50 protein-coding genes (1 of these 50 only partly in view) are annotated in these 56,130 nt (G+C 62.1%); 23 read left to right on the forward strand and 27 right to left on the reverse strand.

All coding sequences use genetic code 11. The annotated features are described in order from the left end of the window. The 4 genes from ACIQ3Q_RS11410 to ACIQ3Q_RS11425 all read right to left on the reverse strand — a co-directional run. On the reverse strand, positions 1–2,025 hold a 2,025-nt coding region (locus ACIQ3Q_RS11410; RefSeq protein WP_396269201.1), incomplete at its 3' end, for an Ig-like domain-containing protein. 249 nt (positions 2,026–2,274) lie between these two features. Continuing rightward, a complete protein-coding gene (locus ACIQ3Q_RS11415; RefSeq protein WP_396269247.1) occupies positions 2,275–3,576 on the reverse strand; it encodes an HlyD family type I secretion periplasmic adaptor subunit in 1,302 nt (433 codons plus the stop codon). A 227-nt stretch (positions 3,577–3,803) separates the two neighbouring features. After that, positions 3,804–5,930 carry a type I secretion system permease/ATPase gene (locus ACIQ3Q_RS11420; protein WP_396269248.1) on the reverse strand — a complete coding sequence of 709 codons (2,127 nt, stop codon included), beginning with the start codon at positions 5,928–5,930 and terminating at the stop codon, positions 3,804–3,806. 212 nt (positions 5,931–6,142) lie between these two features. Next, a complete protein-coding gene (locus ACIQ3Q_RS11425) occupies positions 6,143–6,688 on the reverse strand; it encodes an NUDIX hydrolase (protein ID WP_396269202.1) in 546 nt (181 codons plus the stop codon). 140 nt (positions 6,689–6,828) lie between these two features. Here ACIQ3Q_RS11425 and maiA point away from each other — a divergent pair, with 140 nt between their 5' ends. Then, on the forward strand, positions 6,829–7,461 hold the full coding sequence (gene maiA / locus ACIQ3Q_RS11430; protein WP_396269203.1) for a maleylacetoacetate isomerase: 633 nt from the start codon (positions 6,829–6,831) through the stop codon (positions 7,459–7,461). Positions 7,462–7,534: 73 nt separating this feature from the next. Further along, positions 7,535–8,248 carry a peptidoglycan editing factor PgeF gene (gene pgeF, locus ACIQ3Q_RS11435; RefSeq protein WP_396269249.1) on the forward strand — a complete coding sequence of 238 codons (714 nt, stop codon included), beginning with the start codon at positions 7,535–7,537 and terminating at the stop codon, positions 8,246–8,248. Here the strand turns inward: pgeF and ACIQ3Q_RS11440 are convergent. Beyond that, entirely contained in the window at positions 8,180–8,476 is a 297-nt protein-coding gene (locus ACIQ3Q_RS11440; protein WP_396269204.1) for a hypothetical protein, read from the reverse strand. The two genes, pgeF and ACIQ3Q_RS11440, sit on opposite strands and share 69 nt — an antisense overlap. 206 nt (positions 8,477–8,682) lie before the next feature. On the opposite strand from ACIQ3Q_RS11440, the gene phaC reads away from it, so the two are divergent. The 3 genes from phaC (at position 8,683) to phbB (ending at position 12,499) form a co-directional block, all read left to right on the forward strand. Continuing rightward, a complete protein-coding gene (gene phaC / locus ACIQ3Q_RS11445) occupies positions 8,683–10,392 on the forward strand; it encodes a class I poly(R)-hydroxyalkanoic acid synthase (RefSeq protein WP_396269205.1) in 1,710 nt (569 codons plus the stop codon). 101 nt (positions 10,393–10,493) lie between these two features. Further along, complete coding sequence (locus ACIQ3Q_RS11450; protein ID WP_396269206.1) at positions 10,494–11,672, forward strand: acetyl-CoA C-acetyltransferase; 1,179 nt, start codon at positions 10,494–10,496, stop codon at positions 11,670–11,672. Between the two features lie 89 nt (positions 11,673–11,761). Continuing rightward, a complete protein-coding gene (gene phbB, locus ACIQ3Q_RS11455; RefSeq protein WP_396269207.1) occupies positions 11,762–12,499 on the forward strand; it encodes an acetoacetyl-CoA reductase in 738 nt (245 codons plus the stop codon). Positions 12,500–12,624: 125 nt separating this feature from the next. On the opposite strand, the gene ACIQ3Q_RS11460 is transcribed toward phbB, so the two are convergent. The 5 genes from ACIQ3Q_RS11460 to map all read right to left on the reverse strand — a co-directional run bounded on the left by ACIQ3Q_RS11460 (position 12,625) and on the right by map (position 17,832). After that, entirely contained in the window at positions 12,625–13,275 is a 651-nt protein-coding gene (locus tag ACIQ3Q_RS11460) for a YitT family protein (protein ID WP_396269208.1), read from the reverse strand. Next, positions 13,272–13,490, reverse strand: coding sequence for a DUF2788 domain-containing protein (locus ACIQ3Q_RS11465; RefSeq protein WP_396269209.1), 219 nt, complete (start codon positions 13,488–13,490; stop codon positions 13,272–13,274). Before ACIQ3Q_RS11465 ends, ACIQ3Q_RS11460 begins: the two co-directional genes overlap by 4 nt. After that, positions 13,490–14,284: a DUF2189 domain-containing protein gene (locus tag ACIQ3Q_RS11470; RefSeq protein ID WP_396269210.1), complete on the reverse strand. Its 795-nt coding sequence runs from the start codon at positions 14,282–14,284 to the stop codon at positions 13,490–13,492. Before ACIQ3Q_RS11470 ends, ACIQ3Q_RS11465 begins: the two co-directional genes overlap by 1 nt. A 135-nt stretch (positions 14,285–14,419) precedes the next feature. Further along, positions 14,420–17,026 carry a [protein-PII] uridylyltransferase gene (locus ACIQ3Q_RS11475; protein WP_396269211.1) on the reverse strand — a complete coding sequence of 869 codons (2,607 nt, stop codon included), beginning with the start codon at positions 17,024–17,026 and terminating at the stop codon, positions 14,420–14,422. 2 nt (positions 17,027–17,028) lie between these two features. Beyond that, complete coding sequence (gene map, locus ACIQ3Q_RS11480; RefSeq protein ID WP_396269212.1) at positions 17,029–17,832, reverse strand: type I methionyl aminopeptidase; 804 nt, start codon at positions 17,830–17,832, stop codon at positions 17,029–17,031. Between the two features lie 130 nt (positions 17,833–17,962). On the opposite strand from map, the gene purL reads away from it, so the two are divergent. After that, on the forward strand, positions 17,963–21,979 hold the full coding sequence (gene purL / locus ACIQ3Q_RS11485; RefSeq protein ID WP_396269213.1) for a phosphoribosylformylglycinamidine synthase: 4,017 nt from the start codon (positions 17,963–17,965) through the stop codon (positions 21,977–21,979). 1 nt (position 21,980) lies between these two features. Here the strand turns inward: purL and ACIQ3Q_RS11490 are convergent, their stop codons facing one another. The 3 genes from ACIQ3Q_RS11490 to ACIQ3Q_RS11500 form a co-directional block, all read right to left on the reverse strand. Next, on the reverse strand, positions 21,981–22,481 hold the full coding sequence (locus tag ACIQ3Q_RS11490; RefSeq protein ID WP_396269214.1) for a nucleoside 2-deoxyribosyltransferase: 501 nt from the start codon (positions 22,479–22,481) through the stop codon (positions 21,981–21,983). Positions 22,482–22,547: 66 nt separating this feature from the next. Next, positions 22,548–23,702: a hypothetical protein gene (locus ACIQ3Q_RS11495; protein ID WP_396269215.1), complete on the reverse strand. Its 1,155-nt coding sequence runs from the start codon at positions 23,700–23,702 to the stop codon at positions 22,548–22,550. Positions 23,703–23,775: 73 nt separating this feature from the next. Continuing rightward, positions 23,776–25,800: an FAD-dependent oxidoreductase gene (locus ACIQ3Q_RS11500; protein WP_396269216.1), complete on the reverse strand. Its 2,025-nt coding sequence runs from the start codon at positions 25,798–25,800 to the stop codon at positions 23,776–23,778. 134 nt (positions 25,801–25,934) lie between these two features. Here ACIQ3Q_RS11500 and ACIQ3Q_RS11505 point away from each other — a divergent pair, with 134 nt between their 5' ends. The 3 genes from ACIQ3Q_RS11505 (at position 25,935) to ACIQ3Q_RS11515 (ending at position 30,216) form a co-directional block, all read left to right on the forward strand. Then, on the forward strand, positions 25,935–26,147 hold the full coding sequence (locus tag ACIQ3Q_RS11505) for a SlyX family protein (protein WP_396269217.1): 213 nt from the start codon (positions 25,935–25,937) through the stop codon (positions 26,145–26,147). A gap of 238 nt (positions 26,148–26,385) precedes the next feature. Further along, positions 26,386–28,767, forward strand: coding sequence for a peptidoglycan-binding domain-containing protein (locus tag ACIQ3Q_RS11510; protein WP_396269218.1), 2,382 nt, complete (start codon positions 26,386–26,388; stop codon positions 28,765–28,767). 165 nt (positions 28,768–28,932) lie between these two features. Further along, positions 28,933–30,216 carry a hypothetical protein gene (locus ACIQ3Q_RS11515; RefSeq protein WP_396269219.1) on the forward strand — a complete coding sequence of 428 codons (1,284 nt, stop codon included), beginning with the start codon at positions 28,933–28,935 and terminating at the stop codon, positions 30,214–30,216. On the opposite strand, the gene ACIQ3Q_RS11520 is transcribed toward ACIQ3Q_RS11515, so the two are convergent. From ACIQ3Q_RS11520 to ACIQ3Q_RS11540, 5 genes are all read right to left on the reverse strand, one after another. Continuing rightward, a complete protein-coding gene (locus tag ACIQ3Q_RS11520; RefSeq protein ID WP_396269220.1) occupies positions 30,198–32,180 on the reverse strand; it encodes a U32 family peptidase in 1,983 nt (660 codons plus the stop codon). The genes ACIQ3Q_RS11515 and ACIQ3Q_RS11520 overlap by 19 nt on opposite strands. Before the next feature lie 35 nt (positions 32,181–32,215). Beyond that, a complete protein-coding gene (gene thrH / locus ACIQ3Q_RS11525; RefSeq protein WP_396269221.1) occupies positions 32,216–32,830 on the reverse strand; it encodes a bifunctional phosphoserine phosphatase/homoserine phosphotransferase ThrH in 615 nt (204 codons plus the stop codon). A 93-nt stretch (positions 32,831–32,923) separates the two neighbouring features. Then, a complete protein-coding gene (locus tag ACIQ3Q_RS11530; protein ID WP_396269222.1) occupies positions 32,924–33,727 on the reverse strand; it encodes a hypothetical protein in 804 nt (267 codons plus the stop codon). Positions 33,728–33,741: 14 nt separating this feature from the next. Continuing rightward, positions 33,742–34,542 (reverse strand): hypothetical protein, encoded by an 801-nt coding sequence (locus ACIQ3Q_RS11535; protein ID WP_396269223.1) that lies wholly within the window; start codon positions 34,540–34,542, stop codon positions 33,742–33,744. 150 nt (positions 34,543–34,692) lie between these two features. Next, complete coding sequence (locus ACIQ3Q_RS11540) at positions 34,693–35,181, reverse strand: thioesterase family protein (RefSeq protein ID WP_396269224.1); 489 nt, start codon at positions 35,179–35,181, stop codon at positions 34,693–34,695. 58 nt (positions 35,182–35,239) lie between these two features. Between ACIQ3Q_RS11540 and ACIQ3Q_RS11545 the strand changes: the two genes are divergently transcribed. From ACIQ3Q_RS11545 to ACIQ3Q_RS11560, 4 genes are read left to right on the forward strand one after another with little or no spacing between them, the layout of a single operon-like run. Next, a complete protein-coding gene (locus ACIQ3Q_RS11545) occupies positions 35,240–36,004 on the forward strand; it encodes a heparan-alpha-glucosaminide N-acetyltransferase (protein WP_396269225.1) in 765 nt (254 codons plus the stop codon). A 51-nt stretch (positions 36,005–36,055) separates the two neighbouring features. Continuing rightward, the gene (gene rlmB / locus ACIQ3Q_RS11550; RefSeq protein ID WP_396269226.1) at positions 36,056–36,802 is read left to right on the forward strand and encodes a 23S rRNA (guanosine(2251)-2'-O)-methyltransferase RlmB; all 747 of its coding nucleotides are present in this window, start codon (positions 36,056–36,058) and stop codon (positions 36,800–36,802) included. A 39-nt stretch (positions 36,803–36,841) separates the two neighbouring features. After that, the gene (gene upp / locus ACIQ3Q_RS11555) at positions 36,842–37,483 is read left to right on the forward strand and encodes a uracil phosphoribosyltransferase (protein ID WP_396269227.1); all 642 of its coding nucleotides are present in this window, start codon (positions 36,842–36,844) and stop codon (positions 37,481–37,483) included. A gap of 2 nt (positions 37,484–37,485) precedes the next feature. Next, on the forward strand, positions 37,486–37,827 hold the full coding sequence (locus tag ACIQ3Q_RS11560) for a hypothetical protein (protein ID WP_396269250.1): 342 nt from the start codon (positions 37,486–37,488) through the stop codon (positions 37,825–37,827). 3 nt (positions 37,828–37,830) lie between these two features. Here the strand turns inward: ACIQ3Q_RS11560 and ACIQ3Q_RS11565 are convergent, their stop codons facing one another. From ACIQ3Q_RS11565 to ACIQ3Q_RS11600, 8 genes are all read right to left on the reverse strand, one after another. Then, complete coding sequence (locus ACIQ3Q_RS11565) at positions 37,831–39,024, reverse strand: MFS transporter (RefSeq protein WP_396269228.1); 1,194 nt, start codon at positions 39,022–39,024, stop codon at positions 37,831–37,833. Further along, positions 39,024–40,031, reverse strand: a complete 1,008-nt coding sequence (locus ACIQ3Q_RS11570; protein ID WP_396269229.1) for a D-2-hydroxyacid dehydrogenase family protein — start codon at positions 40,029–40,031, stop codon at positions 39,024–39,026. The genes ACIQ3Q_RS11565 and ACIQ3Q_RS11570 overlap by 1 nt, the downstream gene beginning before the upstream one ends. 76 nt (positions 40,032–40,107) lie before the next feature. Then, complete coding sequence (locus ACIQ3Q_RS11575; protein ID WP_396269230.1) at positions 40,108–40,506, reverse strand: hypothetical protein; 399 nt, start codon at positions 40,504–40,506, stop codon at positions 40,108–40,110. Continuing rightward, entirely contained in the window at positions 40,484–40,963 is a 480-nt protein-coding gene (locus ACIQ3Q_RS11580; RefSeq protein WP_396269231.1) for a hypothetical protein, read from the reverse strand. Before ACIQ3Q_RS11580 ends, ACIQ3Q_RS11575 begins: the two co-directional genes overlap by 23 nt. A 76-nt stretch (positions 40,964–41,039) precedes the next feature. Beyond that, positions 41,040–41,678 (reverse strand): endonuclease III, encoded by a 639-nt coding sequence (gene nth, locus ACIQ3Q_RS11585; protein WP_396269232.1) that lies wholly within the window; start codon positions 41,676–41,678, stop codon positions 41,040–41,042. Next, the gene (rsxB, locus tag ACIQ3Q_RS11590; RefSeq protein ID WP_396269233.1) at positions 41,675–42,376 is read right to left on the reverse strand and encodes an electron transport complex subunit RsxB; all 702 of its coding nucleotides are present in this window, start codon (positions 42,374–42,376) and stop codon (positions 41,675–41,677) included. The genes nth and rsxB overlap by 4 nt, the downstream gene beginning before the upstream one ends. A gap of 57 nt (positions 42,377–42,433) precedes the next feature. Continuing rightward, positions 42,434–43,933: a polyhydroxyalkanoate depolymerase gene (locus tag ACIQ3Q_RS11595; protein WP_396269234.1), complete on the reverse strand. Its 1,500-nt coding sequence runs from the start codon at positions 43,931–43,933 to the stop codon at positions 42,434–42,436. Positions 43,934–44,198: 265 nt separating this feature from the next. After that, entirely contained in the window at positions 44,199–45,395 is a 1,197-nt protein-coding gene (locus tag ACIQ3Q_RS11600; RefSeq protein WP_396269235.1) for an amino acid aminotransferase, read from the reverse strand. A gap of 134 nt (positions 45,396–45,529) precedes the next feature. Here ACIQ3Q_RS11600 and uvrB point away from each other — a divergent pair, with 134 nt between their 5' ends. The 8 genes from uvrB to fdx all read left to right on the forward strand — a co-directional run bounded on the left by uvrB (position 45,530) and on the right by fdx (position 53,226). Further along, positions 45,530–47,656 carry an excinuclease ABC subunit UvrB gene (gene uvrB / locus ACIQ3Q_RS11605; RefSeq protein ID WP_396269236.1) on the forward strand — a complete coding sequence of 709 codons (2,127 nt, stop codon included), beginning with the start codon at positions 45,530–45,532 and terminating at the stop codon, positions 47,654–47,656. Between the two features lie 219 nt (positions 47,657–47,875). After that, positions 47,876–48,409 carry a Fe-S cluster assembly transcriptional regulator IscR gene (gene iscR / locus ACIQ3Q_RS11610; RefSeq protein WP_396269237.1) on the forward strand — a complete coding sequence of 178 codons (534 nt, stop codon included), beginning with the start codon at positions 47,876–47,878 and terminating at the stop codon, positions 48,407–48,409. Positions 48,410–48,461: 52 nt separating this feature from the next. After that, positions 48,462–49,682: an IscS subfamily cysteine desulfurase gene (locus tag ACIQ3Q_RS11615; RefSeq protein ID WP_396269251.1), complete on the forward strand. Its 1,221-nt coding sequence runs from the start codon at positions 48,462–48,464 to the stop codon at positions 49,680–49,682. 15 nt (positions 49,683–49,697) lie between these two features. Further along, positions 49,698–50,093, forward strand: coding sequence for a Fe-S cluster assembly scaffold IscU (gene iscU, locus ACIQ3Q_RS11620; RefSeq protein WP_396269238.1), 396 nt, complete (start codon positions 49,698–49,700; stop codon positions 50,091–50,093). A gap of 5 nt (positions 50,094–50,098) precedes the next feature. After that, positions 50,099–50,422 carry an iron-sulfur cluster assembly protein IscA gene (gene iscA, locus ACIQ3Q_RS11625; protein ID WP_396269239.1) on the forward strand — a complete coding sequence of 108 codons (324 nt, stop codon included), beginning with the start codon at positions 50,099–50,101 and terminating at the stop codon, positions 50,420–50,422. A gap of 58 nt (positions 50,423–50,480) precedes the next feature. Further along, on the forward strand, positions 50,481–50,999 hold the full coding sequence (gene hscB, locus ACIQ3Q_RS11630; RefSeq protein ID WP_396269240.1) for a Fe-S protein assembly co-chaperone HscB: 519 nt from the start codon (positions 50,481–50,483) through the stop codon (positions 50,997–50,999). A 6-nt stretch (positions 51,000–51,005) separates the two neighbouring features. Beyond that, the gene (gene hscA, locus ACIQ3Q_RS11635; RefSeq protein ID WP_396269241.1) at positions 51,006–52,874 is read left to right on the forward strand and encodes a Fe-S protein assembly chaperone HscA; all 1,869 of its coding nucleotides are present in this window, start codon (positions 51,006–51,008) and stop codon (positions 52,872–52,874) included. A 13-nt stretch (positions 52,875–52,887) separates the two neighbouring features. Next, positions 52,888–53,226 carry an ISC system 2Fe-2S type ferredoxin gene (fdx, locus tag ACIQ3Q_RS11640; protein WP_396269242.1) on the forward strand — a complete coding sequence of 113 codons (339 nt, stop codon included), beginning with the start codon at positions 52,888–52,890 and terminating at the stop codon, positions 53,224–53,226. A gap of 18 nt (positions 53,227–53,244) precedes the next feature. On the opposite strand, the gene ACIQ3Q_RS11645 is transcribed toward fdx, so the two are convergent. Further along, positions 53,245–53,520: a hypothetical protein gene (locus ACIQ3Q_RS11645; RefSeq protein ID WP_396269243.1), complete on the reverse strand. Its 276-nt coding sequence runs from the start codon at positions 53,518–53,520 to the stop codon at positions 53,245–53,247. 175 nt (positions 53,521–53,695) lie between these two features. Here ACIQ3Q_RS11645 and tsaD point away from each other — a divergent pair, with 175 nt between their 5' ends. Then, the gene (tsaD, locus tag ACIQ3Q_RS11650; protein WP_396269244.1) at positions 53,696–54,742 is read left to right on the forward strand and encodes a tRNA (adenosine(37)-N6)-threonylcarbamoyltransferase complex transferase subunit TsaD; all 1,047 of its coding nucleotides are present in this window, start codon (positions 53,696–53,698) and stop codon (positions 54,740–54,742) included. A 109-nt stretch (positions 54,743–54,851) separates the two neighbouring features. Continuing rightward, positions 54,852–56,130: the 5' portion of a branched-chain amino acid ABC transporter substrate-binding protein gene (locus ACIQ3Q_RS11655; protein WP_396269245.1), read on the forward strand. 11 nt of this gene lie beyond the right edge of the window; only the first 1,279 of its 1,290 coding nucleotides appear in the window; the start codon lies at positions 54,852–54,854; the stop codon falls past the right edge of the window.

The raw sequence follows: 56,130 nt of genomic DNA on the forward strand, positions 1-56,130 counted from the left end.
AGGCGTGCCCGGGGTCACGGGCTTGCCGTTGATCTCCGAGATGGTCAGCGGGTCCTTGTCCGGGTCGGTGTCATTGCCCAGCACGTCCAGCGTGGTGGGTTTGCCGGCTTCAATGGTGGCCTTGTCATCGGTAGCCAACGGCACATCATTGACGGGCGTGACATCCACATGCACCTTGCCTTCGACGGGCGTCTTGCCATCGGTGGCGGTGTAGGTGAAGTCGACCGGGCCTTGGTAGTCCGGGGTCGGTGTGAAGGTGACTTTGCCATCTGGCGTCACGACGACGCTACCGATGGGCTGACCGGTGCTGTCTGTGATGGGCACTGGTGTGCCTGGGGTCACGGGCTTGCCGTTGATCTCGGTGACCGTCAGTGTGGTGCCGGCAGGCGTCTTGTCGTTGGCCAGCACGTCGATGACGACTGGCTTGCCTTCTTCTGTCTTGATGGCGTCATTGTTGGCCGCAGGCGTCTCGGCCAAGGGGTCCACAATCAGTGTGAAGCGGTTGGGCACCGGGTCAAAAGTGCCTGACGGGTCCTGAACCGAGAAGGTGAACGAGCCATAGGGGTTGCCGTTCTCGTCAGCGTCGGGCACAAAACGCAGGCGACCCGCTGCAATGTCTGCGGCGGAAATGAGTTGGTTGGCCGAGACAGGCTGGCCATTGAACGTCAGCGTGCCGTTGGTGGGCAGGGTGTCGATGCGAACAGCAGCCAAGACGTCGCCATCAACATCTTTGAAGCCAAAGTCTTTGGTTTGAACGACGTAGGGAACGTCTTCGTAGGTCTGACGGATGGCGTCGGTGCCTTCCGGCGCGTCGTTAACGGGGGACACTGGCCCCAGGGTCAGGGTCGCGGAATCTGTGCCGCCATTGCCGTCCGTGATGGAGTAGGTCACCACCGGCACTGGGCCAACATAGTCCTTGGCGGGATTGAATGTGAAGGCGCCGTTGGCATTGAGGGTCAAGTCGCCAATAGGCTTGCCTGCAGCATTCACCAAGGTGGCCTTTTGGCCTGGCGTGAAGGGCTCTTGCGTGCCATCGCCGTTGGTATCAACGGTGAAACCGGTGACCGACAAGGTGTCATTGTCGGGATCGGTGTCGTTGGTCAACACATTGCCCGTGGCGGGAGTGTCTTCAATGACCGCCTTGACGTCGTTGACGGCATCAGGGGTGTCATTGACGGGGGTGACAGTCAAGCTGACGGTCGAGCTGACCGTGCCGTTGTTGTTGGCGCCGGTGTAGGGGAACGAGACCGTGCCCACGAAATTGGGGTTCGGCGTAAAGGTCAGCGTGCCGTTGGGGTTCAGGGTTACGACGCCCTGTGGCAGGGTGACGGGCGAGCCCACTGCAATAGGTTGACCCGCGATGCTGGTCACTGTCAGCGGGCCGCCATTGCCCGGGGTGTCATTGGTGATGGGGTTGAAGACGATGGGGGTGTCTTCGGCGCCCGTAAACGTGTCAGGCAGTGCTTCCGAACCATCACTCACGCGCTCGTCACCGGCAGTGTCGAACTGAATCTCTTCAAAATCGCCAGCAACTTCGGTGAAACCCAGCCCAGCGGGTGTCACGGCCTCCACCACACGGTCTACACGCAAACCTGGCAAGAAGTTATCAGCACCGCCAGGACCCTGGATACCGGCTGCTGGTGGCTCTTCTGGCTTGGGGGTGCCCAAGTCAGCAATGACCCGATCAATCAGTGCTGAGTTGGTGGTCTTGGCGCCTTCAATTTGAACAATGCCATCTTGAGTGGTCAGGACCACATCACCTTTCTTGATGACATCTCCAGTTTTGAGCGGCCGCATCTCGCCGTCAGCGGTACGCAGCAGCGCGCCGCCCCAGACGCCTACGACCTTGCCGCCCAAGATGCGGGCGGGCTGGTAGCCCTTGGCAATCGCGTCCTGCAAGCCTGCATCAGCAGCAGCGGCCTTGGCGGCTGCGGCTTTGGCCGCCGCAGTCAGTGTGGCCGCAGACCCGCTGCCCAGAACGGCGGCAACAGGAGTATTGGAATTGGGCGTATTGGACGACGACATACGAAGCTCTCCACTGGGGAAACAAACATTTGGCGCCAGCATAGGGCTTGCTGGGCCTTGTGGATGCACTCATCGCTATAGGATGTGATGGATTTCACCCAAGACGGGAGTGTAACTAATCTTAGATACAACAGAGGGCGGGGATGCTACCCATGGCTCTTGCAAGGCCGGATAGGCATCCCCGTGTGAATTTGGGCACGGAATACTGCCAAAATCTCAAAATTGGGATTTGTTTCAATATGGCGCGAATCAACGTTCGCGCAGCGCGTAGGCCTTCGCCTTCAGAACGGGCTTGAGCAGGTAAGACAGCACGGTCTTGCTGCCTGTCAGCACATCCACCTCTGCGGTCATGCCTGGAATAACGGGCAGCTTCTCGCTCAGGCTCGGGCGATCAGTTCTCACTCGTACCAAGTAGTAAGCGTTACCCTTTTCGTCGATCACCGTGTCTGGGCTGATGGTCTCGACTTTGGCTTCCAGGCCTCCGTAAATCGAGAAGTCATAGGCGGTGAACTTCACCATGGCACTTTGCCCAGGTCTAATGAAAGCAATGTCCTTGGGCAACACCTTGGCTTCAAGCATCAAGGTGTCGTCCAGCGGAACGATTTCCACGATGTCTTTGCCGGGTTGGACCACGCCCCCCACCGTCTTGGCCAGAAGTCGCTGGACGCGCCCACGCACCGGCGACTTGACTTGGGTCTTGTCTACCTTGTCAGCCAAGCCCACGGCGCCCTCATTGAGCACGTTGATCTTGCCCTTGGTTTCGGCGAGTTCCTTGCGCGCTTCGTTACGGAAGCTCAGCTCTGTTTCTTGGATCTTGCGGTTGGCCTCTCCAATGGCTGCCTGAACGCGGCTGATTTGGGCTGCTGATTGTTCGGCATCCCCGCGGCTGCGGCTGACTTCGCGCTCTAGGCGCAAGATATCTACGGAGGACACGGCACCTGTGGCCAGCAATGGGCGGGTTTGCGTCAGTTCTTGCTGGGCCAATTCCAGCGCACGCAGGGCCGCAGCGCGACGGGATTGCATTTCCGAAAGTTCTTGTTGGCGCTGTGAAAGCTGCTGGCGGCTGATGGACACCAGGGTGCTCAACTCGGTCACTTTGGACTCATAAAGCCTGCGTTCCTCTTCGACCACGGCCTTCTCTTCGTCGTTGGACGGCTCCGGGGGCTTGAATGTGCTGCCCTCCGCCAAGGCGCGGAGCCGCGCTTCGCGAGCAGACAGCGCTAAACCTTGCGCTGCACTTTCGCGCACGCCAGACGTGGCACGGGTTTCATCAATACGCAGCAGAAGCTGGCCAGCCTCGACCACTTGGCCCTCTTGCACCAAGATTTCGTCCACCACGCCACCGTCGAGTGCTTGCAAGACCTGGAGTTGACGTGACGGCACCACGCGGCCTTCACCACGGGTGACCTCATCGACCTTGGCAAACGCTGCCCAGATCAGCAAGATGACCAGCACGGCCACTGCCAAACGCACGATCTGTTGGGCGCGCAGGGTGCTCTGGCGGCTCATGACGCCGTTGGCAGCCAACTCGAACTGCGCCATCCCGGGCATGTCGATGCCAGTGGAGGGGGCGAAGAAGAAGTCTGTCAGCGGCTTGAGCTTGCGCTTCAGCGCCGAGGGTGGTTTTTCAGCGGGCAGCGCGACAGCCTCGGCGGGCGGGGTACTCGCGGGAACTGCTTGGCCGGCAAGGCCTGCGGGAGGCGTCACCGCCGCAGTCGCGGCATTGGGTGCCGTTGGGAGTGCATCGGGTGGGGTGGCGTTCATTGGAGCTTGAGTCATCATGCGGCCCTCGCAATGCGGCCGCCCTGAAGGGCTTCCATGATTCGATCGCGTGGTCCGTCGGCCACCACCTTGCCACCATCGACCACGATGACGCGGCTGACCATAGACAGCAGAGAGGTGCGGTGAGTCACCAGCACCACGGTCTTGTCTCGGCTGAACTCCGTCAAGCGCTGAGTGATGGCTGCTTCCGTGGAGAAGTCCATGGCACTGGTGGGCTCATCGAGCAGCAAAATCGGCGAGTTGTGCAGCAGCGCCCGGGCCAAGCCAACGCTTTGGCGCTGGCCACCCGAGAGTTGTTCGCCACGCTCGCCGACGTTCAAATCGAAACCTTCAGGGTGGCGATTCACGAAGTCCGCCATGCCAGCGGCTTCGGCGGCAGCCACCACGGCGCTGTCATCGGCAAAGGGCAAGCCGAAGGTGATGTTTTCGCGCAGGCTGCCGTAAAACAGCAGCACATCTTGCGACACATACGCCATATTGCGCCGCAGGTCGGCCGGGTCCAATTGGTTGATGTCAATACCATCCAGCAGCACCGAGCCTGATTTGGGTTGATACAAGCCCATCATCAGCTTCTGCATGGTGGACTTGCCCGAGCCCACGCGCCCGATCAGGGCCACGCGCTCTCCTGGCCGAATGCGAAAGCTCACACCATCGAGGGCGCTGTCTTTGCGGCCGGGGTAGCCGAAGCTGACATTGCGGAATTCGATTTCGCCCTTGAGCTTGGCGCGATGGATGTAGGCGGTGCCGTCGGGCCGCTCTACAGGCTTGGCCATGATTTGCTCAAGCCCTTCAAGAGAGGTGCGTGCGCCTTGGTATTGCATCAACAGGCCGACAATCTGCCCTGCGGGCATCAACGCCCGACCGGCCAGCATGCCCACGGCGATCAAGCCGCCCATGGTGAGCATGCGTTCGCTGATCAGATAGACGCCTGCTACCACGTTGACCACACTCACCAGCTGCACGATGAAGTTGGTCATGTACGTGGCCCCAGAGGACAGCGCACGCATCTGGACATTGGTGTTGGCCAAGAACACATTGGCGCGTTCCCATCGCGCTTGGATCACGCCTTCCGCACCTTGTGTTTTGATGGTTTCAATGCCCGAGAGGCTTTCGATCAACGTGGCATTGCGCGCTGCAGAGGCGCGGTAGGTCGTTTCGGCCAGTGCGTGCAGCTTGTCCTGAATCACCCACCCCGCGACCAAGATGGCCACGAAGCCCAAAATGGTGGGCAAGGCCAGCCACGGCGAGATCAGGATGATCACCATCAAGAACAGCAGCGCAAAGGGCAGATCCACCAGGGCTGTCACTGTGGTGGAGGCGATCAGGTCGCGCACCTGCTCAAAGCCCCGCAAATTGCTGGCGAACGAGCCGACCGAAGCGGGGCGGTTCTCCAGCTTCATGCCCAGCACGCGCTCCATCAAGGTGGCTGATATCTGCACGTCAATGCGAGCGCTGGCCTCATCGACGAAGCGGCTGCGCATCTTGCGCATCACCAAGTCAGCCAGCATGATCAGCAGCACCCCAATGGCCAGGGCCCAAAGCGTCTCTACCGCGTTGTTGGGGACCACCCGGTCATACACGTTCATTGAGAACAGCGGGGTGGCGATGGCAAACAGATTGATCAGGCCGGCCGCCCAGAGAATGTCTTTGTAGACGAAGCGCTGGGACAGCAAGGACCCCCAAAACCAATGCCCCTCTTTCGGGGGGCGAACTTCGGCAGAGCGTCCATCAAACCTAAAGTGGGGGCGCACATAAAGCACCAAGCCGGTGCTGCGTTCAATCAACTCGGCCTTGCTGAGGGTCACCGTGCCTTGGCCCGTCTCAGGCAGCAGCAAGCGGGCCTTGTCGCCATCCCAGCCCAGCAACACGCAAGCATTGTTGCTCTTGAGCACCAAAATAGCCGGCAAGGCGGCGTCGTCGATCTCTTCTACGGCGCGGCGCTCTAGCTTGGTGTACATGCCCGCACGTGCGGCTGCTCGCTCGGCCATGTCTAAAGGCAGGCGACCATCCGCCAGGGGCAGCCCAGAGGACAGTGAAGCGCGCGTGGCACTGTGGCCGTGCAGGCGGCAGGTCTCGACCAAGCAGTCCAACAAGGGGTCGGTTCGCAACAAGTCTTCGCGCATCCGATCTTGCGGTGCAACCCTGGGGGTTGCGGTGGGGCTGGCCTGCGCGTCCGTTGGCACTTGCGGTGCTGAGGCCTGCGGCGCTGCACCTGCAGCCCCAGCCGGAGAAGGAGCTGGCACAGCGGCGTTGCTGCCGGACGGAGGCGTCGAGCGTGGATCTGTCATGGAGTGGCCAATACCGCGTCAGCGGCCCCTAGGTCTAAGAGTTCGATTCAGGCGATATCGGCGCAATGCACCACGAATTGACCCTGACGACGGTCTTCAAAGAAGAAGGTCAGGGTTTCTTTCACGGTTCGGAACGCCAACTCGTCCCAAGGTATTTCGTGTTCGTAAAAAAGCCGGGCCTCCAGGGTTTCTGGCCCCGGGTTCATGGTGGTGTCGAGCATGCGTGCGCGATAAAAGAAGTGGACTTGGCCCACACGCGCCACATTCAGCACAGAAAACAGATCCTGCAGCTCAATACGAATGCCTGCTTCTTCATCAGTTTCCCGCTGCGCACCCTGGGCCGTGGTCTCATTCAATTCCATGAAGCCTGCTGGCAAGGTCCACAGCCCATGACGCGGCTCTATGGCACGGCGGCACAGGAGCACTTGATCGCCCCACACGGGAATTGTCCCCACCACATTGAGTGGGTTTTCGTAGTGGATGGTGGCGCAAGCGGTGCACACCGCCCGCTGACGAGAATCGTCGGCTGGGATCAGATATTGAACCGCTGCGCCGCACTCGCGGCAGTACTTGATAGGGCGTCGTGCCAGCATGGGAGGTCGAGTGTAGCGCCCGAGCGTGGCATCATCGTTCTCAGTGGCCGTGAGTGCGTGAGGAGTGTGAGATTACTGCCATGGATGTCTCATTCCTTGCTGTACCGGTCTTCGCGAATTTGTCTTGTAGGAGCACGACCATGGAATTGTTCAATTACTTCCGATCCTCGGCCTCATACCGCGTTCGGATTGGCTTGGCGCTCAAAGGCCTGCCATTTGATTACACCCCCGTTCATTTAGTGCGCAATGAGCAGACGAGCGAAGGCTTTGCTGCGGTGTCCGTCGCCCGATTGGTTCCTTTGCTTAAAGATGAAGACAAACTGGTGCATCAGTCGCTGGCCATCTTGGAGTACCTGGACGAAACCCATCCGACCCCAGCGCTGCTGCCCAGTGACGCGATGGGCCGGGCGCGGGTTCGCGCCTTGGCGTTGGACATTGCCTGCGAGATTCACCCCTTGAACAACCTGCGGGTGCTGCGCTACCTGACACACAGTCTGGGCGTCTCTGAAGACGACAAGAACCGGTGGTATCGGCACTGGGTGGAGACTGGTTTGGAGACGGTAGAGCGCCAACTGGCGGCGCAGCCCACCACCTACTGCCATGGAGAGACGCCCGGCTTGGCAGACTGCGTACTGGTGCCGCAGATCTTCAATGCTCAGCGCTTTGAGTGCCGCACTGAGCATGTGCCGCATGTCATGCGTGTATTTGCCAACTGCATGAAGCTAGAGGCATTTGAAGCCACCCGCCCGGAGAAGTGCCCCGATGCCCAATGAATCCAGACTGCAGGCCGCGTGCCGCGAAGATTGGCTGCTGGCAGAAGGGCTGGCCGCCGGTGTGGGGGGATTGATGGCGACGCGGGCCGGCGGCGTCAGTGTCGGCGCCTTTGGCAGCATGAATCTTCGGCCCCCAGGATTGCGGGGCGACGCTTGTGATGAGCCCGTGGCTGTGATGGAGAACCAACGCCGCTTCGCGGACGCCCTAGGCGGCCCTCAGCCGGTCTACCTCGACCAAGTTCACGGCTCCAGAGTGGTGCGACTGGGAGGCGCGGGCGGGCTCACGCCTCAGTCTAGTTTTGCGCAGGCCGACGCGAGCATCACCACAGAGCATGGCTTGGCCTGCACTGTGCTGGTCGCCGACTGTTTGCCTGTGTTGTTTTCTTGCGCAGATGGGTCGGGCGTCGGGGCGGCCCATGCAGGCTGGCGCGGCCTGGCGGGAGGCGTGCTCGAGAACACGGTGGAAGCTTTGTGCAAGGCCACTCAATCGCAGCCCGGGTCGGTGCAAGCTTGGCTGGGCGCCTGCATTGGGCCTACCGCGTTTGAGGTGGGCGAAGACGTTCGCGATGCTTTTGGGGCCGCGGCGGCTGGCTATTTCCGGCCCGGCCCAGCACCTGGCAAATGGTGGGCCGATTTGGTGGGGCTGGCCAGTTTTCGCCTGCGGCAAGCGGGCGTTGAGCAGATCAGTGGTGGGCGCTGGTGCACCTACAGCGACGCTTCACGGTTCTTTTCCTTCCGGCGGGATCGCGTCACCGGCCGCCATGCGGCCGCGGTCTGGTTGGGCTGAGGGCGTTGGCGGCTCGGCCTGCTGGGCTGCCAATTGCTGGGCCTCAAGAAATGCTCGCCGCTGGCGGCGCATGGGCGTGCCCATGATGTAAAGCACCAATCCCAAGGGAAGCGCGCCGTACATCAGAAAGGTGATGAGCGCGCCCAGCACCGTGCCCTGGGAGGAGGTGGCCTCTGCGGCCGCCATGAGCACAACCACAAACATCCAGGCGATGGCAACAATGTACATATTTCAAATGGTGATACGCAATATCACTTAATGAGAATTAGAGTCATCATGAGGTAAGCTTGCCGCCGTACAAAGTGGGAAGCCCGCATGAGCGATGTTCAGGTCTGCGCCTTGGTCAGCAATGATTCAATGTGCACTGGATGTTAGAGGCTGGTGAGCCCCATGGCACACAGACACCGCGGCCCTGGTCGCAAGGAGACAAAAGCATGAGCAAAAAGACGACAGCGTCTACGGGAAATGCGGGTGCGCAAGTGCCAGCCGGCGCAGAGGCTTTTGGGGCTGCACTGACCCAGATCTGGAAATCCATGAGCGATTTGAGCCTGCCGCCGCAGGCCATGTCCTCGGTGCAATCCGACTACCTGCAGCAAGCCACCAAACTCTGGAATGAATCGCTGCAGGCTGTATCTGGCCAAGGTGGCGCGAAAGTCACCCCGCCGGCTGACCGCCGGTTCGCGGCCAAGGATTGGGCGGATAACCCAGCTGCCGCCTACACCGCCCAGATGTATCTGCTGAACGCCCGCACCATGATGCAAATGGCCGAGCAGATTCAAGGCGACGAAAAGACCAAGGCGCGCGTGCGCTTCGCCGTGCAGCAGTGGGTTGACGCCGTCAGCCCCAGCAACTTTCTGGCCCTGAACCCGGAGGCCCAACGCAAAGCCCTTGAGACCAAGGGCGAGAGCATCAGCCAAGGCCTGCAGCACCTGTGGCACGACGTGCAGCAAGGCCATGTCTCGCAAACCGATGAAAGCGTGTTTGAAGTGGGCCGCAACGTGGCCACCACCGAAGGCACGGTGGTGTTCGAGAACGAGCTATTCCAGCTCATCGAGTACAAGCCCCTGACGGCCAAGATCCACGAAAAGCCCATGCTCTTCGTGCCGCCGTGCATCAACAAGTACTACATCCTCGACTTGCAGCCCGCCAATTCGGTGATCCGCTACACCGTCGAGCAAGGTCACCGCGTGTTTGTGGTGAGCTGGCGCAATGCCGATGAATCCTGCGCCCACCTGACCTGGGACGACTACATCGAGCAAGGCCCCATCGCGGCCATCGATGTGGTTCAGGAGATCACCGGTTCGGACACGCTCAACACCTTGGGCTTCTGTGTTGGCGGCACCATCTTGTCGACAGCATTGGCGGTGCTGGCCGCACGCGGCGAGCACCCCGCAGCCTCGGTCACCTTGCTCACCACCTTTGTCGATTTCTCCGACACCGGCATTCTCGACATCTTTGTTGACGAGCCTGCGGTGCAATTGCGTGAGATGACGCTGGGCGCGCAGTCACCCAAAGGCCCAGGCCTGTTGAAGGGCCAAGAGTTGGCGCAGACCTTCAGCTTCTTGCGCCCGAATGACCTCGTGTGGAACTACGTCGTGGGCAATTACCTGAAGGGTGAGACCCCACCGCCGTTTGACTTGCTCTACTGGAACGGTGATTCCACCAACTTGCCGGGGCCTATGTACTGCTGGTACCTGCGCAACACCTACCTGGAAAACAACCTGAAGGTGCCGGGCAAGCTCACGGTCTGCGGCGAGAAGCTCGACCTCGGGTCCATCAAGGCGCCGGTCTACCTCTATGCCTCGCGCGAAGACCACATCGTGCCCTGGCAAGGCGCCTATGCCTCCACCGGTGTGTTCAAGGGCAAGAAGCGCTTCATCCTGGGCGCCTCCGGCCATATTGCCGGTGTGATCAACCCGCCCAAGGCTGGCAAGCGCAACTACTGGTCCAACGACAAGCTCCCGGCCAAGGCCGATGAGTGGTTTGAAGGTGCTGAGTCCATCGCCGGCAGTTGGTGGCCCGATTGGGCCGAATGGCTGGGTGGCCATGCAGGCAAGATGATTGCCGCGCCCAAGGCCCCCGGCAGCCGCAAGCACAAGGCCATCGAGCCTGCACCGGGCCGCTACGTCAAGGCCAAGGCCTAAGTTTTCACCGAGCCCCTGCGCAGGGCTCGCTAGGGTGCATGTCTGGTTTGGCAGCGTGTGCCCTGTTATTGCAAGTTCGTCCATTCGATAGGAGACAAGACATGACTGACATCGTCATCGTGGCCGCAGCCCGTACTGCGGTCGGTAAGTTTGGTGGGTCGCTGGCCGGTGTGCCGGCCCCTGAGTTGGGCGCCACGGTGCTCAAGGGCCTGCTGGCACGTTCGGGCTTGAGCGGCGAGCAAATCGGCGAAGTCATCCTGGGCCAGGTTTTGACCGCAGGCAGCGGCCAGAACCCAGCGCGCCAGTCGGTGATCAAGGCGGGCTTCCCCCATGGCGTGCCCGCCATGACCATCAACAAAGTGTGCGGATCAGGCCTGAAGGCCGTGATGCTGGGCGCCCAAGCCATTCGTGACGGCGACAGCGAGATCATCATCGCAGGTGGCCAAGAGAACATGAGCGCTTCGCCCCACGTGCTGCCCAACAGCCGCAACGGCGCGCGCATGGGCGACTGGAAGCTGGTCGACACCATGATCAATGACGGCCTGTGGGACGTCTACAACCAGTACCACATGGGCATCACCGCCGAGAACGTGGCCAAGCAGTACGGCATCACCCGCGAGATGCAAGACGCCTTGGCACTGGCCTCGCAGCAAAAGGCTGCCGCTGCCCAAGACGCAGGCAAGTTCAAGGACGAAATCGTTGATGTGCTGATCCCCCAGAAAAAGGGCGACGCACTGGTGTTCAACACCGATGAGTTCCTGAACCGCAAGTCCAACGCCGAAGTCCTGGCTGGCCTGCGTCCCGCCTTTGACAAGGCCGGCTCGGTGACCGCGGGCAACGCATCGGGCATCAACGACGGCGCCGCCGCTGTCATGCTGATGAGCGCCGCCAAGGCTGCAGCCCTGGGCCTGAAGCCGCTGGGCCGTATTGCCAGCTATGCCTCTTCGGGCCTCGACCCCGCCATCATGGGCATGGGCCCAGTGCCTGCCGCCCGCAAGGCGCTGGAGCGCGCCGGCTGGAAGGCGGCTGACCTGGACCTGCTGGAAATCAACGAAGCCTTTGCGGCTCAGGCTTGCGCCGTGCACCAAGAAATGGGCTGGGACACCAGCAAGGTCAACGTCAACGGCGGCGCGATCGCCATTGGCCACCCCATCGGCGCGTCGGGTTGCCGCATCTTGGTGACGCTGCTGCACGAAATGCAGCGCCGCGATGCCAAGCGCGGTATCGCCTCGCTGTGCATCGGCGGCGGCATGGGTGTGGCGCTGACCATCGAGCGCTGATCAGCGGGTATTCACTGAACAAACACAGGGAGTCGGCGGGTCATCATCAAGCCGTCGACTCTCGATTGCAACAAGACAGGAGCAAAGCAATGAGCAAGAAAGTAGCGTACGTCACGGGCGGCATGGGTGGCATCGGAACCGCCATTTGCCAACGTCTTCATAAAGAAGGCTTCACCGTGATCGCAGGTTGCGGCCCCAGCCGTGATTTCACCAAGTGGCTGGACGAACAAAAGGCCCTGGGTTACACCTTCTACGCCTCTGTGGGCAATGTGGGCGATTGGGACTCCACCGTTGCGGCTTTCGCCAAGGCCAAAGAAGAGCACGGCCCCATCGACGTGCTGGTCAACAACGCCGGCATCACCAAGGACCGTATGTTCTTGAAGATGACACCGGACGACTGGCATGCGGTGATTGACACCAACCTGAACTCCATGTTCAACGTCACCAAGCAAGTGGTGCCCGACATGGTGGAGCGTGGCTTCGGTCGCATCATCCAGATCTCGTCGGTCAACGGTGAGAAGGGTCAAGCAGGCCAAACCAACTACTCGGCTGCCAAGGCCGGTATGCACGGCTTCACCATGGCTCTGGCCCAGGAAATGGCCGCTAAGGGTGTGACGGTCAATACCGTGAGCCCGGGCTATATCGGCACCGACATGGTCCGCGCCATCAAGCCTGAAGTGCTGGAAAAGATCGTTGCCACCATCCCCGTGAAGCGCTTGGGCACGCCTGAAGAAATCGGCTCCATCGTCGCCTGGCTGGCTGGTCCGGATTCCGGCTTCACCACTGGCGCCGACTTCTCCTGCAACGGCGGCCTGCACATGGGTTAAGCGCTGCGCGCTTAACCCTGCGGGTGCCATTGGGCTCCCCCAGCCCCCTCCGGGAGGGGGCTCTAGTCAGGGTGACGATGAGAAGGTCGACTCGCGTCGGCCTTTTTCTTTGCGCTCTCTGAGGCCTAAAACGCCACGTAGCGCCCCGGCTTGTGGTTCACGGCCAGGGCAAAGTTCATGGCCGCAGCAGCCAGGATGGACAGGCCCAAGCGCTGGGCGTCCATCAGCGGCCAGGAAGCCAGCAGGATCAGCGCATCAATGCCCATCTGCAACTTGCCGGCACTCCAGCCGAAGCGCTCTTGCAGCCACATCACCAGCACGTTCAAGCCGCCCAAGCTGGCTTTGTGGCGGAACAGCACGACAAAGCCAGCCCCCACCAACAGGCCACCAGCCACCGCTGCAAACACCGGGTTGATCGACTGGACGGTAAGCAGCTGAGGCAGCCATTGCGAGCCCACGGACAGCAGCGTCACTGCGGCCATGGTCTTGAGGGTGAAGCGCGCGCCCATGCGTCGCCAAGCCAGGAGATAGAAGGGCAGGTTGAGCGCGAAAAACACGGCCCCAAAGGCCCAGCCGGTGGCGTAATGCGTGAGAAACGCCAAGCCCACAATGCCACCGGTCATCAGGCCGGCTTGCTTGAAGAGCAGCAGGCCCAAGGCCACAAACAGCGTGCCAGTGACGATGGCTTGCGCGTCGTCTAAAGGTGAATGGCGCTGGGGAACCAGCTTACCGATGGTGCCCGAGACTGCACGCCCGAGCGACCCTGAGCCGCTCATTCGACGATGCCTGCCATGAAGTACTTGATCAGGCCTTTGGCCGCAAAGCCCAATAAGCCCACACCCAAACCGAGCAACAAGATGAAGGTGCCGAAACGTCCTGCACGAGATTCACGCGCCAATTGCAAGATGATGAAGACCATATAGAGCATGAAGGCCGAAACCCCGAAGGTCAGGCCAAACCACGCAATCTGTTCTTCGGTATAGCCGAACATCAGGAACGCTCCGAGAGCCCCGCGGTGTCCACCGTGTCACGGTAGACATGCCAGCTGGCATGGGCCAGCCAGGGCACGATCACAATCAGGCCGACCACGGTGACCATGCCCAATAAGGTCATGCCCATCAGCAGTGCGGCCCAGAAAGCCAAGGGGGCAGGGTGCTCCATCACGACACGCCAACTGGTGAAGATGGCACCCAGAATGCCAATGTGTCGGTCTAACAGCAGGGGAATGGCCACTACGGTTGAGGCAAATACCGGGGCCGCAAGCAAAGCGCCTAAACCCAACCAAGCCTCAAAGACGTGTCCAGTGGGAGCGAGCACCACCACCTTCAAGAAATCCATGGGCGTGTTCACGGGCGCGCCCGCAAACCCAATGATCAATGACGCGGAGGTCACCATCCAGCCAAAGCCAGTCAGACCAAGCAAAACACCAAAGACCATCAGTCGTCCATCGCGCGGTTTCCAAGTGGCCATCGAGGTTTCGATGCCTGGCTGTTCACCTTGCTCGATGCGTCGGCTGACTTGGTAAAGGCCCGTTGCCAAGATCGGGGCCACGATCAAGAAGGCCGAGAACATGCCCACCAACAACCAAAACTTGTTGCCCGCGATGTAAATGGCCAAGGCAGCGCCTGCTGCAAATGCCAAGCCGTGCAGCAAGCCAGGAACGGGTGAGGTCATCAAATCCTTCCAGCCGCGCGCCAGCCACCCCAAGGGTCGCAAGACCGGGATTCGGCGAACACCAAAGCTGCGGGACTCCTGCAGCGCCTTTTCGGCCATCTTCATGGACATGGGGCGATATCCTGACATCACATTGAGTGGTTGGACTTGATATTGAGCAAGTCCAGCTTTGCGATTGATCATGCCTGAGGCAATGACCCTTCACACTGAGGGTGTTCCGGGGGGAGCGGCAATCAGCTTATGCCTTCAGGCGACAGCATCCAGCAGCTCGGACTCCACCTGGAGTTGATGTTTGGCATGCTGTAGTGCGTCGCCGCTGACCAAGAACGTATCTTCCACACGCTCGCCCAAGGTGGACACCTTGGCCAACTGAATGCTGATCTGGTGCGTGCCCAGCACCCGGGCAATGGCGTACAGCAGGCCAGAACGGTCACTGGCACTGACGCTCAAGAGCCAGCGCTGGGCTTTTTCATCGGGCCTGAGCGAGACGCGCGGTGTCACTGGGAAGGACTTGACCCGGCGTGACACCCGGCCACGGCTGGGTTCACGCAGCGGGCTCTCTGTCCGCAGGGCTTGCTGCATCTGGTTCTCGACCAGCGAGATCATGTCGCGATAAGCGGCCACGCCTTGGTGCGGATCTGCGGCGCTGACCACCTGAAAGGTATCCAGCGCATAGCCCGCACGCGTGGTGTGCACCTTGGCCCCCTGAATCGAGAACCCTGCACCGTCAAAGTAGCCACAGAGCCGGGCAAACAAGTCAGCCTGGTCAGGGGCAAACACCAGCACTTGCAAGCCTTCACCAATGGGCGAAGGGCGGGCACTGACCACAGGCGTGGTGGTTTCCAGGTGCCGCCAGAGCGCCCGCGCATGCCAGGCAATCTCAGCCGCGTCATGGCGAGCAAAGTAGCTCACGTCCAGCGTCTTCCACAGCGGCTGCTCGGTGCCGGGCAGCGCGGCATGCAGGGCCAGAATCTGCTGGGCTTCTTGCTTGCGGGCTTCGATCTCTGCGTCGGCGTTGGGTGGCGAGCCCCCCAGCACCCGCAACGTGTAGCGGTAGAGATCCTCCAGCAAGCGGGCCTTCCAGGCGTTCCAGACCTTGGGGCTGGTGCCTCGGATGTCGGCCACCGTCAGCAGGTAAAGCGCGGTTAAGTGTCGCGCATCTTTCATCTGCGCGGCAAAGCGGGTGATGACCTCGGGGTCAGAGAGATCTTCTTTCTGCGCCACACGGCTCATGGTCAGGTGGTGCCCCACCAAGAAGGCCACCAACTCGGTGTCTTCACGACTCAAGCCGTGGCTGCGGCCAAAGCGCTGGACTTCCTCCGCGCCTAATTCAGAGTGATCACCACCGCGCCCCTTGGCCACATCATGGAAGAGGGCGGCCACATACAGCAGCCAAGGCTTGTCCCAGTTGGCGGCCAATTGGCTGCAGAACGGGTACTCATGAGCATGCTCGGGGATGAAGAAGCGCCGCACATTGCGCAGCACCATCAAGATGTGCTGATCCACCGTGTAGACGTGGAACAGGTCGTGCTGCATGCGCCCGACGATGCCGCGGAACACCCACAGATAGCGGCCCAACACCGAGGTCTGGTTCATCAGCCTAAAGGCATGCGTTTGGCCTTCGGGCTGGCGCAAGATGTCCATGAACATCTCACGGTTCAGGGGGTCAGTGCGGAACTTGCCGTTCATCACATGCCGGGCGTTGTACAGCGCACGCAGCGTGCGCGCCGACAAGCCCTTGATGCCCGGGGTTTGCTGATAGATCAAAAAGGTTTCGATAATGGCATGCGGGTTGTCAACATAGAGGTCATCTCGGGTGACCTCCAACATGCCTGCTTTGTCCAGAAAGCGGGCGTTGATCGGCCGCATGGGCGTGGCCTCGGAGTGGCTGACCCGCTCCTCGATGTTCAGCATCAAGATCTGGTTGAGCTGGGTCACGGCCTTAGCCGCCCAGTAATAGCGGCGCATCAGAGCCTCAGAGGCCCGCTCGCTGCGGGTGGCCTCGTAGCCAAAGCTTTCGGCCACGGCGGTCTGCAAGTCAAACACCAAGCGGTCTTCGCGGCGCTTGGCCACCAGATGCAAGCGCGCACGGATGAGCTTTAAGGCGCCCTCGTGCTTTTGCAGCTGCTTGACCTCAAAGGGCGTGATCAAACCGTTGGCCGCCAATTCGGCCCAGCTCTTGCCCAAGCCTGCGGCATGCGCCACCCACATCACCACCTGGAGGTCGCGCAAGCCGCCGGGGCTCTCTTTGCTGTTGGGCTCTAGCGAATAGGGCGTGTCTTCGTATTTGGTGTGGCGCTGGCGCATCTCCAGCGTCTTGGCTCGCATGAAGGCCCCAGCATCCACATCGGCCCGCTGTTGCGTGCTCATGTGGGTGAACAGGGCTCGAGCGCCGCAGATCAGGCGCGACTCGATCAGCGAGGTCTGCACCGTGATGTCGCGCGCCGCCTCGGCCCAGCATTCCTCGGCAGTTCGTACCGACGAGCCGATCTCCAGCCCGATGTCCCAGCAGGCGGTGATGAAGTCAGAGAGGGCAGCGCGCGTGGCGGCATGGGCCTCGCCGTCGAGCGGCTCGGGCACCAGCACCAACACGTCGACGTCGGAATAGGGAAACAGCTCTCCGCGGCCGTAGCCTCCCACGGCCACCAAGGCTGCACCGGCAGGCAGTGCACTCTGGCGCCACAAGGTGACCAAGGTGGCATCCACATGCTTGGCCAAGACCTTGAGCAGGCGCGCTGCGCCGCTGACCGTCGGGCGCGCAGCGGCAAAGGTGTCGAGCAGGGCTTGTTTGCCGCCTTTGAACTGCTGACGCAACTCAGCCAGAGGCACGGGGCTGGCAGCGGCGAGAGGCATGCTCAAGCAGTGATGAAGGCGGGGGGCGGTGGGCAGCCCGCAGACGTGGTCAGGATCTCATAGCCGGTCTCGGTGACGGCCACGGTGTGCTCCCACTGGGCGGAGAGTGAGCGGTCTTTGGTGACGATGGTCCAGCCGTCGCCCATCTCTTTGATCTCGCGGCGGCCCGCATTGATCATGGGCTCAATCGTGAACACCATACCGGGCACCAGCTCTTCCATGGTGCCGGGACGGCCGTAGTGCATGACCTGCGGCTCTTCATGGAAGCCGCGCCCAATGCCGTGGCCGCAAAACTCGCGCACGATGGAGAAGCCCTGATTCTCGGCAAAGGTCTGGATGGCATGGCCGATATCGCCCAGGCGAGCGCCCGGCTTGACCTTTTGAATGCCTTTCCACATGGCGTCATAGGTGATCGCGCACAGGCGCTTGGCGGCGATGGAGCCTTCGCCCACGATGAACATGCGCGAGGAGTCGCCATGCCAGCCGTCCTTGATGACGGTGATGTCCAAATTGACGATGTCGCCATTTTTCAGCGGCCGGTCATTCGGGATGCCGTGGCAGACCTGGTGATTGATGGACGCGCAAATCGACTTCGGGTAGGGCTTGTAGCCGTTGGGCGCGTAGTTCAGCGGTGCTGGAATGGCTTTTTGCTCATGGACGATGTAGTCATGGCAAATTTTGTCCAGCTGCTCCGTGGTGACGCCGGGCTTCACATGCTCGACAAGCATGTCCAGAACTTCCGAGGTCAGCCTACCGGCGACGCGCATGCCTTCAATGTCGGCGGCACTTTTGATGGTGATCGTCATGCCGAGATTATCCACGGGCCGCTAAAATCTCGGGTTTTCACGGGCGTCCACCCCCGCACAGGGCGGGGACAAACGCACTCCTTGAGCGCCACCAGCGCGCCGTCCACCGCCGCCACCTCGACGGGAATCCATGTCTACAGCTGCCAAGCACCTGATGCACTTTGAGGGCGGCAACGCCCTGTCCGCCTTCCGCGCCGCCGCGCTGCTTCCCGTCTTGCAAGCGGCTTGCCCGCGCATCACGGGCGTGAGCGCCCGCCACGTGCATTGGGTCTGGACGGACGCGCCGCTGGCTGAACACGACCAGGCCAAGCTCAGCCAGTTGCTCAACTACGGCGACGCGGCCCAAGTCCATGAGGGCGCTTTGGTGGTGGTGATGCCCCGTTTGGGCACCGTCTCCCCCTGGGCCTCTAAAGCCACCGACATTGCCCACAACTGCGGGCTGCCGCTGCACCGCGTGGAGCGCGTCACCGAGTACCGCCTGCACCTCAAAGACGGCCTGATCGCCGGCTTGACGGGCGCCAGCAAGGCCTTGAGTGCCGACGAGCTGAAGGCCTGCGCCATGGCTCTGCACGACCGCATGACGGAGAACGTGGCCTTTGAGCGCGAAGCCGCCGTCCACCTGTTTGACGCCAAGACGGCTGAGCCCATGGCCCATGTCGATGTGCTGGGCCTGGGCCGCAAAGCCCTAGAGCAAGCCAACACCGAGTTTGGCTTGGCCCTGTCTGACGACGAGATTGATTACCTGGAAAAGGCCTTCACGGGCCTGAAGCGCAACCCCACCGATGTGGAGTTGATGATGTTTGCCCAGGCCAACTCCGAGCACTGCCGCCACAAGATCTTCAATGCCGAGTTCAGCATTGACGGCGAGAAGCAGCCGCTGTCCATGTTCGGCATGATCCGCAACACCGAAAAGCTCAGCCCCCAGCACACCGTGGTGGCCTACAGCGACAACGCCTCGGTGATGGAAGGCGGCGTGGTGCAGCGCTGGCTGCCCCAAGGCTTTACCAACGCCCCGGCCTACGGCCCGCGTGAAGAGCTGACCCATGTGCTGATGAAGGTGGAGACACACAACCACCCCACGGCCATCTCGCCCTTCCCTGGGGCTTCTACGGGCGCGGGCGGTGAGATCCGCGACGAGGGCGCCACTGGCCGGGGCTCGCGCCCCAAGGTGGGCCTGACGGGCTTCACTGTCAGCAACTTGAACCTGCCGGGCACCAACGAGCCTTGGGAAACCCAGCCCTACGGCAAGCCCGAGCACATTGCCAGCCCCTTGCAGATCATGACCGAAGGTCCGCTGGGTGGCGCAGCCTTCAACAACGAATTTGGTCGCCCTAACTTGGCCGGCTACTTCCGGGTGTTTGAACAAACCGTGGGTGAGGGCGCCGACGGCAGCCAAAACGCCATCCGCCGTGGTTATCACAAGCCCATCATGATCGCCGGCGGCCTGGGCACCATCAGTGCCAGCCAGACCCACAAACTGCCCTTTGGCGCGGGCACTTTGCTCGTGCAGTTGGGCGGCCCAGGCATGCGCATTGGCATGGGCGGCGGGGCCGCCAGCTCGATGGCTGCGGGCACCAACACGGCCTCGCTGGACTTCGACAGCGTGCAGCGCGGCAACCCTGAAATTGAGCGCCGGGCGCAAGAGGTCATCAACCACTGCTGGGCCTTGGGCGCTACCAACCCCATCATGGCCATCCATGACGTGGGCGCAGGCGGCATCTCCAATGCCTTCCCCGAGCTGGTGGACGGCGCAGGCAAGGGCGCGCGCTTTGACCTGCGCAAAGTGCCCCTGGAAGAAACCGGCCTGGCACCTAAGGAGATCTGGTGCAACGAGAGCCAGGAGCGCTACACCCTGGCCGTCAATCCAGACCTGCTGCCCCTGTTCGAGCAGATGTGCGAGCGCGAGCGCTGCCCCTTTGCCATCGTCGGTGTAGCCACCGATGACAAAGAACTGATCCTCGAAGATGGCCCCGGCGGCGAGCGCATCATCGACATGCCCATGGACGTGCTGCTGGGCAAGCCGCCCAAGATGCACCGCGACGTGAAAAGCGTGCTGCGCACCTTGCCCGCCTTGAAGCTCGACGGCGTGGCGCTGGCCGATGCCTGCCGCAATGTGCTGCGCCACCCCACCGTGGCCTCCAAGCGCTTTCTGATCAGCATTGGCGACCGCGCCGTGGGCGGCATGAACCACCGCGACCAAATGGTCGGCCCCTGGCAAGTGCCGGTCGCGGATTGCGCCGTGACCTTGGCCGACTATGCCGGCTTCCGTGGTGAGGCCATGAGCATGGGCGAGCGCACACCGCTGGCCAGCCTGGACGCCCCGGCCTCGGGCCGCATGGCGGTGGCCGAGGCCATCACCAACCTGCTGGCCGCGCCCATGGAGCTCAGCCGGGTCAAGCTCAGCGCCAACTGGATGGCGGCCTGCGGGGAGCCTGGCGAAGACGCCGCGCTGTACGAGACCGTCAAGGCGGTGGGCATGGAGTTGTGCCCGCAGTTGGGCATCGGCATCCCCGTAGGCAAAGACAGCTTGTCCATGCGCACCCGCTGGCAAGAAGAGGGCCACACCAAGCAGGTGGTGGCACCGGTGTCGCTCATCGTCTCGGCCTTCGTCACCCTGGACGATGTGCGCGGCACCTTGACCCCGCAAATGCAAGACGGCGACACCACGCTGATCCTGGTGGACCTGGGCCAAGGCCAAGCGCGCATGGGGGGCTCCATCCTGGCGCAGACCCTGCAGCAGTTTGGCCACCAAGTGCCCGACCTTGACGACGCTGAACTGCTGAAGTCAGTGGTCAAGGCGGTGAATGCATTGCGCGCCGAAGGCAAGCTGCTGGCCTACCACGACCGCTCGGACGGCGGCTTGTGGGCGGCGGCGTGTGAGATGGCCTTTGCCGGCCAGCGCGGCGTGAGCCTGAACGTGGACATGCTGGTCACTGAAGGCGACGGCATCAGCGACAGCCGTGCCGACACGGGTGATGCCAAGAACTGGGCCAACCAGACCAGCGGCCGCCGCGAGGAGCTGACCCTCAAAGCCCTGTTCAATGAAGAGTTGGGCGTGCTCTTGCAAGTGCGCACAGCAGACCGCGACGCCGTGTTGGCCACCCTGCGTGCCCATGGCTTGGCCAAGGCCAGCCATGTGGTGGGCAAGGCCAACGACAAGCGCGTCATCGAAGTCTGGCGCGACGCCAAGGCGCAGTTCAGCGCCCCGCTGGAAGCGCTGCACAAGCAGTGGGACGAGGTCAGCTGGCGCATCAGCCGCCAGCGCGACAACCCAGCCTGTGCCGACAGCGAACACGCCCTGGCCGGCGCTGCACAGCCTGGCCTGCAGGTGGCGCTGAGCTTTGATGCTGCCGACAACGTGGCCGCGCCCTTCATTGGCAAAGCACGGCCCAAGGTGGCCATCCTGCGCGAGCAGGGTGTGAACAGCCATGTCGAAACCAGCTATGTGTTTGACCAAGCTGGCTTTGAAGCCTATGACGTCCACATGAGTGACTTGCAGGCTGGCCGCGCCAAGCTCGACCAGTTCCACGGTGTGGTCGCTTGCGGTGGCTTCAGCTATGGCGACACCCTGGGCGCCGGCGAAGGCTGGGCCCGCTCCATCCTGTTCAACCCGGCACTGGCCGAGCAGTTTGCTGCGTTCTTTGGCCGCCAAGACACCTTCGCTTTGGGCATCTGCAATGGCTGCCAGATGATGGCAGCACTCAGCCCCATGATCCCCGGTGCGCAAGCCTGGCCCAAGTTCACCCGCAACAAGAGCGAGCAGTTCGAGGCCCGGCTGAGCCTGGTCGAGGTGTTGGAGAGCCCGTCCATCTTCTTCCAGGGCATGGCCGGCAGCCGCTTGCCCATCGCCGTGGCACATGGCGAAGGCTTTGCAGACTTCAGCCAGCGTGGCGATGCCGCCGCCGTGGCACGCGCCATGCGTTTTGTGGACGGCCACGGCCAGCCCACCGAGACCTACCCGCTCAACCCCAACGGCAGCCCCGATGGCCTGACCAGCGTGACCACCGCCGACGGCCGCTTCACGGTGATGATGCCGCACCCCGAGCGGGTCTTCCGTAACGTGCTGATGAGCTGGACCAGCGGCGATATCTCGGCGCAGAGCCCGTGGATGCGGATGTTCCGCAACGCGCGCAAGTGGGTGGGCTGAGTTAGCTCTTCTTGGCGGCCAAGGCCCGCAAGCTCTCTTCGAGCGAGCGGGCCAGCCCTTGCACGGAACAGGCCAGCATCAAGTTGCGGGGCAGGCCAAAGTTCTCGACCGTGAGCTGCTTGGCGTCCACGTAGTGGCCTTTGGCAGCTTCGGTGCACAGCACTTGTTGGTGCAAGGGCCGGTGGTCTTCCAGGTAACCCCACACAGGTTTGCCCAAGGCGACGGCATAGCCCACTTCGAAGGCCGTGCCCGAGTCGGGCTCTAGGCCCCGAAAGTTGTTCAGGTTGGCCACCACCGCATCAGCCTGGCCGATCAACTCGATGTTGGCGCGGTAAATCCACTGCGCGGCCTCTGGGCCGCTCATGCCTGCGGGCAGCTCGTTGTCCAGGGGGTAGAGGCCCCGGTGGCCATGCTGTGCACACAGGGCTTTAAGGCGTTCGCCGTGCGCGCGGGCGTCCAGGCGAAATACGTCAAAACCGGCGAGGTAAATCGTCAAACCCATCGCTGCTCCCTGATCTGCCAGACGGAAAACCCCGCAAGCATAGCCGCCTGGCGGCTCTCGGTGCGATCAAGGTTGACAGTTGGGTGCCTTGCACAGCAAATACCAGTGCCCACGGGTGCCGGTGGCGTCTGTGGCAAAGGCCACGATGTCGCCGTCATCACTGATGCTGCTGGCAAACCTCAAGTGCAAGCCGCTGGGGAGCTGGACCCGCTCATCTAAGTTGAAGGTGCCCACGCCGTGGCGGCCGGTCACGATGGCTCGTGTCTCGCTGTACAGGCCCACTTTCACCCAACCCAGCCCGACCACCTGTCCATGCACATTGGGGCCGACTGCCGAGGTACCGCTGGTGCCGGGTAAGGGCTCTATCCACCGAGGATTTTTGCCGTTGTCGTCAGTGACAAAGCCCTTGACGAGCCCCGTGAGCGTGGGGTCGAAATAGCCGATGCCAGTGACTTGGCCGGTTCGGTTGACGGCATAAGCCACGCTGCCATACGGCCCAATACTGCCCAAGTCCATGAGAGATTGGCCATTGGGCTGGGTGAGGAAAGCGTGCGGCTTGAAAGACCCGAGGTCCGTCAGTGAAGAGCCCACGACTTGGCCGCGCTCATTGATGCCCCAGGCCCAAGACTCTTGGCCGCCCAAGGTGCCCAAGTCGCGGGCCACATAGGCGTTGCCAGGGTCGGCCACAAAGGCTCGACTGGTGCCCAGGGACAGCCGATAGGTGCCTGCCACTTGACCCTGCCGATTGACGGCATTCGCCTTGGCCCAAATGCTGTCAGCAAACACAACAGGGTATTCGCCGCGCCCCAACGGCCCCGTCACAAAGGCTTGCGTGCTGAACCCTTCGACGGAGCCACCGCTGCGTCCATCGCTGCTGACGCTATGAACCCACTTTTGCTGGTCTTTCACTTGCTTGAACGTCTTCACTCGGTCTGGCTCAGGCGTGCGCATCCGCAGCGTGCTGCGAACCTTTCCGCAAGGGGCGCCGTTGCGATCCTCCCAAACTGAACCGACAAGGAATCGCCCGTTGTTGCTGACGACGTAAGGGCTGTGGGGGCCTATGGAGGTGCACTCGTCGGGTACCGTGGCCAGCCACTGCAAGGTGTATTGCTCAGGGATCAGAGCTTCACCTTGCGCTTGAAGGGAGCCCGCCGCACCCAGCATGAGCCCGGCCAGGAGAGCACAGCTGCGGAAAGACAGCTTCAGAGGATGGGCAGACATGGTGACAGGCGTTGCGCCGCAGAGTGGTGATGGCTGCGGATGCTAACGCACTGAGTGTGCGGTTCCGCAGGCTTTACAGCGTCGCCCCGAGCCGCACGCCTTGGTCGATCGCGCGCTTCGCATCCAATTCGCCGGCTTCTTTGGCGCCGCCAATGATGTGTACCCGCACGCCGCTGGCTTCCAGAGGGCCTTGCAGCTCGCGCAGCGGCTCTTGGCCGGAGCACAGCACGATGTGGTCGACTTCCAGCCAGCGCGGGTTCTCGCGTTGCTCGCCTTCGCTGATGCGCAGGCCTTGGTCGCTGATCTCTTCGTAGTTGACACCGCCCAGCATGCGCACACCCAGGCGTTTCAGCGTGGTGCGGTGGATCCAGCCCGTGGTCTTGCCCAAGCCACCGCCAGGCTTGCTGGCCTTGCGCTGCAGCAAGGTGATCTGGCGTGCCGGTGCGTGGGTGGCGGGTATCTCGGTGGCCAGGCCACCGCGGTGCTCGGCCGGGTCGCCCACACCCCATTCGGCCAGCCAAGCGGGCAGATCGAGCGCGGTGGAAGTGCCGCTGTGGGCCAGGTACTCGGCCACGTCAAAGCCGATGCCGCCTGCACCGACGATGGCCACCCGCGCGCCCACCGGTGCGCCTTGCAAGACCTGCAGGTAGCTCAAGACTTTGGCGTGATCTTGGCCCGGGATGCGGGGGTTGCGCGGCGTGACACCGCTGGCCAACACCACGTCAGCAAAGCCAGCGAGGTCGGCCGCGCTGACGCGTTGGTTCAGGTGCAGATGGACTCCGGTGTCGGTGACTCGGTGCGTCCAATAGCGGAGCGTCTCGTGGAACTCTTCTTTGCCCGGCACCTGCTTGGCCAGGTTGAGCTGGCCGCCAATCTGCTGGGCGGCATCAAACAAATGCACCTCATGGCCGCGCTCGGCCAGGGTGGTGGCTGCGGCCAGGCCGGCCGGCCCGGCGCCCACCACGGCCAGCTTGCGGCGGCTGGGGCTGGGGTGAATGCGGATTTCTGTTTCGTGGCAGGCCCGGGGGTTCACCAGGCAGGAGCTGGTCTTGTTGACAAACACATGGTCCAGGCAAGCCTGGTTGCAGGCGATGCAAGTGTTGATGCGCTCGGGCTGGCCCAGGCGCGCTTTGCGCACAAAGTGGGCGTCTGCCAAAAGTGGCCGTGCCATGGAGACCATGTCGGCCGCGCCATCGGCCAGCACCTGTTCGGCCACCTCCGGCGTGTTGATGCGGTTGCTGGTGACCAGCGGAATGCCCACCTCGCTCTTCATTTTCTTGGTCAGCCACGCAAAGGCGGCGCGGGGCACGCTGGTGGCGATGGTGGGGATGCGCGCTTCGTGCCAGCCAATGCCGGTGTTGATGATGCTGGCACCGGCGGCCTCGATGCCCTTGGCCAGTTGCACCACCTCATCCCAGGTGGAGCCGCCGGGGACCAGGTCGATCATGGAGAGGCGGTAAATGATGATGAAGTCTTGGCCGACGGCCTCACGCGTGCGCTGCATGATCTCCAGCGGCAAACGCATGCGGTGGCTGTAATCGCCTCCCCATTCGTCATCCCGCTGGTTGGTGTGCGCCGCCAAGAACTGGTTGATGAAGTAGCCCTCAGAGCCCATGATCTCCACGCCGTCATAGCCTGCCTCGCGGGCTAGGCTCGCGCAGCGCACAAAGGCGCGAATCTGCCGCTCTACACCTCGGCTGCTCAGGGCTCTGGGGGTAAAGGGTGAGATGGGGGACTTGATGCGCGAGGGCGCCACCGCCAGCGGGTGGTAGGCATAGCGGCCGGTGTGCAAAATCTGCAGCGCCACTTTGCCGCCCTCCGAGTGCACCGTGTCAGTCACCAGCTTGTGGCGCTTGGCCGCACCGTGGGTGGCCAGCGTGCCCGCAAAGGGCTTGGCCCAGCCTTCGATATTGGGCGCGAAGCCGCCGGTCACGATCAGCCCCACCTCGCCCTGGGCTCGCTCCGCAAAGTAAGCGGCCAGGCGGCGCAGGTCTCGGCCTTCTTCTAAGCCGGTGTGCATGGAGCCCATCAACACCCGGTTCTTCAGCGTGGTGTGGCCCAGGTCCAGGGGAGCAAGCAGGTGAGGGTAGGCGCTCATGACTTCAAACTGACAAAAAGATGCGCCGATTGTGGCGGCGCCTCACCTGCTCGTTCTGGGGGCATTCCTCCATCAGTGGTTCGGGTTAACCCTTTGGTCTGCGCTCCGGGCTGTGGGTGTGGGAACATGTGGGCATGACCGCGCAAGACATAGAAAGCCGCCTGACGGACTTGGAGATCAAGCTCAGCTTCACCGAGGACTTGGTGGACACGCTCAACACCATGGTCACGCGACAGCAAGACCACATTGACCTGTTGTTGAATGAGGTGCGTCGCCTGCGGGAGCAGGCGCCCGAAGGTGGCCCCGCGTTTCGCAGCCTGCGGGATGAGCTGCCGCCCCATTACTGAGCCACCCTACAGCCTGAATGGGCTGGCCAGGCCCCGTGATTCTTCGACAAGCTTCGTTTCCTCCAGAAACATCAAAGGGTATTTATTCACACCTTTGGCCTTGGGTCTGAGCTGGTTTTCTGACTGAGCGGCACAGCGCAGATGCGCTCCCTAACATGGCGCCGCACGTCTGGAGAAGCGAGCCGCAAAGGGGTTGTGGCTGGCGGCGTGCCTCACCCATACGAGGAGGCTGAAGGCCATGAAGATCACGCGTAAATCGTCCGCTGTTGCTGCCGCGCAGCTTGTTTGGAGCGCCTCTATGGTGCTGGCCGCCAGCGCCCAAGCGGGCATGGTGACGGATAGCCACGGCAATGTGGCTTATGACACCGCCGCAGAGTGCGATGCTGCCGTCGCCGCGGGCAGTGCCAAGTTCTATGAGCCCTTCACGAATCAGCCGCCGCTCAAGCGGGCCGGCGAGGCGGATGTCAAGGTGATGAAGCTGGGCCAGTTGGCCGGCTATGAAAAGGGCGCTTGCGATTTGGGTGTGGGCCGCCGCGAGAACCGCGACGGTGTGAGCCGTACCTTGATCGGCAAGTACGTGCCTTACGGCCCGCAAATGTCTGTGAACGTCTACTTTGACGCTGCAGGCACCCCCGTGCGCGCCACCATGCAGCAATGCGACAACAATTTCAAGGGCGATCTGCCGCGCCCGGTGGGCAGCCAAGTCGCCGCCGCCAGCAGCGAGTGTTATGCCAATGTGCTGACGCCCGCCAAGTTTGAGAACAAGACCGAGCAAGTGCTGAAAGTGCCTGCCACCAAGCGCTTTGAGCCCGTGGCGGCCACCTTCAAGACGGTCAGCGAAGAGGTGGTGATCAGCCCGGCCATCACCAAGCAGATTCCCATTCCTGCCACCTACAAAACGGTGACCGAGCAAGTGTTGGTGCGCCCAGAGAGCTTCCGCGAAGAACCTGTGGCACCCACCTACAAAATGGTGAGCGAGCAGATGCTGGTCAAGCCTGAAGGCAAGCGCATTGAAGTCATTCCTGGCAGCTTCAAGCGCGTGAGCGAGCAAGTGATGGTGAGCCCAGAGCGCAAGGAGCTGAAGGTCATCCCGGCGACTTATGCGGACAAGGAAGACACTGTGGTGGACCGCCCGGCCACGACCCGTGTGGAAACCGTGCCTGCCACCTACAAGACGGTGAGCGAGCAAGTCTTGGCCAAGGCTGAATCTCTGCGTTACGAGCCCATTGCCTTGCCACTGCGGACCATCAAGGAAGAAGTGCTGCGCTCTGAGGCCAGCGCCAAGCTGCAAGCCTCTCGGTCCAGCGTCAAGACGGTGTCCGAGCAGGTCGTGCTCCGGGCCGAATCCAAACGCCTGATTCAAGTGCCTGCGGTGTACGACACCGTGACCGAGCGCATCAAGGTGGCCGATGCCTCCAAGGAGTGGAAGCGCGGCCGGGCCTGGATTGGCAAGGCCATCGACGTGCGCCCGCTGCGTGGCTTTGTGGTGGGCAAAGACGGCAAGGTGGATGGGGCCACCGTGGACCTGCAAGGTGCCACGGCCGACAACGCGCGCTTGGATGACGATGTGATGTGCTTGGTGGAAGTGCCTGAGCAGTATCAAACCATCAGCCGCCAAGTGCTGCGCACACCCGCCACCGTGCGCGAGGAAATCATCCCGGCCGAATACGGCACCGTGACCCGCCAGGTGATGAACCAAGAGGCCGCAGCCAGCGAGCAGGAGATCCCGGCCACCTACCAAACCATCTCCCGTCAAGTCATCGACATCGACAAGCTCAAGGCCGCGGGCTACAAGTTTGACGACAAGGGCGACATCGTGGCCGCCCCGAACGGCGACCGCGTGCTGCGCGCCGGTGCGCTGATGGGTGCAGGCGCCAAGAGCGCTGGTGCCGAATCCGGCACCGAGGGCTATGTGCGCGAGATCAAGATCCCGGCCGAGTACAAGACGGTGAGCCGCCAGGTGGTGGACCAGCCCGCCAGCGTGCGCACCATCGAAGTGCCGGGCACCAGCAAGACGGTGAAGACCCGTGTGGTGGCCACGCCCGCACGCACTGAAGAGATCGTGATCCCTGCGGTCTACAAGACGGTGGAGCGCGAAGTGGTGGACCAGGCCCCGAGCACCCGCGAGATCAAGATCCCCGCCGTCTACAAGACGGTGGAGCGCCGCGTGGTGGACACCCCTGCCAGCACCCGCAAGATCCCGGTGCCAGCGGTGTACGAATCGGTCAAGCGCCGTGTCATCGACACCCCCGCCAGCTTCCGCGAGGAAGTGATCCCGCCCATCACCAAGACCATCACCCGTCAGGTGATCGATCAGCCGGCCTCTCTGCGCGAAGTGGAAGTCCCCGCCCAATACGAAACCCTGACCTACCAGGTCAAGGTCGCCGAGGGCAAGACCGAACAACGCGCCGTGCTGTGCGAAACCAATGCCACCCCGAGCAAGATCACCGAGATCCAGCGCGCCTTGAAGGCCGCCGGTTTCGAGCCTGGCCCGCTCAACGGCGTGCTGCGTGCGCAAACCATGCGCGCCGTCAACCAATACCAGCAGTCCAAAGGCCTGCCGGTCGATGGCTTCTTGAACCTGGACACGGTGAAGTCACTGGGCGTATCGCCGAACTGAGTTCGCGCTGGCCTTGGGCCGCTGCGCTGCTGACGTGAAGGCAGCGAATCGACCCCACCGAACCCCCTGGTGCCTCACAGCCCAGGGGGTTTCCCTTTAGGGGGGACAACTTTCTATTTCAGATCCTTGCGGCATACTTTTTCCCTTCATCAAGAGGAGAGTCGCATGAGGACGGCGATACGAGCGTTGGGTTTGACTTTGTCTGTGTTGGGCAGCAGCGTGGCCTTTGAGGCCTTGGCGGTGCAAACAGCGTATTTCAACGTCGGTACAGCGTATTTGGTGGATACCAATTCCAAGACCAAGACGGCCCAGATCGCGAGCAATTTAGGGGCAAGCTCAGGTCCGTATGTGGACAGTGGCAACCAAAGATCGATCAGTTTGACAACGCCGTTTGGTTATGAGGTTTATGGCGCGTGGGTCGTTTGCCCAGGGCAGACGTCCGATGTGCTTCAGACTTGGCGTCGCGATGTCCAAACCTTGGTGCTCAAGCGCCTAAGTGGCAGTGCAAAGAAAGGCCAGACGGCAGTCATTGAGGCCGGCACAGACACCGAGATTGCAGGCTGCAATGTCGGAAAAGTTACGCCTTTCGGCAGCCCTGACGACACCGGCCTCACGCTGAGTCATTTGGCGCTGACTGAGCGGCCTAGCATGGCGGATGTCAAGCCCGGCACACGCTGGGCAGGGCTTCATGAGGGCACGTATACACCTCAACAGAACTTCTCGGTCGCCTTGATGGCAGACATCGTGACTGCACAAGCCGACGGGCGTGTGCGGTTTGAACAGTCAGGGAGAATTGTCGATAGCGTCATCACGACAGACGACTGGTGGACATTGTCCTTGCCGAGTGGCGACCGAGCCTATACGAGGCTCAGCCGTGATAAGACGACCGGTGCTGAGGTGTGGTTGCTGGGGGACAAAAGCAATGGGCGGTTGAGTTGGGCGGCAGCGTGGTGGGTATTGCCAATGAAGCCGGGTAAAGGCTTCGGCGACGTGATTGCAGCTTCTCGGTCGTGGGAGAACGGGCTGTCCAACGGTGAGTTCTTCCGCAACATGTACTCGGATTTCAGCGAGGACATCTATCAATTCAATCCGTATGCAGGGGGCTGGGAGCGGCAGTTGGGTTGGAACTGGCGCTTCGATGGCGCCAATATCATCCATACCAGAGTCGGCAGTTGGTACGTGAGAAATCGCATTTGGGAGCCGGTCAGGCGTGTAGGTCCCTACCAGTGGGTCATGGACGGGCATCAATGGACTGATCCAAACACGGGTGAGCCGTTGTTTCCTTTTACTCGTCAGGTCTTCCTACACATTGATACAGGTCCTGCGATTCAGCCAACGGGTGGCCGCGCTAGTAGCCGCACAAGTGGAGCTATTGACCTTGAAAAGCATGGGCTAGAGAGACATTACCGCCAATTCTTAAACTCAAAACGTCATCTCCCAGCCCGATAGAACTGCACCGGGCTGACTTTCGCCTCCGCCTTGGCCTGTTGCAGCACATTCTTTTTGATGCGGCCCACTACATGCATCTCGCAGGGTTTGCAGTCGAAGCGCAGGGTCAGCAGGTCGTCGCCGTGTTGGATGGTCAGGGGCTCGGCGCGCACGGTGCCTTGTACGCCGGTCACACCTTTGGCTTGTTTGGGGCAGAGGCTGAGTGAGAAGCGCACGCAGTGCTTGGTGATCATCAGGCTGGCGTCGCCTAACTCTTCGTGGCTTTCGTAGGCGGTGCCCACCACCGTCACGCCGTGGCGCACATAGAACTCGTGCGCCTTGTGGTTGAAAACGTTGGCCAGGTAGCTCAGCGTGTCCTCGGGGTAAGCCACGGGCGGCTCGGTGGCGGCCAGGCGGGGCAGTCGCTCGCGGCAGGCCTCTCGCTCGGCCTCTAGGGCCTGGATGGCGTCGCGCCGCAAGGCGTTGAGCTGGCTGGGGGGCAAGAACCAGGGCTGGCTCAGTTGCAGGCTGATCTCGCCGGCTTCAAACACCGTGGCGCCCAGCTTCGCCAAGTGGGTGTGCAGGCTCTCCGTATTGCGGGCCGGGTCTTGTGCCAACACATGCTCGGTGGTGAGGCTGGCTTGGGCAAAGTGGCCGTCGGCATCGGTGGCGCTCAGCACAAAGCCTTCTGCGCTGTCGGCCAGGTGCAGGTCCACTTTGATGCGGCGCTCGGCGCTCTTTTTGCGCAGCACGCGGTCCCAGGCCATGTCGCGGTTGCGGTGCAGCACGGTCTGGCGGCGCAGGTCTTTGCAGGCTTTGGGCGCGTCTTTGAGCACCAGCTTGAAGCGCGTCTGGGCAGCGTCCAGGGCCTCCGCCGTGTTGACTTGAATGCCTTGCAGTTCTTGCTGCAGGTCGTACCAGGTGATGGAGTCGCCGTTGTTGACAGGGCCGACGCCCTCGTCGAGTTGCACCTCGATGTGGTCGGGGCCCACATGGCTGACCCAGCCCAGCGGCATGCCGGCGTGCTTGGGGCTGTCGAAGGCGCCGATGTCGTCTTGGCGGCCGTTCACAAAATAGTCGGTGGCACCGCGGTTGAAGTTGCGCTGCGGGTCGGGCTCAAAGTCGAAGCGGGTTTGGCCGCTGCTGGCCTGGGCCAAGTCAGGGCGCTGAGTCAGCGCGTCGTCGAGCAGCTTGCGGTAATGGGCGGTGATGTTCTTGACATAGCCCATGTCTTTGTAGCGGCCCTCAATCTTGAAGCTGCGCACGCCTGCGTCCACCAGCGCACCGATGTTGGCGGACTGGTCGTTGTCCTTCATGGACAGCACATGCTTGTCATGGGCGACGATGCGGCCCTGGGTGTCGGTCACCGTCCAGGGCAGGCGGCAGGCCTGAGAGCAATCGCCCCGGTTGGCGCTGCGGCCCGTTTGGGCATGGCTGACATAGCACTGGCCGCTGTAGGCCACGCACAGGGCGCCGTGGATGAAGAACTCGATCACCGTATCGGGCAGCGCCTGAGCCACCGCTTGAATCTGCGCCAGGTCCAACTCACGCGCCAGCACGATCTGCGAGAAGCCCGCGTGGGCCAAGAAACGCGCCTTCTCGACGCTGCGGATGTCGCACTGGGTGCTGGCATGCAGTTGCAGCGGCGGCAGGTCCAGCAAGGTCAGGCCCATGTCTTGGACGATCATCGCGTCAGCCCCAGCGTGGTAAACCTCCCAAGCCATCTGGCGAGCGCCGTCAAGCTCGTCGTCACGCAAGATGGTGTTGAGCGTGACGAAGATCTTGGCCCCAAAACGGTGGGCATGGCGGGTCAGGCGCTCAATGTCCTGCACGCTGTTGCCCGCTGAAGCGCGGGCGCCAAAGCCTGGGCCGCCGATGTAGACGGCGTCGGCGCCGTGGTTGATGGCTTCGATGCCGATGTCGGCATCACGGGCGGGCGAGAGCAGCTCCAACTGCCGGGTGCGGGGCGTGTGAAAAGAGGACATAGGGCCGCTATGGTAGCGGCCCTCAGGCCGTGCGTTCAGGCCAGCAGGCGTGCTGCGGCCACGTCGATGGAGGCGCGCAGGTCCACCAAGCTGTGGTGCACGGCAAATTGCGGGAACTGCTGCGTGATGGAAGCGGGCGGGTGAATGAAGAAGCCGGCATGCGCGGCGCTCAACATACCCGTGTCGTTGTAAGAGTCACCGGCGGCCATGACCTGGTAGTTCAGGCCCTTCAGCGCCTCTACAGCCTTGCGCTTTTGGTCGGGTTGGCGCAGGCGGTAGTCGCGCACAAAGCCTTCGTCATCCACCAAGAGCTTGTGGCAGAAGAGGGTGGGGCGGCCCAGTTGCGCCATCAGCGGGTCGGCAAACTCGTAGAAGGTGTCCGACAGGATGATGACCTGATAGCTCAGGCGCAGGCTGTCCAAAAATTCCTTTGCGCCGTCCATCGGGGCCATGCCTGCAATCACGGCCTGGATGTCGGCCAGCTTCAAGCCGTGCTGGGCCAGCAGGTCAATGCGAAAGCGCATCAGCTTGTCGTAATCCGGCTCGTCGCGGGTGGTGCGAGAGAACTCGGCGATGCCGGTTCGCTTGGAGAATTCAATCCAGATTTCCGGGACCAACACACCTTCGAGATCGAGGCAAACGACTTGCATGGCAATGGCGCTTTGGGCAGCGCTTTGGTAGTGAAAAGACGGCCGCGATGGTAGCCCATCCACGGCCGTCTTTGGCTGACGCTGTCAGACCTGTCAGGGTGTGCCTGAAACGTTCACGGCCACGTTGTCAAAGCGCGCTTCCAAGTCGGCTTGGGTGCGCGGGCCGCTGAAGCAGTTGGCCAATTGCTGGCGGAGGCCCAGCAGCTTGCTGGGGTTGCCCGGGCCGGAGGTGTCGCTGTCGGTGTAGCTGATGGCCACAGCCGGATTGCTGTCGCGTGTCAGCAAGAAGCGTTTGTTGGCTTGGTCCCACTCCACTTGTGCCCGGACCAAGCTGCCCACCGCCACGGTGCCCAAGTTCTGGACGCCGCCGACCAGCACGCTGGTGCTGCAGTCCGGGTTGGTGCAGCGATAGGCCAGGCCTTCGACTTGCAAGGTGCCTGCCGGGGCCGTGGAGTTGCTGCGCAGAACCACACGAAGCTGGGCGCCCACATCGCCGGTCGCATTGCCCGGGGTAGCGACACCATTGTTGAAGAACGAACCGTTCAAGCGTGCAGCGGCCTCGGTGGGGTTGGTGTTGGCAGCGCAGGCCAGCGTGCTCGCACTGGTGACGGTGATTTCCGCGCGCATCTGGGTGATGCGCCAGGGTTCGTCAAAGGGCAGGCTGTGGTTGATGCTCAAGGTGCCGCTGTTGCTGATCTGCTGGCCAAGATTGCGCTGGCGCAGCGAGGCAAAGCCGCTCTTGATCTCTCGGCCCAGCTCGATCTGGTTCCACAGGGTCGGGCTGAGGGTGCCGCTGGCCGCAGTAAAGCCGTCATAAGTGACATAGGTCTCGGCGGCGACGCTAGGTGTGCTGGCCAGTGCAGCCAGCAAGAGCGTAGAAAGCGTGAAAAAGCGCATGGCGAACTCCTGGCTCAGGGCTTGGCAGATTTATTGACGGCAACGTTGTCAAACGTCGCATCGATGGCCGCAGTGGTCCGTGGACCGCTCAAGCAAGCTGCGATGTCCGTGCGAGTCGCTACTTGCTTGAAGCTGTTGCCCGGTGCGATGTTGTCGCTGACGGTGTAGCTGACGCTGCTGCTGGTGCTGCCGTCACGTACGGCCGTGAAGGTTTTGGCCGCCTTGTCCCACTCCAGTTGCAAGGTGACGTTCTGGTTCAAGGTGGTGGTGCCGAGGTTGGTGAAGGTGCCGACAGCAGTCGTCACACTGCAGTCACTGTTCTGGCAGACGAACACGCCACCTCCCACTTGCAGGGTGCCCGGTGCATCCACACTGTTGCTGAAACGTCCCACCCATACTTGCGCCAGCACGTCACCTTGCATGCTGCCGGAGGTCGGTGCGCCTGTGTTGAAGAAGGTCCCGATCAAGCGTGCTCGCGCGGAGCTGGCGGTGGGGTTGGCGGAGCAGCCAATGGCCTCGATGCTGCCCACCTTGACCGTGGCCTTGAGTTGGGTGACGCGGCTTGGGTCTGCGATGCTGGTGCCAAAACTCACGCCTTGCGCGCCCGAATCGCTTTGCGTGGCACCCCAATCCCGCTGGATGTGGTTGAGTGTGCCGGCCTTGACCTTACGAACGCGCTCAAAGCTGGCCCACTTGCTGGCGTCTATGGGCGCGGCATTGAATTTGTCGTAAGAGGCAAAGCTCTCCAGCGCCCAGGTGGGACTGCTGCAGAGCACCGCGGCCGTGGCCGCGCTGATCAGAATCAAAGACTTCATGCTTCCTCCAGGTGTCGGGGCACTGTGCATGCCCGGCCCCATGCAGACCCGAGAACTGCTGAGGCCATGCCTGAGCATGCAGCCGCAATGGTGGGCCTTGTTCAGGCGCGACGCATCGCAAACATTAAGGAGGAAGTCGACAGCCCGACGTCAGCTCACCATATAGGCAGCGGCCCCGGTGGCGATCAGAACACCGGCGTCGTTGACCAGCCGCATTTGGGTGGAACCCACCCGGCCGCCCAGGCGGGTGACTTCAGCCGAGGCGATGAAGTGCTGGCCGATACCTTGACGCAGGAAGTCCACCCGCAGGTCAATGGTGCCCATGCGGGCAAAGCGATGCATGATCTGCTCGGCGTTCTCGTCGGGGTGTTTTTCGCCAATCGCCACCATCAGGGCCAAGCCCCCCATGGCGTCCAAGGTGGCGGAGATCACGCCGCCATGCAAGCGACCGTAGAGGAAGTGCCCCACCAACTCTGGCCGCATGGTGATGCGGGCCGTGGGGCCGGTGGCGGCCAAGCTCTCCACCGAGAGGCCCAAGGTTTGATTGAAGGTGATGCGCTGCTCAAACAGGTCTTTGAGCGCACTGTCCAGGCGGACTTGCTCGGCGTCAGATCGGCGGGGGGGAGGGCTGGCAGTCATGGGCAGAGCATAGCCGCAGTGTCAGGTCCATGAGCATTCATGCGGTATCTTCCAGGTCATGCGCATGCATGACCTGCCTTCCACCTCCTTGCCTGTAGCCCAGCGTTTCGACCGCTTAGACGCCTTGCGCGGCGCGGCGGTGGTGTGGATGGCCGTGTTTCACTTTTGCTTCGACCTGAACCAGAAGGGCTTGTTGAACCCGCCGCAGCAGTTTCTGAGCGACCCCTTTTGGACCTGGCAGCGCACGACCATCGTCTCGATGTTCTTGCTGTGTGCGGGCATGGGTCAGGCTGTGGCCTTGCAGGCCGGCCAGTCATGGGCGCGCTTTTGGCGGCGTTGGGGCCAAGTGGCGGGGTGTGCGCTGCTGGTGTCGGCGGGGTCGGCCTGGATGTTTCCGCAAAGCTGGATCCACTTTGGCGTGCTGCACGGCTTGGCGGTGATGATCTTGCTGTTGCGTGTGTGCTGGCCCTTGCTGCGCAAGTTGGGGCCACTGGGTCTGCTTGGGCTGGGCGCCTTGGCGCTGGCCTTGCCCCAGTGGGTGGCTGTAGAGGCCCTGAATGGCCGCTGGGGCAATTGGACCGGCTTGGTGACCCGCCTGCCCGTGACGCAAGACTATGTGCCGGTGTTCCCTTGGCTGGGCGTGATGCTCTGGGGTTTGGCGCTGGGCCTCTATCTGCAGCGGCAGCAGCCCCAGGCGTGGGCGGGGCCGCTGCCGCGCTGGGCCCATCCTTTGGCCGTGCTTGGCCGCTGGTCCTTGAGTTTTTACATGCTGCACCAGCCGATCTTGATCGGCTTGATCGCCCTGGCCCTGGCTTGCTGTTAGGCTCGCTGCACTTTTGAAATGTTTTTGACGCGCTCGTCGCGATTGCCCTTTATGTCCAACAAAGTTCTGTTCGGCTTTCATGCCGTCACGGTGCGTCTGAAGACGGCGCCGGAGTCCATCATCGAAGTGCATTTCGACGACGAGCGCCGTGATGCCCGTATGCGCGGTTTTTTAGAGCGCTGCGAAGAGGCTGGCGCTAAAGCGATTGACAGCGACGACAGCCGCCTGAGCAAGCTGGCGGGCAGCCCCCGCCATCAGGGCGTGGTGGCGCGGGTCAAGCCCTTGGCGCAGCGGCACTCTCTGGACGAAGTGCTGGAAGACGTCGAAGCCTTGCAGGAAGACCCACCGCTGGTGCTGGCCCTGGATGGCGTGACGGACCCCCACAACCTGGGCGCCTGCTTGCGGGTGGCCGATGGCGCGGGCGCGCATGCCGTCATCGCTCCCAAAGACCATGCAGTGGGCCTGAACGCCACGGTCGCCAAAGTGGCCTCGGGCGCGGCAGAGACCGTGCCCTACCTGATGGTGACCAATCTGGCCCGCAGCCTCAACGAGATGAAGGAGCGCGGCATTCGCATCATCGGTACGAGTGACGATGCCGAACACACGCTGTGGGACGTGGACTTCACCGGGCCGGTGGCCATTGTGTTGGGCGCCGAAGGCCCAGGCATGCGCCAGCTGACCCGCAAGACTTGCGACCAGCTGATCTCCATTCCCATGGCGGGGGCGGTGGAGAGCCTGAATGTGTCGGTGGCCGCCGCCATCTGCTTGTATGAAGCGCGTCGCCAGCGCAAAGGCTGAGCGTTCAACTGCAATTGATTTGACTTTGAAGAGACCACCATGCCTGTGATTGCCGTGAACCACCCGCTTGTGCGCCACAAAGTGGGCTTGCTACGCGAAGCAGATATCTCCACCAAAAAGTTTCGCGAGTTGACCGGCGAGCTGGCTCGACTGCTGGCCTATGAAGCCACGGCGGACTTTCCGCTGGCCCCTGTCACCATCAATTGCTGGAGCGGCCCCGCAGAGGTCGAGCAAATTGCCGGGCGCAAGGTCACGGTGGTGCCCATCTTGCGTGCCGGCCTGGGCATGCTCGACGGCGTGCTGGACATGATCCCGAACGCCAAGGTGAGTGTGGTGGGCCTGTCACGCAACCATGAAACCTTGCAGCCCGAGCACTACTTCGAGCGCTTTGTGGGCCACTTGGAGGAGCGCACCGCCCTCATCATCGACCCCATGTTGGCGACGGCGGGCTCCATGATCGCGACTGTCGACTTACTTAAGCGCCGAGGCTGCAAAGATGTGCGCGCCTTGGTGCTGGTGGCGGCCCCGGAGGGCGTGGCGGCCCTGCAGGCGGCCCACCCCGATGTGCGCTGCTGGACGGCGGCCATTGACAGTCATCTGAACGAGTTGGGCTACATCATCCCGGGCCTGGGTGATGCTGGCGACAAGATTTTTGGCACCAAGGACGAGGGTTCCCTGTGAGCATGATCAAGGCGGGTGCGGTGTGCGCCGCAGTTCTGGGGCTGGGTTTGTTGACGGCCTGCACCCAGGAGCAACAAAACCAAATCAAGCGCGACATCCAGAACTGGACCGGCACGGACGGCGTCTTGGAGGTGTATGCCGGTGACAAAGTGATCAAGCGCTTCTTGAAGATCGATAAGCTCTCTACGGGCTTGGGCACCACCGACAACGTACCCCGGGCCTATCGATACGGCTATGGGGTGATGGACACCAACCTCAATGGCCAAGCCGATGCGGGTGAGAAGCGGGTGTACTTTGAGATTGGCGAGTACACCCATTACGTGTTCTTCGATAACCCGAGTTGATCTTCAAGCCTTGGCGCGCAGGCCTTCTTGCCGCACCCTGTGGCTGAGCCACAGCGCGACCAAGGTCCAGGCCAGGGCGAGCACGCTCAGGCCCATGAAGGTCCCGCGCCCTGCCGCCATGTTGGCGGTCATGACCAGCCCACCACCCGCTGCGCCAAGGGCCTGACCCAGGTAAATGGCCGAAGTGTTCATGGCCAGCAGGGCTGGGGCCAACGCCGGTGCGGCGGTCGCCAAGCGGGCTTGTTGGGCCGAGGTGCAGGCAAAGCCTGCCAGTGCCCAGGGCACGACCACCAACAAGAGCACCGCCACCGAGCTGCCCAGCGGCCATAGCGCCATGGAAAGGCATTGCAGGGCTAGCAGCCAGCCCACGGCCCGGGCGGCGCCTAGTTTGTCGACGCGCTGGCTGAGCCACAGGTTGCCAATCAAGCCCAGGCTGCCAAAGCAGGCGAACACCAAGCTGATCTCTGAGGCCTCGGCGTTCAGTCCTTGGCGCAGATAGGGCGCAACATAGGCGAACAGCGTGAACTGGCCCGCACCGGCCAGCGCAGTGACGGCCACGATGCGCATCAGGCGCGGGTGCGAGAACACCTCGCGCCAAGCTTGCCGGTTCATGGGTGGGGGCCGAATGCCATCGGGCAAGGCTTGCCACACCCAGGCAGCCCCAAAAGCCGCCAGCACGGCCACCAAGCCGAAGGCATAGCGCCACCCCAAGGTCTCGCCAATGTAGGAGTGCAATGGCATGCCCACCACCGAAGCCACGGACCAGCCCAGGAACACAAATGTAATGGCACGCCCGCGCTGCTCTGGCGGTGCCAGCCAGCCCATGGCCGCGCCTGCTTGCGGTGTGAACACGGCGGCCGAGAGCACCGTGAGGGCGCGCAGGGGCATCAGTGCGGCGTAGTCCGGCATCAGGGCGCACAGTGCATGGCCTGCCGCGTACCAAGCCAGTGCCAGCGCCAGCAGCTTGCGGCGATCCCAGCGGGTGAGGGCTGCAGCGAGGATCGGTGCCCCGAGGCACATCATCACGGCGGCCACGGTGATCAACTGGCCGGCCGCTGCTACGCTGACCTGGAGCGACCGCGTCAGGTCGTTCAGCGAGCCCCCCACCACCATCACCCCACAGCCGATGGCAAAGTTGCCAAACAGCAGTGCCCAGCGCGCAGACGAGCCCACCGCTTGGGGCGAGCCCTGCGTCATCAGCGGTGAACCTTCAGCGCGTCCGGGTTGACGATGTTGCTGGGTGTGCCTGCGATGAAGTTCAGCACATTGTCAAAGGCGGTGCTGAAGTACTGCTCGTAGCCGGCTTGCTCGACATAGCCGATGTGCGGTGTGCACACCGCGTTTTCCAGGCGCAGCAAGGGGTGGCCTTGGAGGATGGGCTCGCTTTCGAAGACATCCACTGCGGCCATGCCGGGCCGGCCACGGTTGAGGGCTGCGACCAAGGCGGTTTCTTCCACCAGTTCGGCCCGTGAGGTGTTGACGAACAGAGACGTGGGCTTCATCTTGCCCAGGTCTTGCAGCGTGACGAGATGGCGGGTTTTGTCGGCCAAGCGCAGGTGAACGGTGAGCACATCGCTGCATTCAAACAGCTCATCGCGAGAATCAAACACAGCGTAGCCGTCTTGTCGTGCCCGCTGGCGGCTGTCCGCACTGGCCCAGACCTTGACCTCCATGCCAAAGGCTTTGCCATAGCCCGCCACGATGCTGCCAATCTTGCCGTAGCCCCAGACCCCGAGAGTTCTGCCCCGCAGTTGCATGCCCAAGCCGAAGTTGGGTGGCATAGAGGCTGCTTTCAGGCCAGATTGCTGCCAGGCGCCATGCTTCAGGTTGCCGATGTACTGCGGCAGGCGACGCATGGAGGCCATGATCAAAGCCCAAGTCAGCTCGGCGGGTGCATACGGTGAGCCACCGCCTTCGGCCACGGCGATCCCTAAGCGGGTGCAGGCCTCCACATCAATGTGGTTGCCCACGCGCCCGGTTTGGGAGATCAGCTTGAGCCGGGGCAGCTTTTCAAGAAGCTGGCGATTGAACGCCGTGCGCTCGCGGATGGTGACCAAAATTTCGGCGTCTTTGAGCCGCACCGACAACTGGCCCAAGCCCTTCACGGTGTTGGTGAACACCTTGGCATTGAGGTCATTGAGCCGCGCCGCGCAAGGCAGCTTGCGAACGGCGTCCTGATAGTCGTCGAGGATGATGATGTTCACAGTGGTGAATTGTGCACTGTGTCACAGCTTCATTCGACAGGAAGAATGCGACTTGACAGCCGCATCAAGCTCGATTTCAAGCTGCTGCCCGCAGCTCTGACGCTGCGTGCGGCCAATCTGCGAAGTTGTCCATCGGCGGAGGCATGGTCACGGGGCCGTCGAGCCCAAAGGCTTCAGGGAAAATGGTGTCGAGTCCGCGATAGAGCTGGGCGCGTAAGGCTCGGGTGTCTTGCTCATCCACGCGCAAGGCGGCAATCACAGGACCGCGCAGCACCCACAGGTCGATCGGGTCATTGGCCAAGCGCACTTGTCGGCGCAGCCATTCGCCTTTGCCGTCACCCAATGGCGCGACGGCGTCTATGAAAAGGCGCTTCATGGCCACAAAGGCCTGACGCGCCGCGAGTTGCGCCGCTCGGTCTTGCGGCAAGCCCCAGCCATGGTTGGCGGCGTTGTCATGCGAGGTGGTCATGTCCATGGGCGTCTCGTGTCGTGAAGGGGCGGCCGCCGGGCGTGCCGACGGGGAAGTGCTGGTTGACGGTGGCCATGCGGCGATCCGCCTCATGTTGGTTGAAGCGGCAAGCAATCAGGTGATAGAGCTCGGCGCGCAGATGCCAAAGCTCGCGCAAGGAGCGTGCATGCTTGGCGCGGTAGAGCAAGTCCTCAGCGTCCTCGCTGCGAAAGTCGTTTAGCGCGGTACAAAAGTCTTGGCGCGCCAGCTCGAGCCGGGGCGTCTCCATGGGCTCGCTCGAAGGGTCCTCGCGCAGCCAGTGCCAAAGGGCCAGCCAGACCGGCTCGGCTTGTCCCCACAGGGCAGGTGGCTTGACCTCTAGCCGCGAGGGCCGTGCGTCGCGAGGGCTGCGCTTGCGTAGCCACGCATCCCACCAACGGGGGGCGGGCTTGGCGCTTCTCTTGGGCGGCGGCGTGCTGAACATGGGCTCATTGTTGGCGCGCCTTTAATTCTGTAAGCCGTGAAAAGCGCACACCTGAGCCGCCAGTTTCCCGAAGGCCTCAGCGGGCCTGTGTCTTGGGCTCGAAATCACAGCAGGCCGACACCTTGCAAGCGGCGCACTGTGGGCTGCGCGCTTGGCAGACATAGCGGCCATGCAAGATCAGCCAATGGTGGGCGTCCACCAAGTAGGCCGCAGGGATGCGCGCCAGCAGGGCCTCTTCCACCTCGCGTGGGTTGCGGCCGGGGGCCAGTCCCGTGCGGTTGCCGACCCGAAAAATGTGGGTGTCCACCGCCATGGTCGCCTCGCCAAAGGCGACGTTCAGTACGACGTTGGCCGTTTTGCGGCCCACACCGGGCAGGGCCTCCAAGGCTTCGCGGCTGTGGGGCACTTGGCCGCCATGTTGAGTCACCAACAATCGGCTGGTCTCGACCAGATTTTTGGCCTTGGTACGAAACAGGCCGATGGTCTTGATGTGATGCTCGACCTCGGCCACACCCAGGTCCCACATTTTTTGGGGGGTGGGCGCCTTGGCAAACAGGCTTCGGGTGGCCTTGTTGACGCTGACGTCCGTCGCTTGGGCCGAGAGCAGCACAGCGGCCAGCAGTTCGAACACATTGGTGAACTGAAGCTCAGTCTCCGGCTGCGGGTTGGCGGCCTGCAAGGTGGAGAAAAAGGTTTCGATCTGCTGGGCGTTCATGAGGCGCCTTCTTCATCGGCTGCAGGGCCACGCTGCGCTCGGGCCCGGGCCAAGGCCGCTTCGATGATGGCCCGCTTGCGCTCAATCACCGACGGGTCGGTGTGCAGGGTTTGATTTTCCAGGTCGGTCAGCTTGTGGGCGGCCTTGGCAGCCAGGCGCTCGTCGTTCTCGCGCTTTTCGCGCTCGACCCGCATTTGGTGGAAGGCATAGCGCTGGCGGGCCTGCTCGGCCTGCTCGGGGCTCCAGGCGGCCCAGCCGGTGGCGTCGCCCGTCACGGGCTGCATGCTGATGCAGTCCACAGGGCAGGCCGGCACGCACAGCTCGCAGCCGGTGCAGTCTTTTTCCACCACGGTGTGCATGCGCTTGGAGGCCCCGACGATGCAATCCACCGGGCAGGCCTTGATACACAAGGTGCAACCGATGCACCAGTTCTCGTCGATCACGGCCACGGCCCGGGGCTTCTCCAGGCCATGCTCAGAGTTGAGCGGCAGCACAGGCTTTTGGCAGAGCGCAGCGAGGCGAATGATGCCTTCCGCACCGCCTGGCGGGCACTGGTTGATAGGCGCCTCGCCCTGTGCCATCGCCTGGGCGTAGCTGTGGCAGTCCGGGTAGCCACAGCGGGTGCACTGTGTTTGGGGGAGGGCGGCATCCAGCGCTTGTGCCAGTGCCTCGACAGAAAAAGAAAGGGCGGGGTTCACCCGCCCGATTATCCCTGCCGAGATGCCCTCGGCAGGTGAACCCTCACGGGTCTAGGGTCAGCCGCGCGTTTTGCGGGGCGCTGCCTTGCGGGCTGGTGCCGCGACCGTGGCTGCAGGTTCCGGCTGCGGCGTGGGCGCTGCTGCTTTGGCGGTGGGCTTTTGCTTGGGCTTGGCCGCTGGCGTGGCTGCCTTGGCGGCAGGCTTGCGGGCCGGCGCAGCCGCCTTCGCCTTGGGCGCAGGGCTCGGTGCGGGCGCTGCCACTGCTACGGCGGTAGCTTCCACCACCGGTGCGACAACGGGGGCGGGCTCTACAGCCTGTGGGTTGTTGGCTGCGATGAAGGCGCGCACTTCAGGGTAAACCTTCTCGCGCCAGCGGCGGCCCGAGAAAATGCCATAGTGGCCAGCGCCAACAACGTCATAGTGAAACTGGCGTTCGGCCGGAATGCCGGTGCACAGACCGTGCGCAGCCTTGGTTTGGCCGGCGCCCGAAATGTCGTCCAACTCGCCTTCAACGGTCAGCAAGGCGGAGGTTTTGATGTCTTGCGGGCGCACAAACGTGCCGTCGACTTCCCAGGTGCCATTGACCAAGGCGAAGTCTTGGAAGACGGCCTTGATAGTTTCCAGGTAGTACTCGGCAGGCATGTCCAGCACGGCGTTGTACTCGTCGTAGAACTCGCGGTGCGAGTCGGCACTGCCGTCGTCGCCGCGGATCAAGTCCAAGAAGTAATCGTAGTGCGAGCTCAGGTGGCGGTCGGGGTTCATGGCCACGAAGCCGGTGTGCTGCAAGAAGCCGGGGTACACGGCACGACCGGCGCCCGGGAAGTTGGGCGGCACGCGGTAGATGACGTTGTTCTCGAACCAGCTGTGGCTCTTGTTCATCGCCAAGTTATTGACCGCCGTAGGCGACTTACGGGCATCAATGGGGCCGCCCATCATGGTCATGGTGCGGGGGGTGAACTCGCCGTGGGTAGCCAGCAGCGAGATGGCGGCCAGCACCGGCACGGTGGGCTGGCAGACCGAGATCACATTGACTTCGGGGCCGATGTGGCGGATGAACTCCTGTACATAGCGGACGTAGTCATTGAGGTGGAAGGGCCCCACTTCAGTGGGCACCATGCGGGCGTCGGTCCAGTCGGTGATGTAGACCTTGTGGTCTTGCAGCAGGCTGCGCACGGTGTCGCGCAACAAGGTGGAGTGGTGGCCCGACAGCGGCGCCACCAACAGCACCTTGGGCTGGTTCTTCATGGTGGACAGGGCTTCCGTTTCGTCGGTGAAACGCTTGAAGCGGATCAGGCGGCAGAACGGCTTGTCAATGGCGACCTGTTCCTGAACGGCCACATCGGTGCCGTTGACCTTCACGGTTTTGATGCCGAACTCGGGCTTCTCGTAGTCCTTGGCCAAGCGGTGCATCAAATCCAGGCCCGCCGAGACGCGCTGCGCCATGGGGGTATGGGTGAAGGGAGACAGCGGGTGGCTGTAAAGCTTCGCCGAGGCGCTGGCGAATTCAGAGAACGGTGCCATCAGAGCACGTTGCGTCTCATAGAGCTGATACAGCATGAAGGGGCTCCTAAATTGGCTTGATGACGATCAAGTCCACACAGCAATGATGCCAAGGGGTGGCTGATGCCAGCCTGACAAGGCAGCGCTGCACGGGCTAAGCATTGAATTGTGCACTGCAACATGGTGGTTCGACATCAGTGCATTCCACAGCATCATGCACATTCAGCATGGACCTTAAAGCCTGAAATGAGGGGTAAGTGGCTGTCACAAAACAAAAAAGGCCCGTGAAGGGCCTTTCTTAGAGGGCAGTGCCTAAGCTGCTTCAAAGCACCTTGGCGATGGATTCTGTCACGTAGCGAATGTTCTTTTCATTCAAAGCAGCCACGCAGATGCGCCCGGAATCGACACCATAGACGCCAAACTCGTTGCGCAGACGCTCCATTTGAGGCTTGCTCAAGCCCGAATAGCTGAACATGCCGCGCTGGGTGGTGATGAAGCTCATGTCGGACGTCACACCCGCTGCTTTGAGCTGTTCCACCAAGGCGCCTCGCATGGCCTTGATGCGGTTGAGCATGCCAGCCAGCTCTTGCTCCCACTGGGCGCGCAGGGCGGGCGTGGTCAACACCGTGGCCACGACTTGGGCACCATGGGTCGGCGGGTTGGAGTAGTTGGTGCGGATGGCGATCTTCAACTGGCTCAGCACTCGAGCGGTTTCGTCCTTGGAGGAACACACCACGCTCAAGGCGCCGACGCGCTCGCCGTACAGCGAGAAGCTCTTGGAGAAGGAGGTCGAGACAAAGAAGTCGATGTCGGCAGCCACAAACTTGGCAATCACTGCGCCGTCTTCGGCAATGCCATCACCAAAGCCTTGGTAGGCCATGTCGAGGAAGGCCACCAAGTTGCGTGCCTTCACAGCCGCAATCACTTGCTCCCATTGAGCGGCGCTAATGTCGTAACCCGTCGGGTTGTGGCAGCAAGCGTGCAGCACCACCACGGTGCCTGCGGCGGCGCTGTTCAAGCAGGCCAGCATGGCGTCGAAGTTCACGCCGCGTTTGTTGGCGTCGTAGTAGGGATAGGTTTCCACCGTGAAGCCGGCGTTGGTGAACAAGGCACGGTGGTTTTCCCAGGAGGGGTCACTGATCAGCACCTTGGCGCTGGGGTTGACCTTTTTGAGGAAGTCGGCGCCGACCTTCAGGCCGCCGGTGCCGCCCAAAGCCTGGACGGTGGCCACACGGCCTGCGGCCAGCAGCGGGCTGGCCTCTCCAAAGACCAAGCCTTGTACGGCCTTGTCGTAGGCGGCAATGCCGTCGATGGGCAAATAACCACGGGCACGTGCGGCTTCGATCAGTTGCTGTTCAGCGGCCTTAACGCAAGCCAGCAGTGGCAACTTGCCGTTTTCGTCGGTATACACGCCCACGCCCAGGTTGACCTTGGCAGGGTTGGTGTCGGCATTGAATTGTTCGTTGAGCCCAAGAATAGGGTCACGAGGGGCCATTTCGACGGCGGCGAAGAGCGACATGGGAGGGTCCTGTGTATCAGGGGGACTGCAAAGAGGGCACGCAGGCACCGCTGAGATGCGCTACGCTGTCAGGTTCGCTTGGCCCCAGCCGGGTCAAGCCGCGCGATTTTACGCAGAGTTTCAGGGAATACCCGATGTCAGATGCCGTGGCCGCCGTGCCCGATGTGGAATACCCCGCAGGCGAGTTTGTGAGCTTTCCCGATTCGCCTTTTGAGCTGTTTTGCGCCTATCAACCTGCAGGCGACCAACCGGCGGCGATTGCTGGCTTGGTGGAGGGCTTGAACGACGGCTTGGCCTTTCAAACCTTGCTGGGTGTGACGGGCTCGGGCAAGACCTTCACCATGGCCAATGTGATTGCCCGCATGGGGCGCCCGGCCATCATCTTTGCGCACAACAAGACTTTGGCCGCGCAGTTGTATGCCGAGTTCCGCGAGTTCTTTCCCAAGAATGCAGTGGAGTATTTCGTCAGCTACTACGACTACTACCAGCCCGAGGCCTATGTGCCGCAGCGCGACTTGTTCATTGAAAAAGACTCGGCCATCAATGAGCACATCGAGCAGATGCGGCTTTCCGCCACCAAGAGCGTGCTGGAGCGGCGCGACACGATTGTGGTGGCGTCCGTCAGCGCCATCTACGGCATTGGCAAGCCGGAGGACTACACGCAGATGCGCTTCATCTTGCGGGTGGGCGACAAGATCGGCCAGCGCGACGTGATTGCACAGCTCACGCGCATGCAATACACCCGCAACGACATTGATTTTTCGCGCGGCTCCTTCCGCGTGCGGGGAGACACCATCGACGTGTTTCCGGCGGAACATTCTGAGTTGGCAGTGCGCATCGAACTCTTTGATGACGATGTCGAGACCTTATCGCTGCTGGACCCGCTCACGGGGCAGGTGCGGCAGAAGGTGCCGCGCTTCACCATCTACCCGGCCAGCCATTACGTCACGCCACGCGAGCGGGTGTTGGCGGCCCTTGAAGGCATCAAGACGGAGTTGCGCGAGCGGGTGGACTTCTATGTGAAGGAAGGCAAGCTGGTCGAAGCCCAGCGCATTGAGCAGCGCACCCGGTTTGACATTGAGATGCTGCAAGAAGTGGGGCACTGCAAGGGCATTGAAAACTACACCAGGCACCTCTCCGGTGCTACGCCCGGCGACCCGCCCCCGACCATGGTGGACTACATGCCCGCCGATGCGCTGATGTTCATCGACGAGAGCCACGTGACCATTGGCCAGTTTGGTGGCATGTACAACGGCGACCGCGCGCGCAAATCCACGCTGGTGGACTACGGCTTTCGGCTGCCCAGCGCCATGGACAACCGCCCGCTGAAGTTTGAAGAGTTTGAGCGGCGCATGCGGCAGTGCATTTTTGTCTCAGCCACGCCAGCGGACTACGAAAAGACCCATGCCGGGCAGGTGGTTGAGCAGGTGGTGCGGCCGACTGGGCTGCTGGACCCGGTGGTTGAGGTGCGGCCCGCGACCCACCAGGTGGATGACGTGCTGCAAGAGATTCGCCACGGCGTGGAGGCGGGCGAGCGCGTGCTCATCACCACCCTCACCAAGAGAATGTCCGAGCAGCTCACCGACTATCTGACAGAGAACGGCGTCAAGGTGCGCTACCTGCACTCAGACATCGACACCGTGGAGCGGGTGGAGATCATCCGCGACCTGCGCTTGGGACACTTTGATGTGTTGGTGGGCATCAACTTGCTGAGAGAAGGCCTGGACATCCCGGAAGTGGCGCTGGTGGCCATCTTGGATGCTGACAAAGAAGGTTTTTTGCGGGCGGAGCGAAGTCTCATTCAGACCATTGGCCGAGCGGCGCGCAACGTGAACGGGCGCGCCATTCTGTATGCCGACCGCATCACCGAGTCTATGCGCAAGGCGATGTCTGAGACCGAGCGGCGTCGTGCCAAACAGATTGCTCACAACGCGGAGCTGGGGATCGTGCCGCAGGGCATCCGTAAGCGCGTGATCGAGATGATCGACGGCGTGGTGGCGGAGAAGTCTGGCCAGGATGACCTTAGACTGGCGCAGCAGGCCGCTGATATCGAGATCTTGAGCGAGAAGGATCTCAGCAAGCGTATCAAGACCTTGGAAAAGCAAATGCTGGAGTGCGCGCGGGCCTTGGAGTTCGAAAAGGCCGCCCGCATTCGCGACCAATTGGCGCAGTTGCGCGAGCAGGCTTTTGGGGCGGGCGGCGGCCACGACGCCCAGGTGATCCCGCTGTCCGAGGTCCAAAAAAGACAAGCCGGACGGTGAATTTCAAATCGCACGGAACTTTTAAGCCAGATACACGACTAAAAGACTCGGCTTCCCCTATAATCGACCAAATCAGTCGGGATAACTCAAGGGTTTTTCCGGATGATGTCGGCCTACCGGCTGACAGATCGGTGTGATGAAGCCCACCACCGTGGATCTGGCGTCAGGTGCCAGTGGGGCACCGGCCAGCATCGTGCTGACCTTAGACAGGAGAGTTTCATGCGTTTGACGACCAAAGGCCGCTTCGCGGTCACGGCCATGATTGACTTGGCTTTGCGCTCCAACAATGGGCCTGTGGCCTTGGCGGCTATCAGCCAGCGCCAGCAAATCTCGCTGTCCTATCTCGAGCAATTGTTCGGCAAGCTGCGCCGCCATGAATTGGTGGAGAGCACCCGCGGCCCTGGCGGCGGCTACTCTTTGGGCCGCAAGGCTGACGAAATCAGCGTGGCCGACATCATTGTGGCTGTGGACGAGCCCATCGACGCCACCGGTTGCGGCGGTAAAGAAAACTGCATGGGTGACGATGCGGGCCGCTGCATGACCCATGAATTGTGGTCCAACCTGAATGCCAAGATGATCGAGTATCTCGATTCCATCACCCTGCGCAAGCTGGTGGACGACCAACTCGCTAAAGGCGTGTCGATTGAAGAGACACCGCTGAAGCGAGCGATTTCCTCGGCGCCCGTGGTTAAGCCTATCAAGATCACGGCGCCCAACTCGGTGTTTGCCTTAGGCAACGCATTTTCTAAGTAACTCCTTTTTGCCTGGCTCGGCCCTTTGAGTGCCCGCTGTGGCGAGCTTTGCTATGGACATGACCCCGCATTTCCCCATCTACATGGATTACGGTGCCACCACGCCGGTGGACCCTCGCGTTGTTGACGTGATGGTGCCGTGGTTGCGCGAGCACTTTGGCAACCCTGCGTCGCGCAGCCACGCCTGGGGTTGGGAGGCCGAAGAGGCGGTTGAGAAAGCACGCCAGCAGGTGGCGGACTTGATCGGTGCGGACCCGCGCGAGATTGTGTGGACTTCTGGCGCGACCGAGTCCAACAACCTGGCTATCAAAGGGGCGGCGCATTTCTATGCCAGCAAGGGAAAGCACCTGATCACGGTGAAGACCGAGCACAAGGCTGTGCTCGACACCATGCGTGAACTGGAGCGCCAAGGCTTTGAAGTCACCTATCTGGACGTTCAAGCCGATGGCTTGCTGGACTTTGAGGTCTTCAAAGCCGCGATTCGCCCAGACACCATCTTGGCCTCGGTCATGTTCGTCAACAACGAGATTGGCGTCATTCAAGACGTGGTCGCCTTGGGGCAGTTGTGTCGCGAGCGAGGGGTGATCTTCCATGTCGACGCTGCTCAAGCCACCGGCAAGGTGGAGATCGACATGAAGTCCTTGCCCATCGACTTAATGAGCTTGGCCTCACACAAGACTTATGGTCCTAAGGGCATTGGCGCGCTCTATGTACGCCGCAAACCGCGGGTGCGCCTGGAGGCGCAGATGCATGGCGGCGGGCACGAGCGCGGTCTGCGCTCCGGCACCTTGCCCACCCACCAGTGCATTGGCATGGGCGAAGCCTTCCGCATCGCCAAAGAAGAAATGGCGACCGAGCATGCGCGCATCAAGGCCTTGCACGGGCGTTTGGTCAAAGGCCTGTCGGAGATCGAGCAGACCTTTATCAATGGCGATATGACCCGCCGCGTGCCGCACAACCTGAACATCTCCTTCAACTACGTGGAAGGCGAGTCGCTCATCATGGGCGTCAAGGGTTTGGCGGTGTCGTCGGGCTCGGCCTGCACCTCGGCCAGCTTGGAGCCCAGCTATGTGCTGCGGGCCCTGGGTCGGAGTGATGAACTCGCGCACTCCTCGCTGCGGATGACGATTGGCCGTTTCACGACGGAAGAGGAGATTGACTACGCCATTGCCACGCTCAAAGAGCGAGTGGCCAAGCTGCGTGAGCTGTCTCCGCTGTGGGATATGTACAAGGATGGGATCGATCTCTCGACCATCCAGTGGGCAGCACATTGAATTTGGAGAACACACATGGCATACAGCGACAAGGTGATTGATCACTACGAAAACCCCCGCAATGTGGGCGCTTTCGAAAAGGGCGACGACGATGTGGGCACCGGCATGGTAGGCGCACCGGCCTGTGGCGACGTGATGAAGCTGCAGATCAAGGTCAACCCGACCACCGGCTTGATCGAAGACGCGCGTTTCAAGACCTATGGCTGCGGTTCGGCCATTGCCTCCAGCTCTTTGGTCACGGAATGGGTTAAAGGCAAGTCCTTGGATCAGGCCATGGAGATCAAGAACACGCAGATTGCTGAAGAGTTGGCTCTGCCGCCGGTCAAGATCCATTGCTCGATCTTGGCGGAAGACGCCATCAAGGCGGCGGTGGACGACTACAAGTCACGCCACAACACTCAAGCGAGCTGATCGTCATGGCTGTCACCCTGACTGAAGCAGCGGCACGGCATGTGACGCGCTACTTGGCCCGCCGTGGCAAGGGCGTGGGTGTGCGCTTGGGCGTCAAGACCACCGGCTGCTCCGGTCTGGCCTACAAGCTGGAGTACGCCGACGATGTGACGCCGGACGACGTGATCTTTGAAGACCACGGTGTGAAGGTCTTGATCGACCCCAAAAGCCTGCCCTATTTGGATGGCACCGAGCTGGACTTTGTGCGGGAGGGCTTGAATGAAGGTTTCAAGTTCTTTAACCCGCGAGAGAAAGACCGTTGCGGTTGCGGTGAATCTTTCCGGGTATGAGCCTGTGGCTTGAACAGCCGCACGCGATGGTGTGCGGGCTGGCGAAGGCCTTGTGCGTATGAACCTCCAAGACGACGACTTCACACTGCTGGGCCTGCCCCAGCAGTTTTCGCTTGATAGGGCGCTGCTCGACCAGCAATGGCGAGCCCTGCAGGCCCAGGTGCACCCTGACCGCTTTGCCAGCCAGGGAACGGCGGCGCAGCGGGTGGCCATGCAATGGGCGGTGCGCGTGAATGAAGCGTATCAACGCCTGCGTGACCCGCAAAGTCGTGCGCAGTACCTGTGCGAACTGCGCGGCGCTGCGGTGAACGCCGAGAGCAACACCGCCATGCCGGGCGCCTTCCTGATGCAGCAGATGGCTTGGCGCGAGGCCCTCGATGATGCGAGCACGCAAGCCGAGGTTGAGGCACTGGACGACATCGTCACCCAGGCTGAACGCGCTGTGCTGGCTGATGTGGCCCGGCTGTTGGACGAGGTAGGTGACGCCCAGGCCGCCGCCCAGCAGGTGCGAGCCCTGATGTTTGTGAACCGCTTCCGTGCCGACCTGGGTCGTCGGCTGGAAGCCTTTGAAGTTTGATGCCTTATGGCTTTGTTGCAGATTTCTGAACCAGGCCAAGCGCCGGACCCTCACCAGCGCCGCATTGCGGTGGGCATCGACTTGGGCACCACCAACTCTCTGGTCGCCTCGCTGCGCCACGGTGTGGCCGAGTGCCTGCCGGATGGGGAAGGGCGCTTGATGCTGCCTTCCGTCGTCCGCTATCTGGAAGGACAGGGCCGCCACATCGGGTGGCAAGCTGCCGCTGCGCAAGCCGAAGACCCTGAAAACACCATCGTGTCGGTGAAGCGCTTCATGGGTCGTCGTGTGGCAGACGTGGCGCACCGCGACAAGTTGCCCTACGCCTTTGTCGACCAGCCAGGCATGTTGGCCCTGCATACTCGCCAAGGCTTGAAGACGCCGGTGGAGGTGTCCGCAGAGATCCTGGCGACGCTGCGCTTTCGCGCGGAGGACACTTTCAACGACGACATCTATGGCGCGGTGATCACCGTGCCGGCCTATTTTGACGATGCTCAGCGCCAAGCCACCAAAGACGCTGCGCAACTTGCAGGCTTGAATGTGCTGCGCCTGATCAACGAGCCCACTGCTGCTGCGGTGGCTTACGGCTTGGACAATGGCAGCGAAGGCCTCTACGCGGTCTATGACCTGGGCGGCGGCACATTTGACATCTCCTTGCTGCGTCTCTCTAAGGGTGTATTTGAGGTGGTAGCCACGGGCGGCGATGCATCCTTGGGTGGTGATGATTTTGACCATGCCTTAGCCGACTGGGCTGTGGCCAGCGCAGGCCTCAGCATTCACTCGCCGCAAGATCAGCGCACGCTGTTGGTGGCAGCGAGGGCCGCTAAGGAGGCCTTGAGTCTCGGGCAACCCGTCACACTGACAGCGGTACTCTCCTCGGGCGCTGTCTCCCTGCCCCTGAGCCAAGAGGTCTTTGATAGCCTGACCAAACCCCTTGTGGATCGCACTTTGGCGGCGGTTCGCAAGGTGCTGCGCGATGCCAAGGTTCAACGCGACGAGGTTCAGGGTGTGGTCATGGTCGGCGGCTCAACCCGGCTTACTGCCGTACAGGCTGCGGTGGGGCAGTTCTTTGGCAGACCGCCCTTGACCAATGTAAATCCCGATGAGGTGGTGGCCATTGGCGCAGCCATTCAAGCCAACGCCTTGGCCGGCAACGCCACAAACGGCGAACTGCTGCTGCTGGATGTGATCCCGCTGTCCTTGGGGCTGGAGACCATGGGCGGTTTGGTGGAGCGCGTGATCGAGCGCAACACCACCATCCCGGTCGCGAAGGCGCAAGACTTCACCACCTTCAAAGATGGCCAAACCGCGATGGCCGTGCATGTGGTGCAGGGTGAGCGAGAGCTGATCAGCGATTGCCGTTCCTTGGCTCGCTTTGAGCTGCGCGGCATTCCACCCATGGTGGCCGGGGCGGCCCGCATTCGGGTGACTTTCCAAGTGGATGCGGACGGCTTGCTGAGTGTCAGCGCCAAAGAACTGACTTCGGGTGTGGAGGCGGCTGTGCAGGTCAAGCCCAGCTATGGCTTGGCAGATGATGACATTGCCCGCATGCTCAAAGAGGGCTTCAGCAGCGCCGAAGGCGACATGCAAGCCCGGGCGCTGCGAGAGGCCGCGGTAGAGGCGGATCGAATGACCTTGGCGACTCGCGCCGCGCTGGCGGCCGATGGTGACTTGCTGGAAGAGCAAGAGCGCCAGTCCATCGAGGCGCTGCTGCAGGCCTTGAGCCGCACTGCGGCTGAAGCCCAAGGCTTAGACGGCGCCCAAATGATTAACGATGCGGTGGAAGCGCTGGCCATAGGCACGGAAGCCTTTGCCGCAGCCCGCATGAACCGTGGCATCCAAGCAGCGCTGACCGGGCGCCGTTTGGACGCCCTCTGAAAAGGTTGATCCCATGCCTGTCATCAGGATATTGCCCCACGCTGATTTATGCCCTCAAGGCGACGAGATTGAAGCACCTGCTGGAACCTCTATCTGCGAGGCCTTGGTCGAGAACGGCATTGCCCTTGAGCATGCCTGCGAGATGAGCTGCGCCTGCACCACTTGCCATGTGGTGGTCAAAGAGGGTTTGAACTCTCTGGGCGAGATCGATGAGATTGAGGAAGATCTGCTCGACAAGGCCTGGGGCTTGACGCCCACCTCACGGCTCGCGTGTCAAGCCATCTTGAGCTCTGCTGATGTGTTGATCGAGATTCCTAAGTACACGATCAACCACGCCCGAGAGCGCCACTGAGCGAAGGGCTGTGCGCGTTCAGGCGCGCACCACCCGCCACCATTGGCGCAAGCGCGCGAGCGTGGGGCGGGGCCAGCGGGTTTCGGTGCGGTGGCAGGGCCGCGCGTCGAGCAGGTGCTTGTCTTTGAGAAAACTAAGCAAGGCGCGCACTTCATGACGCGACAGGCCACTGCCGCGCACGAGCTCTGCCTCGGTGATGTGGCGCTGCGAGAGGTCACTCAGCATGCGCCTGTAGCCGATCTGCCGGAATGCCGCAGGCAAATCTGGCCAAGCGGTCAACTTAAACTCATTCATGGTCCCAACGATCCCTAGGTATTTCTGTGACTGCGCGAGGTTCTGTTGCTGACCTCGTCGTGCAGAGCATATCCTCTGAACGGCTCAATAGCGCTTGGGGAAGTCCTGCTTGATCGTGACCATTTGTTCCAAAGCATAGGCGCAGCGGTAGCCGTGAGTGCCGCATGGAGGCTGCATGATTGTTCTGGGAATTGAGTCCTCTTGTGATGAGACAGGTGTGGCCGTAGTGGCCCAGCAAGCCGATGGCTTGCCACGCTTGTTGGGCGACGCCCTCTATAGCCAGGTCAAGATGCACGAAGCCTATGGCGGCGTGGTGCCGGAGCTGGCCTCGCGCGACCACATTCGTCGCGTCATTCCGCTGGCCCGACAGGCGCTGACGCAGGCGCAGATCGCCCTATCGGAGGTGGATGTTGTGGCCTTCACCCGCGGGCCGGGCTTGGCGGGCGCTTTGCTGGTGGGCGCTGGCGCAGCCTGTGCATTGGCGGCTGCCTTGGGCAAACCGACGATCGGGATTCATCACTTGGAGGGGCATCTGCTGTCACCGTTTTTGTCGGCAGATCCACCTCGCTTTCCATTTGTAGCCTTGTTGGTGTCCGGTGGCCACACGCAACTTATGCGGGTCGATGGGGTAGGGCAGTACAGCCTGTTGGGCGAGACCATCGATGATGCGGCGGGCGAGGCCTTTGACAAGTCGGCCAAACTGCTCGGTTTGGGCTACCCTGGGGGGCCAGCGCTGGCACGCTTGGCCACCCAAGGCGACCCGGCTGCGTTTGAGCTGCCCAGACCCTTGTTGCATCAGCGGAATGCAGACTTTTCGTTCGCAGGCTTGAAAACGGCGGTCATGACCACCCTCAAGCGCTTGGGAGATGATCCGACGCTGCAACAGCGTGCCGACTTGGCCGCTAGCACTCAAGCTGCGATTGTTGAAGTATTGGTGACCAAGGCCGTTCGGGCCGTGAAGGCGGCGGGCTTGACCCGGCTGGTGGTGGCAGGTGGTGTGGGCGCCAATTCGGAGCTTCGACTCCAGTTGAATGCAGCGGCCCAGAAGCGCGGCTGGCAGGTGCACTATCCAGAGCTCGCCTTGTGCACGGACAACGGTGCCATGATTGCCATGGCGGCGGCCATGCGCTTGGATGCGGGCCTTGCCACCTTGAAGTCCGACTATGGCTTTGATGTCAAGCCCCGCTGGCCGCTGAGTGATGTGCTCATGGCCACGACCTGAGCGTTGTGGGGGCATGCGCACAGAGCGGCGCTGCGCACTTCTAGAATACTCGCCAAGGGTGCCGCTGCGGAGTCAGCGGCATTTTGTTTTGAGGCTAGCTAGTTTTGACATGAACCGTACTTCAGTTTCTCGACGCTCTTGTTTGGCCGCTGCAGCCGCAGGCTTGGCTTTGCCGAGTTGGGCGACCGCCAGCACTGACCCTATCCGCCTCGCTTTGATCGAGGGGCTCTCTGGCCCGTTCGCCAACGCTGGTGAGGCTGTTTGGCGCAACCTGCTGTGGGCGACCGAGCGTGTCAATGCCCGTGGTGGCGTGCGCTTGCCCGGCGGCAACAGGCCGCTGAACTTGGTCCGGTTTGACAGCAAAGGCAACACCGACGAAGCCTTGGCGCAACTCAAAGGCGCCACCGATCAGCGCATCTCCGTCATCTTGCAGGGCAATAGCTCGGCCATTGCCGGGGCCTTGATTGACGCGCTGAACAAGCACAACGAGCGGGAGCCCAGTCGCAGGGCTTTGTTTCTAAACTACTCGGCCGTGGAGCCTGCGCTCACCAATGAGCGCTGCAGCTTTTGGCACTTCCGCTTTGACGCCCATGCCGATATGCGATTGGCAGCGCTGACCGAGGTAATGAAGAGCGACACCCGCACGCAGAAGGTCTACCTGATCGGCCAGGACTACAGTTTTGGTCAGCATGTGGTGAAGCAGGCGCGCGCCATGTTGGCGGCGAAGCGTCCGGACATCGAGATCGTCGGGGAAGAGTTGCACCCCATGGGCCGGGTGAAGGACTTTCTGCCCTATGCCAACAAGATTCGCGCCAGTGGCGCGCAAGCCGTGGTCACGGGCAACTGGGGCAATGACCTGACCCTGTTGGTCAAGGCGGTGCGAGACCTGGGCTTGCAGGTGAAGTTCTACACCTTCTATGGCAATGCGCTGGGTGTGCCTGCCGCCATTGGTGAAGCCGGCGTGGGCTCGGTCATGGCGGTGGCGGAGTGGCACCCCAATGCTGGCGGTAAAGCATCAGATAACTTTGTGAAGCAGTTCCGACAGCGCTTCCCCGACCCCAAGGACGACTATTTGCATGCTCGCTTGCAGTCTGCGGTGGAAATGGTCGTGGCGGCGATGGAGAAGGCGCGAAGCACAAAGGCTGGAGCGGTGGCTCGAGCGCTAGAGGGCATGAGCTACGACGGACGCGCCTTGGGTGGCATTCATTCGGGTGTGATGCGCATGCAAGACCACCAGTTGCAGCAACCGCTTTATGTCAGCGTGATGGACAAAGCGGGCAAAGAAGGTGTGGCCTTTGATGTGGAAGGGTCAGGCTTCGGGTTTCGCAGCGTGCGCCGCTTTGAAGCTGCCGAGCTGAGCATGCCCAGCACCTGCCGCATGGTGCGGC

The organism is Ideonella sp., from assembly GCF_044358605.1.
Classification (GTDB): Bacteria; Pseudomonadota; Gammaproteobacteria; order Burkholderiales; family Burkholderiaceae_C; genus Ideonella.

What these genes read in the sequence shown, in the direction of transcription:
- ACIQ3Q_RS11450 (WP_396269206.1), top strand. Translation starts at nt 10,494, where the DNA reads ATGACTGACATCGTCATCGTGGCCGCAGCCCGTACTGCGGTCGGTAAG.
- ACIQ3Q_RS11530 (WP_396269222.1), bottom strand. Translation starts at nt 33,727, where the DNA reads ATGCGCTTTTTCACGCTTTCTACGCTCTTGCTGGCTGCACTGGCCAGC.
- ACIQ3Q_RS11565 (WP_396269228.1), bottom strand. Translation starts at nt 39,024, where the DNA reads ATGACGCAGGGCTCGCCCCAAGCGGTGGGCTCGTCTGCGCGCTGGGCA.
- upp (WP_396269227.1), top strand. Translation starts at nt 36,842, where the DNA reads ATGCCTGTGATTGCCGTGAACCACCCGCTTGTGCGCCACAAAGTGGGC.
- ACIQ3Q_RS11615 (WP_396269251.1), top strand. Translation starts at nt 48,462, where the DNA reads ATGGACATGACCCCGCATTTCCCCATCTACATGGATTACGGTGCCACC.
- ACIQ3Q_RS11490 (WP_396269214.1), bottom strand. Translation starts at nt 22,481, where the DNA reads ATGGGTTTGACGATTTACCTCGCCGGTTTTGACGTATTTCGCCTGGAC.
- ACIQ3Q_RS11560 (WP_396269250.1), top strand. Translation starts at nt 37,486, where the DNA reads ATGATCAAGGCGGGTGCGGTGTGCGCCGCAGTTCTGGGGCTGGGTTTG.
- tsaD (WP_396269244.1), top strand. Translation starts at nt 53,696, where the DNA reads ATGATTGTTCTGGGAATTGAGTCCTCTTGTGATGAGACAGGTGTGGCC.
- fdx (WP_396269242.1), top strand. Translation starts at nt 52,888, where the DNA reads ATGCCTGTCATCAGGATATTGCCCCACGCTGATTTATGCCCTCAAGGC.
- ACIQ3Q_RS11470 (WP_396269210.1), bottom strand. Translation starts at nt 14,284, where the DNA reads ATGTCCATGAAGATGGCCGAAAAGGCGCTGCAGGAGTCCCGCAGCTTT.
- hscA (WP_396269241.1), top strand. Translation starts at nt 51,006, where the DNA reads ATGGCTTTGTTGCAGATTTCTGAACCAGGCCAAGCGCCGGACCCTCAC.
- phbB (WP_396269207.1), top strand. Translation starts at nt 11,762, where the DNA reads ATGAGCAAGAAAGTAGCGTACGTCACGGGCGGCATGGGTGGCATCGGA.
- ACIQ3Q_RS11425 (WP_396269202.1), bottom strand. Translation starts at nt 6,688, where the DNA reads ATGCTGGCACGACGCCCTATCAAGTACTGCCGCGAGTGCGGCGCAGCG.
- ACIQ3Q_RS11540 (WP_396269224.1), bottom strand. Translation starts at nt 35,181, where the DNA reads ATGACTGCCAGCCCTCCCCCCCGCCGATCTGACGCCGAGCAAGTCCGC.
- ACIQ3Q_RS11440 (WP_396269204.1), bottom strand. Translation starts at nt 8,476, where the DNA reads ATGTACATTGTTGCCATCGCCTGGATGTTTGTGGTTGTGCTCATGGCG.
- phaC (WP_396269205.1), top strand. Translation starts at nt 8,683, where the DNA reads ATGAGCAAAAAGACGACAGCGTCTACGGGAAATGCGGGTGCGCAAGTG.
- uvrB (WP_396269236.1), top strand. Translation starts at nt 45,530, where the DNA reads ATGTCAGATGCCGTGGCCGCCGTGCCCGATGTGGAATACCCCGCAGGC.
- ACIQ3Q_RS11415 (WP_396269247.1), bottom strand. Translation starts at nt 3,576, where the DNA reads ATGCCCGGGATGGCGCAGTTCGAGTTGGCTGCCAACGGCGTCATGAGC.
- hscB (WP_396269240.1), top strand. Translation starts at nt 50,481, where the DNA reads ATGAACCTCCAAGACGACGACTTCACACTGCTGGGCCTGCCCCAGCAG.
- maiA (WP_396269203.1), top strand. Translation starts at nt 6,829, where the DNA reads ATGGAATTGTTCAATTACTTCCGATCCTCGGCCTCATACCGCGTTCGG.
- ACIQ3Q_RS11420 (WP_396269248.1), bottom strand. Translation starts at nt 5,930, where the DNA reads ATGCGCGAAGACTTGTTGCGAACCGACCCCTTGTTGGACTGCTTGGTC.
- map (WP_396269212.1), bottom strand. Translation starts at nt 17,832, where the DNA reads ATGACGATCACCATCAAAAGTGCCGCCGACATTGAAGGCATGCGCGTC.
- ACIQ3Q_RS11515 (WP_396269219.1), top strand. Translation starts at nt 28,933, where the DNA reads ATGAGGACGGCGATACGAGCGTTGGGTTTGACTTTGTCTGTGTTGGGC.
- iscA (WP_396269239.1), top strand. Translation starts at nt 50,099, where the DNA reads ATGGCTGTCACCCTGACTGAAGCAGCGGCACGGCATGTGACGCGCTAC.
- ACIQ3Q_RS11505 (WP_396269217.1), top strand. Translation starts at nt 25,935, where the DNA reads ATGACCGCGCAAGACATAGAAAGCCGCCTGACGGACTTGGAGATCAAG.
- nth (WP_396269232.1), bottom strand. Translation starts at nt 41,678, where the DNA reads ATGAACGCCCAGCAGATCGAAACCTTTTTCTCCACCTTGCAGGCCGCC.
- pgeF (WP_396269249.1), top strand. Translation starts at nt 7,535, where the DNA reads ATGGCGACGCGGGCCGGCGGCGTCAGTGTCGGCGCCTTTGGCAGCATG.
- ACIQ3Q_RS11510 (WP_396269218.1), top strand. Translation starts at nt 26,386, where the DNA reads ATGAAGATCACGCGTAAATCGTCCGCTGTTGCTGCCGCGCAGCTTGTT.
- ACIQ3Q_RS11475 (WP_396269211.1), bottom strand. Translation starts at nt 17,026, where the DNA reads ATGCCTCTCGCCGCTGCCAGCCCCGTGCCTCTGGCTGAGTTGCGTCAG.
- ACIQ3Q_RS11595 (WP_396269234.1), bottom strand. Translation starts at nt 43,933, where the DNA reads ATGCTGTATCAGCTCTATGAGACGCAACGTGCTCTGATGGCACCGTTC.
- ACIQ3Q_RS11465 (WP_396269209.1), bottom strand. Translation starts at nt 13,490, where the DNA reads ATGTTCGGCTATACCGAAGAACAGATTGCGTGGTTTGGCCTGACCTTC.
- ACIQ3Q_RS11600 (WP_396269235.1), bottom strand. Translation starts at nt 45,395, where the DNA reads ATGTCGCTCTTCGCCGCCGTCGAAATGGCCCCTCGTGACCCTATTCTT.
- iscR (WP_396269237.1), top strand. Translation starts at nt 47,876, where the DNA reads ATGCGTTTGACGACCAAAGGCCGCTTCGCGGTCACGGCCATGATTGAC.
- ACIQ3Q_RS11520 (WP_396269220.1), bottom strand. Translation starts at nt 32,180, where the DNA reads ATGTCCTCTTTTCACACGCCCCGCACCCGGCAGTTGGAGCTGCTCTCG.
- ACIQ3Q_RS11580 (WP_396269231.1), bottom strand. Translation starts at nt 40,963, where the DNA reads ATGTTCAGCACGCCGCCGCCCAAGAGAAGCGCCAAGCCCGCCCCCCGT.
- ACIQ3Q_RS11500 (WP_396269216.1), bottom strand. Translation starts at nt 25,800, where the DNA reads ATGAGCGCCTACCCTCACCTGCTTGCTCCCCTGGACCTGGGCCACACC.
- rlmB (WP_396269226.1), top strand. Translation starts at nt 36,056, where the DNA reads ATGTCCAACAAAGTTCTGTTCGGCTTTCATGCCGTCACGGTGCGTCTG.
- ACIQ3Q_RS11645 (WP_396269243.1), bottom strand. Translation starts at nt 53,520, where the DNA reads ATGAATGAGTTTAAGTTGACCGCTTGGCCAGATTTGCCTGCGGCATTC.
- ACIQ3Q_RS11535 (WP_396269223.1), bottom strand. Translation starts at nt 34,542, where the DNA reads ATGAAGTCTTTGATTCTGATCAGCGCGGCCACGGCCGCGGTGCTCTGC.
- ACIQ3Q_RS11460 (WP_396269208.1), bottom strand. Translation starts at nt 13,275, where the DNA reads ATGAGCGGCTCAGGGTCGCTCGGGCGTGCAGTCTCGGGCACCATCGGT.
- purL (WP_396269213.1), top strand. Translation starts at nt 17,963, where the DNA reads ATGTCTACAGCTGCCAAGCACCTGATGCACTTTGAGGGCGGCAACGCC.
- ACIQ3Q_RS11545 (WP_396269225.1), top strand. Translation starts at nt 35,240, where the DNA reads ATGCGCATGCATGACCTGCCTTCCACCTCCTTGCCTGTAGCCCAGCGT.
- ACIQ3Q_RS11495 (WP_396269215.1), bottom strand. Translation starts at nt 23,702, where the DNA reads ATGTCTGCCCATCCTCTGAAGCTGTCTTTCCGCAGCTGTGCTCTCCTG.
- thrH (WP_396269221.1), bottom strand. Translation starts at nt 32,830, where the DNA reads ATGCAAGTCGTTTGCCTCGATCTCGAAGGTGTGTTGGTCCCGGAAATC.
- ACIQ3Q_RS11575 (WP_396269230.1), bottom strand. Translation starts at nt 40,506, where the DNA reads ATGGACATGACCACCTCGCATGACAACGCCGCCAACCATGGCTGGGGC.
- iscU (WP_396269238.1), top strand. Translation starts at nt 49,698, where the DNA reads ATGGCATACAGCGACAAGGTGATTGATCACTACGAAAACCCCCGCAAT.